This window comes from Clostridium sp. BSD9I1 (assembly GCF_900185645.1).
Taxonomy (GTDB): Bacteria; Bacillota; Clostridia; order Clostridiales; family Clostridiaceae; genus Clostridium_AK.
Genome location: NZ_FYAM01000027.1, coordinates 113,915 through 171,585 on the forward strand (window position 1 = coordinate 113,915; position 57,671 = coordinate 171,585).

A 57,671-nucleotide genomic window follows, 5' to 3' on the forward strand; every position below is an offset into this window, starting at 1 on the left:
TAGAAAGTGACATTAATGCTAAGTTCAAGGCTATGTCCTTTCATTCAAAAGTCTGGATTGATAATGATTTCGCTGAAGAACAGACTAGGCTTGAAGCAGTAATCAGCAGACCTTCATTATTTAATATTATTGAAATAAACTCCAAAAATTCTAAGGCATATATTAAAATGGAGTTTAACAAAATGAATGATAAGAATAATGTTTCTTTGCCGAATCATGGAAAGATGCTTAATTCTAGCAGTTATTCTCATGCTGATTTTTTTGATTTTATAAATAAATATATTAAGGAAGCTGACAGCTCTTCTAATAAAATTGAAAAGGTGGCAATTGAAAGCACGGATGAACATAATGGTGAAGAACATGTGGATATATATAATATACAATTAGATGATAAAGTTACTAAGTTTCTTCTTAGTGACATTGTCTCTAACCTAAAGAAAGATAAAGATACTGTAGAGTTTATTAAAAGAATTAAGGATTCTTTTATTTTGCTTCCGGAACTTAAGGTAGATAGTAAAAATGAAGATAAAAAAGAATTTTATAAAGCTATAAATGTTATTCATGATAATATACCTCTATATTGTAATATTATAGTAAACATTTTAGACAATATAGATACTTTCAATATTAATGAGGAAAGAGGAATAAAGTTAAGGTGCGGAGTTAATTCTAAAGGATATCTAGTAAGCGAAAGCATAATTTTAAAACTAAAGATTGATTTATCCAACATGAAAAACTTAATTAACAATGAGGAAGAAAAAAAATATACAGGAGTATACACTATTAACATAGAATTTAATAATAAACTTAATAATATTAATGAAGGAAAGAAAATCGATTTTCCGGTATTAAATAAGGAGAATTGCATAGATTACTTTAAGTGGACTAAATAGGCTTGGTAAAAGTTGCTGAGAGGATTATTTTATCAATGATTTCCATTAAATATTAGGGCACTAGTTGCACCAAATCAAGGCTTTTTTCCTAAGTATACAGATGGAATATATAATGATGGGGTAACGACAATGGTTGTAAGCAGAGGGTTAGGAAACAGCATTTTTCCTCTGTGAATTTTTAATCAGCCAGAGTTAGTGGTGGTTACTTTGAAAAAATAGTAAGTCTATATTATGCATATTTACATTTACGTAAATTAAAAGAATTTGCGGATAATCTAAAAGTTATTATAGATAAGTTTAGTATATAAGAAAAAAGCTTAGATAAGAATAGAGTCCCTAGTGAAAATTAATTACTAGGGGCTTTCTTTATGTACTATTATAAAAAGTATTTTGATATAATGATATTACCAGAAAATTGATGGGAAGTGAGAAATATGAAAAATGATTTTTATGACAGGTTGAGTATTAATCCAATAATAGCTGCTGTAAAGGACCTGACTACCCTAGAAAAGGCTATAGAATCCCCTTGTGAGGTAATTTTTTTGCTTACGGGGAATATATGCAATATTAAAAATATAGTTAGTAGAGTAAAAGCAAAAGATAAAAAAATATATATACATATAGATTTAATGGAGGGATTTGCAAGAGATTCTTATGCATTAACCTATATAAAAGAAAATATAAAACCTGATGGAATAATAACAACTAAATCTAACTTAATAAAGATAGCTAAGGAACTAAAAATTTTCGCTATACAACGATTATTTATAATAGATAGCTTATCCTTAAAAAGTGGAATACATTCTATAAACGCTATAAGACCAGATGCTATAGAAATTATGCCGGGAGTTATGCCTAAGATAACAAAGGAGATAAAACGGCAGGTGAATGTGCCTATAATCACTGGAGGATTAATAAGTGACAAAGAAGACGTAATAGGAAGTATTAATGCAGGAGCACTAGGTATATCTACAAGTAAAGAATATATATGGAATATGTAGAAAAAACATTGTGAAAAGGTTTTCTAGAGCTCTTGACTATAAAAAAAAATAGTGTTATAGTAGATATATAAAATATAATATTAAAAGGCAGAGTATAGAGAGCCATGATTTTAAAGGATATAATTGGATATCCTTTTGAGTCATGGCTTTTTTTAATTAAAGAGGGAGGAAAAATATGTTTGATGTAGTTGTTATTGGAGCTGGGGTTATAGGCTGTAGTATCGCAAGGGAACTATCAAGATATAATTTGAAGATTTGCGTATTAGAAAAGGGAGCAGATGTAGCAACAGGCACGTCTAAAGCTAACAGCGGGATAGTACATGCAGGCTTCGATGCTAAGCCAAATACACTAAAAGGAAAGCTAAATGCAAAAGGAAATTCTATGTTTGATATGCTTTCAAAAGAATTGGACTTCCCATTTAAGAGAAATGGATCTTTAGTCTTATGTTTCGACCAAAATGATATTGATAAATTAGAGGAACTAAAGATAAAAGGTGAAAATAATGCTGTACCAGGCATCAAAATATTAAATAAAGAAGAAGTATTAAAGCTAGAGCCAAGTATAAATGACAATATAGTAGCAGCTTTATATGCACCAACTGGAGGAATCGTATGTCCTTACGAGATGACTATAGCTTATGCTGAAAATGCATATACAAATGGAGTGGAATTCAAGTTAAATACTGAAGTTAAAAATATAGAAAAGTATCAAGAAGAATTTGTTATTGAAACCAGTGAAGGAAACTTTAAAAGTAAAATGGTTATAAATGCAGCTGGATTATTTGCAGATGATTTAAATAATATGATAAGCAAAAATAAGATAAACATCCTAGCTAGAAAGGGAGAATACTGTCTTTTTGATAAAACTGCTGGTGCTATGGCAACAAGAACTCTTTTCCAACTTCCAACAAAGATGGGTAAGGGAGTGCTAGTAACATCAACGGTAGACGGAAACTTGCTTATAGGACCCAATGCAGTAGATGTGGAAGATAAGTCAGATATATGCACATCTCAAGAAGGCTTGGATGATGTATTAGATAAAGCAAAAATAACTTTAAGAGAAGTTCCAATGAAACAAGTCATTACATCATTTTCAGGGCTTAGAGCCCACAGTACTATAGATGATTTTATAATATCAGAAGCTGAGGATGTAAAAGGATTTATAAATGTAGCAGGAATAGAATCACCAGGCCTTTCAAGTGCGCCGGCCATAGCAAAGATGATTGAAGATATGGTGGTTCAAAAGCTTTCTCCAACTAAAAATCAGAAGTTTAATCCTGTAAGACAAGGAATTCCTAAGTTTAGAGAAATGAATAACGAAGAAAGAAAGAACTTAATTAGCAAGGACCCATCTTATGGAAAAATGATATGCAGATGTGAAACAGTAACAGAAGGAGAAATACTAAGTGCTATAAAAAGACCACTTGGAGCAAGAGACTTAGATGGAGTTAAAAGAAGAACGAGAGCAGGTATGGGAAGATGCCAATCAGGTTTCTGCTCAACAAAGATAGTTACAATACTATCAAGAGAATTAAATATACCTGAGATTGAGATAACTAAGTTTGGTGGAGACTCTAGGTTGCTAATAGGTAGAAATAAAGAAATATAGTTTGGGGGAGTGGAAAATGAGACAGCACGATTTAGTGATAATAGGTGGAGGTCCTGCAGGTCTTGCTGCAGCAGTAGGGGCAAGAGAAGAAGGGACAGAAGATATATTAATATTGGAGAGAGACAATTGCCTTGGGGGAATACTAAATCAATGTATTCATAATGGATTTGGACTTCATACTTTTAAGGAAGAACTTACAGGACCAGAGTATGCTGAAAGATTTATAGATAAGGTAAAAGAAATGAATGTACCATATAAATTAAATACTATGGTTATAGATATAAACAAGGATAAAGTTATAACGGCAGTTAACGAAGAGGATGGTATTTTAGAAATTAAAGCAAAAGCTATAATTTTGGCTATGGGATGTCGGGAAAGACCAAGAGGAGCTATAAATATACCGGGAAGTAGATGTGCAGGCATATATTCTGCAGGGGCTGCTCAAAAGTTTGTAAATATTGATGGATACATGCCAGGTAAGGAAGTAGTTATCCTTGGTTCTGGAGATATAGGACTTATAATGGCAAGAAGAATGACTTTAGAAGGTGCTAAGGTCAAGGCTGTTGTTGAACTTATGCCATATTCGGGAGGACTTAAGAGAAATATTGTTCAATGTTTAGATGACTTTGGTATTCCGTTAAAGCTTGCCCATACTGTTACTGATATAAAAGGAAAAGACAGACTTGAAGGAGTTACTATAGCAAAGGTAGATGAAAATCGCAGACCTATAAAAGGAACAAAAGAGTACATTCCTTGTGATACTCTGCTTTTATCTGTAGGTCTTGTTCCAGAAAATGAGTTATCTGCAAAAGCTGATGTGGAGTTATCACAAGTTACAGGAGGTCCAATAGTTAACGAAAGCCTTCAAACTAATATTGAAGGGGTTTTTGCTTGCGGGAATGTGCTTCATGTTCATGACTTAGTTGATTATGTTACAGAGGAAAGTGTAAATGCAGGAAAAAATGCTGTGAAATATATAAAGGGACAGACTTTTAATAAGGCAGGAATAGAGGTAATTGCAACAAATGGAGCTAGATACACTGTTCCTAAATTTATTAATCCAGAAAACATAGATAAGCTAATAGATTTAAGATTTAGAGTTGGAGATGTTTACAAAGATAGCTATGTTTCTATTTACTTCGATGAAGTAAGAGAGATGCATATGAAGAAAAGAATACTTACGCCAGGGGAAATGGAAACAGTAAAACTTACAAAGGCACTATTTGAAAAACATCCGAATTGTAAGAAGATTACTGTTAAGGTGGAAGGAGAGTAATAGTTATGAGTGAAAGAAGAGAGTTAACATGCATTGGTTGTCCGGTAGGGTGTATGTTAGAAGTTACATTAGAAAATGGAGCAGTAATAGATGTAAAGGGGAATACATGCCTAATAGGAAAGAACTATGCAGAAAAAGAGTGTACTAATCCTACAAGAATAGTTACTTCCTCTGTTAAAGTAAGAAATGGAGAGATTAATGCAGTTTCTGTAAAAACAGAGTCAGATATTCCAAAGAGTAAAATAATGCAGTGCATAGAAGAACTTAAAGGTATAGTTGTGGAGGCACCTGTCGATATAGGTGACATTATAGTGGCAAATGTTGCTGAAACAGGGGTTAATGTTATTGCTACTAAGGGTATTGCAAAACAAAACTAGATGGTATATAATACAAATATAGAGAATTTTTAGAAAATATTTCGGTAAAATAAGATAGCGTAGGCGGAGATATGAGAGCCATTGTTAAGAAGGGGATAAAGTCCTTTTCTTAATGATGGCTTTTTTTAATCTTCATATTCAACCGCCTTATAAAAACGGTTTCAATTATATATTAGTTATTGAGTTTATATCAAATAGATATAAATTTAATATAAAAAATAACAAGGACTAAGGGGGAGTAGTTATGTCTAGTCTTATGGGTGAGTTTTTAGGGACAATGCTGTTGATTCTACTAGGTGATGGTGTAGTGGCAGGTGTAGCTTTGAACAAAAGTAAAGCCCAAAATGCTGGATGGATGGTTGTAACCGCTGCCTGGGCATGCGCAGTTGCAATTCCAGCATTCATATTTGGCTCTGTAAGTGGGGCACATTTTAATCCAGCACTTACAATAGCTTTAGCGGCCATTGGGAATTTTTCTTGGGCACAAGTTCCAGGATATATAATCGCTCAATTTTTAGGAGCTATTGTAGGAGCTACTTTAGTATGGCTTGCTTATTTACCACATTGGGCAGAAACAGAAGATAAGTCAGCAAAACTGGGAGTATTTTGTACAGCACCAGCAATAAGAAATACTACAGGAAATCTTATAACTGAAATAATAGGTACTTTTGTATTAGTATTTGGAATTTTAGGACTTGGTCAAGTTAAGATGGCAGATGGACTTGGAACTTTAGCAGTAGGATTGTTGATATTAGTTATAGGTCTTTCTTTAGGAGCACCTACAGGATATGCTATAAATCCAGCTAGAGATTTAGGACCTCGTATAGCACATGCAATACTTCCGATAGCAGGAAAGGGAGATTCTGATTGGGGATATTCATGGATACCAGTTATAGGACCAGTTATAGGAGCATTAATTGGAGCTATATTATTTGTAATAGTATTTTAATGTAAATGTTATTAATCAATATTGGATAATATGAAAACCTTTAAATAAGTATTTGGGAATGAAGGGGAGGAAAATAAAATGGAAAAAGAAAAGTATATAATGGCGCTAGATCAAGGTACAACAAGTTCAAGATGTATAATATTCAATAAGCAAGGTGAAATAGTTGCCGTATCACAAAAGGAATTTACTCAAATATATCCCAAAGCAGGTTGGGTTGAGCATAATGCAATGGAAATTTGGGGAACACAGGCTGGTGTTGCAGGAGAAGCATTAGCAAAGGCAAGCCTAGATGCAACTGATATTGCATCCATAGGTATTACCAATCAAAGAGAAACGGTAGTAGTGTGGAATAAGAGAACAGGAATCCCTGTATATAATGCTATTGTATGGCAATGTAGAAGAACTGCAGAATATTGTGATGAGTTAAGAGGAAAAGGCTTTGATAAAGTAGTAAAGGATAAGACAGGCCTTATTTTAGATGCATATTTCTCAGGAACAAAGGTTAAATGGATACTAGATAATGTTCCAGGAGCTAGAGAAAAAGCAGAAAATGGAGAATTACTTTTCGGTAATATAGATACATGGCTAATTTGGAATTTAACAAAGGGAAAGGTTCATGCAACTGATTATACAAATGCCTCAAGAACAATGCTTTACAATATACATGAACTAAAATGGGATGATGAACTTTTAGAAGAACTTAATATACCAAAATCAATGCTTCCAGAAGTAAAACCTTCCAGCGCTATCTATGGAGAAACTGATGAACTTATATTTGGATCACCAATTATAATAGGTGGAGTTGCTGGAGACCAACAAGCAGCATTATTCGGACAAGTTTGTTGTTCAGAAGGTATGGCTAAGAACACATACGGAACAGGATGTTTCTTGCTTATGAATACTGGAAAGAAGCCTGTAGAATCTAAAAATGGATTGCTTACAACTATGGCTGCTTGCTATAATGGAACTCCAGAATATGCTCTTGAAGGAAGTATATTTGTAGGTGGAGCAGTTATTCAATGGATTCGTGATGAGCTTAGAATGATTAAAAGTGCAGCAGAGTCTGAAAAATATGCAGAAGCAGTTGAAGATTCTAATGGAGTATATGTAGTGCCAGCTTTTGTTGGACTTGGAGCACCTTATTGGGATGCATACGCAAGGGGAACTATAGTAGGGCTTACAAGAGGAGCTAAGAAGGAACACTTTATAAGAGCAGCATTAGAATCTTTAGCATATCAAACACATGATGTATTAAAGGCTATGGAAGAAGATTCAGGAGTAAAATTACAGACATTAAAGGTTGATGGAGGAGCATGTGCTAACAATTTCTTAATGCAGTTCCAAGCTGATATATTAGATACACCAGTTCAAAGACCAGAAGTTATAGAAACTACAGCACTTGGTGCAGCATATTTGGCAGGGCTTGCAGTGAAATACTGGAATGATTTAGATGATATATGTTCAAGCTGTAAGACATCAAAGACTTTCACACCTAACATGGAAGAAGAAAAGAGAGAAAAGCTTGTTGCTGGATGGCATAAGGCAGTTGGAAGATCACAGGAATGGGAAAAATAATTAAATAATTAAAATATATGTGAAGCAATAAAAAAGTTGAGTGTGATTAAGCTATATTAATCAATACTCAACTTTTTTTATTTGCAAACAAATGTTTAAAAAAAAGATGAATTTTATTAAAATTAAATTTAAATGGTAAAATATCAATAATATTGGAAGCAATATCATAAATTAAGATGACATTTTGTCGTATATAAGACATTTTTAAGAAAAAATGTTATATAAATTCTACGGTTCGTCATCAAAACCCTTACTTCGACTAATATGACATGATATAATTCTTTTACTTATTATATAAATTTAATATAAGAGAAATTGAAAATAGCAAATCCATCGAAAGTTGGAGACGCAAAGCCATGAGTCTAAAGCAAATTAAATTGCCATGATAGTCAGGTTGCCAATAAAATGATAGTAATTAATCATAGCAGGCAATATCTTATTGTCTGCCATTTTTATTTTAGTCATAGAAAAGGAGAGAGATAGTAATGAAAAAAGTACTTATAGTTGATGATGCAGCATTTATGAGAATGAGTTTAAAATCTATGCTTGAAAGAAATGGTTTTGAGGTAGTTGGCGAAGCTGAGAATGGAGATGTTGGTGTAAAAAAATATCTTCAGCTAAAGCCTGATGTTGTAACTATGGATATAACGATGCCTGAAAAAGATGGTGTTGAAGCGTTGAAAGAAATTAAATCACTTGATCCAAATGCAAAGGTTGTTATGGTTTCAGCAATGGGGCAGGAAAAGTTTATACGTGAATCTGTAATGCTTGGAGCTAAGTCATTTATAGTAAAACCTTTTAAAGAGGAACATGTAATAAAAATTTTAGCACAGGTGATGGGAATTTAAACAATACATTTAAGAAAGGGGTGAATTAGTTGTCAGATAATTTCAGTCAGGAACCTCTACTCGATATGTATATATTTGAAACTACGCAGCTTATTGAACAACTTGAACAGATTATAATAAACAATGAAAAATCAGGTTGCTTTAAAGAAGATGCAATTAATGAAGTTTTTAGAATCATGCATACGATAAAAGGTTCCTCTGCCATGATGACCTTTGATAATATAACAACAGTTGCGCACTCTATGGAAGATCTATTCTTCTTTATCCGTGAAAACGAACGCATAAATGTTGACTGCTCAAAACTTTCTGATATAGTTCTGAATGGGATTGATTTTGCTAAGGCTGAAGTGAGCAAGGTTATTGATAAGAAAAAACCTGATGGAGATGCATCTTTGCTTATCTCTGATATAAATAATTTTTTATCAGAGTTAAAGCAAAGCAATGAGATATTATGCAATAAAGAAACAAGGGAAAGGGTAATACAAACCGTTAATGAGCCAAAAAACTTTATAAATTTAGTAGCCTATGATGTTTCAAAGGAAAACGAGTTTAAATCTATAATTTATTTTGAAGAAGGCTGTGAAATGGAGGATATCAGGGCATTTAGTATAATACAGGATCTTAAGGATCTAGTAGAAGAAGTTCACCATGTACCTGAAGAAGTTTTTGAAAACGAGAATTGTATTGATATTATCCGTAAGGATGGGTTTAAAATATTTTTTAAAACATGCAAGGATTATGAAGAAATAAACAAATTTTTTATGAATTTAGCTTTAATAAGAGATTTTGAACTTATTCAAGTAAAGGATAGCGAGAAATTTGATCAATTGTATAAAGATGAACAGATTCATATAGACGAAAGTTCTGTAAAAGTTCCAAAAATCCAAGGTAAGTATATAGGTGATAGTAAAAAAGTTGAACAATCTACCAATTCGCATCATAGCATAATTAGCGTGAATGTTGATAAGCTTGATAAGCTTATGAATATAGTAGGGGAACTGGTTATTTCTGAGGCTATGGTTATTCAAAATCCTGATTTAAAAGGCTTGACTATTGATAATTTCCAAAAGGCTGCAAGACAGCTTCAAAAAATTACTAGCGAACTTCAGGATGTTGTTATGTCTATACGAATGGTGCCATTGGCTGCGACCTTTAAAAAGATGAATAGAATTGTTCGAGATATGTCCAAAAAGTTATCAAAAGAAGTTAGACTTGAAATCATAGGGGAAGATACAGAAGTTGATAAAAATATTATAGAACATATCTCTGATCCTATTATACATCTTGTTAGAAATTCTATCGACCATGGGCTAGAAACTCCAGAAGTGAGGATGGCAAAAGGTAAGTCTAAAATTGGAACAGTTACTTTAGAGGCAAAAAATGAGGGCAGCGATGTATTTATAATTATCAAGGATGATGGTAAGGGATTAAATCGAGAAAAAATACTTGCAAAGGCAAAAGAGAATGGGCTTATTAATAAACCTGAAAATGAGATTTCAGATAAAGAAGTGTTCTCATATATTTTCCTTCCGGGGTTTTCTACTAATAGTGAAGTAACGGAGTATTCCGGGCGTGGTGTTGGCATGGATGTAGTAACCAAAAACATCAGTGCAGTTGGAGGGAATGTTTCAATTGATAGTATACCTAATAAGGGAACTACTATAACATTAAAAATACCACTTACTCTTGCAATTATGGATGGAATGACGATAAGAGTGGGAGAATCAACTTATACTTTACCGCTTATAAGCATTAAAGAATCCTTTAAACCAAAAGAAGAAGATATAATCACTGATCCGGATGGTAATAAAATGATTATGATTAGAGGAGAATGTTATCCTATTTTAAAATTGCATGAATTGTATAAAGTAAAGACTAAAGTAACAGATATTCAAGATGGAATTATGCTAATGATCAATAATGAAGGTAAAAATATTTGTATCTTTGCTGACAAGTTAATTGGTGAGCAGCAAGTGGTTGTAAAGGCATTGCCGGAATATATTAAAAAGTTAAATAAGGCAAGAGGACTATCAGGTTGTACGTTACTTGGAGATGGAAGTATTAGTTTAATATTAGATGTTTCAGAATTAGTTAATTATTAAAAAGAATGGAGATGGAAACATGGCAAACATAGCTGAAGATCATTTAGAAATGGAAGAAGATACCCAAAAGAATAGATACTTGACCTTTTCGCTTGGAAAGGAGACATACGGAATAGAAATTAAGTATGTTACAGAAATAATAGGGCTTCAAGTTATAACAGAAATCCCAGAACTTCCAAAGTACATTAAAGGAATTATAAATCTGCGAGGCAAGGTAATTCCTGTAATGGATATAAGACTCCGTTTTAAAAAGGAAGCACTTGAATATAATGATAGGACTTGTGTGATTGTTGTAGATATCAATGATATTTCTATAGGTCTTATAGTAGATAGTGTTGCAGAAGTTCTTACAATTCCAGAAGTAGATATTGTTGAGCCGCCACAAATGAAGAAAGGATTCAATAATAGATATATAAAAAGTATAGGAAAAGTTGGAGAGAGTGTTAAATTACTGCTTGATTGTGAAAAATTATTGAATGAGGATGAATTGGAAGATTTAAGTGAAGTATTATAAAAATAATTAATATGATTAAGTATGGGGAGGAATTAAATAAATGAAGTGGTTTTATAATTTAAAGATTGCTACAAAGCTCGTTACTAGCTTTATAATTGTAGCACTTATTGCAGGAATAGTAGGGGCTATTGGTATTATAAATATAACTAAAATTAATAAGCTAGATACTGATATGTATAATAGGCATACAGCAACAATGCCTGATTTGGCAAATGTTGCTAGATCATATCAAAGAGAACGCGTAGAATTAAGAAATTTGTATATGGATAAAGATCCAAGTAAAAGGCAAGAAACCATAAATAAATTTAAAGAACAAGAAAAAATTATTGTAGACGGCATGGCAGGTTTTCAAGCTGGAATAAAGGATCCTAGCGTTCAAACTAGTTTCGATGCATTATCAAAATCCTTAAATAACTTTAATCAATACCGTGACAATGTGATAAGTCTTGCTCAAGCGAATAAGATGGATGAAGTGTATAATCAATTGACTAGTACTAATGCTGAACAAATTGCAAATGATGTACAAAAGTATACAGATGATGTTATGAGTTTAAAAACAGAACTTGCTAGGCAAGCCTCTGAAGCTAATGATGCCTCAGCAAGAGTGGCAACTATTACAATGGTTATCATAATATCAATTGGCGTATTTGTATCAGTAATTTTAGGTATATTTATATCTCGTATTATAAGCAAGCCGGTAACTAAAATGGTAGAAGCTGCAAACAAACTTGCTTTAGGGGATGTAAATGTAAATGTTGAAGCTGATACTAAAGATGAAATAGGTAGTCTTGCAGAATCTTTTGGAAGAATGATAGCGAATATTCGAGGGCAAGCCTTAGCTGTTGAAAGGATAGCTGCAGGTGATTTAACTATTGAGGTCGATGTTAGATCAGAAAATGATCTTCTTGGGAAAAAACTATCCGAGATGATTGAAAAAAATAATGAAATATTAACAAATATCAATAATGCTTCAGAACAAGTGGCTTCAGGTTCAAAGCAGGTATCTGATTCAAGTATATCTCTTTCACAAGGAGCAACTGAGCAAGCAAGTTCAGTTGAAGAGTTAACTGCTTCCCTGGAAGAAATATCTTCACAAACAAAATTAAATGCTGAAAACGCTAATGAGGCAAGTGAATTAGCTGAAGTGGCTAAATCAAATGCGATACATGGTAATAATCAAATGAAGGAAATGCTTACAGCTATAGAGGATATAAATGATGCGTCAAGTAATATATCAAAAATTATTAAAGTAATTGATGATATTGCTTTCCAAACTAATATTCTTGCATTGAATGCTGCTGTAGAAGCTGCAAGAGCAGGTCAACATGGTAAGGGTTTTGCAGTTGTAGCTGAGGAAGTGAGAAATCTTGCTGCACGCTCAGCCAATGCTGCTAAAGAAACAACAGATATGATTGAAGATTCAATTAAGAAATCTGAAGGTGGTACAAAAATTGCAAGGAATACCGCTGGAGCTCTTAATGAAATAGTAAATGGTGTTGAAAAGGTAGCAAGTCTTGTAAATGATATTGCTGTTGCTTCAAATGAACAAGCTTCAGGTATAGAACAAGTTAATCAAGGAATTATGCAGGTATCACAGGTTATTCAAGCTAACTCAGCTACTTCTGAGGAAAGCGCAGCAGCAAGTGAGGAACTTTCAAGTCAAGCTGTACTTCTTAAAGAAATGGTTGGAAGATTTAAGTTAAAGCAAAAAATTAAATCCTATAATAGTATGGATGAATTAGACCCTGATATATTAAAAATGTTTCAAAAAATGGCGGAAAAGAAGAATAAGACGAATTTTACAAATGGAGCATATGAAGAAGCTGCACTTACAAACTCAAAAATTATGTTAAGTGATAAGGAATTTGGAAAATATTAATATGGTTTATATGGGGGTAAGTCGTTAGGTGCCCCCTTTCTTAAAGGGAAGGTGAGTTTTTGCTTACAATTACTTCAAAAGAGTTCAAACAACTAGCTGATTATATAAAAGCAAATTACGGCATACGTTTGAAAGAGGAAAAGAAAACCCTTGTAACAGGTAGGCTTTATAACGTACTTATGGATAATAATTTTAGCAGTTTTTCTGATTATTATGAGTACATTATATCTGACAAAACTGGAGATGCAGTAAATACACTTGTTAATAAGATTACTACTAATCACACGTTTTTTATGAGAGAAGTAGACCATTTTTACTATTTCAGAGACAAAGTTCTTCCATACTTGAAAAAGATAGAAAGAGAAAAAGATTTGAGAATATGGAGTGCAGGATGCTCTACTGGAGAAGAACCATATACCCTTGCAATGATTATAGATGAATTCTTCGGTAAAGAAAAGATGTTGTGGGATACTAAAATTTTGGCTACGGATATTTCAAGTAAAGTGATTGATGCTGCAATAAAAGGAATATATAGTAATGAAGATATAGCTACACTTCCTCATACTTGGAATCTTAACTATTTTAGGAAATATGATAATGAAAATAGCGTAGTTACTGATAAGATAAAGAATGAAATTATATATAGGAAATTTAATCTTATGGATGCAGTATTTCCATTTAAGCGGAAATTCCATGTGATATTTTGTAGAAATGTCATGATTTATTTTGATGCTAAAACAAAGATGGAACTCGTTAATAAGCTTTATGATATGACGGAATATGGAGGATATTTATTTATTGGCCATTCAGAATCCTTAAATAGGGAAGAAACAAAGTATAGATATATCATGCCTGCAGTATATAGAAAAGAATAGGTGAGGTGATGCTATGCATGTAGGGAAAAAGATAAGAGTACTAATTGTAGATGATAGCGCATTATTTAGGGAAGTATTATCTAGAGGAATTTCAACTGATCCATACATAGAAGTGGTAGCAAAAGCTGTGGATCCTTTTGATGCAAGAGATAAAATACTAGAGTTTCATCCAGATGTTATGACTTGCGATGTAGAAATGCCCAAAATGAATGGAATAGAGTTCATTCGTAGGCTGCTTCCTCAGTATCAACTTCCCGTAATTGTTGTCAGTACAGTAAGTGAGGCGGTATTCGATGCAATGAGTGCAGGGGCAGTTGATTTTGTTACTAAGCCAAATAAACAGTCACCAGAGGATATAGAATCTTTTATTAATCACCTAATAGCTAAAATAAAGATTGCTGCTACTGCAAAAATTGCAATGCCAAAAGACTTTTATAAAATGAAAACAATTGCAAGAGAAGAATTTAATGTATGTAGTACAAATAAAATAATTGCCATAGGGGCATCAACAGGAGGTACAGAAGCTATACATGCTCTATTAAGCAATCTTCCAAATAATATTCCAGGAATTGTGATTGTTCAACATATTCCTCCAGTTTTTTCTGCAATGTTTGCACAAAGACTTAACAATTCCACTAATCTTAAAGTAAAAGAAGCACAAACGGGTGATTTTCTAGAGCCAGGTAATGTTTTAATAGCTCCTGGCGATATGCATATGAGAGTTAAGAAGGTTGGCGATAAATATAAAGTAGAATGCTTTCAAGGAGATAAAGTGAACGGCCATTGTCCTTCTGTTGATGTTCTGTTTGAGTCGGTAGCAAAGGAATGTGGTGGTAATGCTATTGGAGTTATTCTTACAGGTATGGGATACGATGGAGCAAAGGGACTTCTTTCAATGCGTAGGAGAGGAGCAAGAACTATTGGACAAGATGAGAAATCATCTATCGTCTACGGAATGCCAAAGGTAGCATATAACATTGGAGCAGTTGAGAAACAAGCTTCACTTGATGGAATACCTCGGGTTATATTTTCAATATTAAAGTATAATAAGTGAAGCTTCGGTAGTATTAAATAAAGTTGAATTGCCATAGTAAAGTATATAATAATTATTAAGTATAACAATGGAGGTACAAAATGAAGTCAGAATACATAAATCCATTTATAGAAGGAACTGAATCAGTTATTAAGATGCTTTGTGGCATTGAAGTTAAGCGTCAGAAAACATATTTAAAGAATTTCCCAATTTTATTTAATCAAGTTGTTATAATGATAGGAGTAATTGGAAAGATTAAAGGACAAGTGTGCTTTGAATTATCTATAGATACTGCAAAAAGAATTGCATCTGCCATGATGGGTGGTGTATCAGTACTAGAGCTAGATGAAATAAGCAAGAGCGCAGTTTCAGAGATGGGGAATATGATTATGGGTAATGTAAGTACTATATTTGAAAGCAAGGATATGAGAATTGATATTACCCCACCAACATTGTTAACAGGAGAAAAAATTGAAGTGTCAAATAGACTTCCTAATATTGTGATTCCATTGGAACTTGAAGGATTAGGAACTATGTTAATAAATGTTGCAGCGGAGGAGATACTCTAATAAGAGAATTTGATATAGCTTTATATTTTCATAGGATAACAAATAAGGGAGGAATAACATATGAAATGGTTCAGAAATTTAAGAATTAGTACGAAGCTTATCTCTGCATTTATATCAATTTCAATACTTGCAGGAATTGTTGGTGTAGTGGGTGTAAGTAATATTAAGACTATAGATAAAAAATATTCAGGTTTATTTACTAATTTTGGTGTAGCCCAGGGTGATATTGGACAATTAGGTGTTGCATTTAATGATTCAAGAAGTGTGATAAGAGATATAATTTTTTTAAAAGATATAAATAAAAGAACTGAAAATATTAATAAATTAAAAGAATCAGATAAGAAAATGAAAGAACAACTAAATAAAATTCAAAATTCACTAGATACAGATGAAGGGCGTTTCATTTATAAGAATTTAACAGAATTAATTGAAAAGTATAACTCTTCTAGAGATAAGGCAATAAATCTAGTACTTACTAATCAATTAGAAAAAGCTCAATCAATTTTTTATACTGAAGCCGCACAACCTGCTAAGGACATCGATGATAATATACACAAATTATTTTCAATTAAATCAACAACTGGTAATCAGATGTCTGGTAAATATTCAAGTGATACAACTAGAGCAATTATAATAATGATTATTGTTGTTATAATAGCCATGGTTACTGCCGTGCTTCTAGGAATATTTATTTCTAGCATAATCAGTAAACCAATAGTACAGCTGATGAATGCTTCAAACAAAATTGCAGATGGTGATCTTGATGTAGCTATAGATATTGATGCTAAGGATGAAGTTGGAGTTCTAGCAGCTTCATTTACTAAAATGTCTATCAATATAAATGAAGTTATGACAAATATAAATAATGCAGCAGAACAAGTTGCAGCTGGTTCAAAGCAACTTTCAGATTCAAGTATAGAACTGTCTCAAGGAGCGACTGAGCAGGCAACTTCTATTGAAGAATTAACAGCTTCTATAGAGGAGATTTCATCACAAACCAAGTTAAATGCAGATAATGCAAATGAAGCAAATGAACTTGCAGAAATTGCAAAGAAAAATGCAATTCAAGGAAATGAACAAATGGAAGAAATGCTGGAGGCGATGAAAGAAATAAACAAGTCATCCTCCAACATATCTAAGATTATTAAGGTTATTGATGAAATAGCTTTTCAAACAAATATACTTGCTTTAAATGCTGCTGTAGAAGCAGCAAGAGCTGGACAACATGGGAAGGGATTTGCAGTAGTTGCAGAGGAAGTAAGAAATTTGGCAGCCCGTTCTGCAAATGCAGCTAAAGAAACTACCGACATGATAGAGGGATCAATAAAGAAAGTTGAAGATGGAACTAAGATCGCTACTGAAACCGCAGAAGCCTTAAATAAAATTGTTAAAGATGTAGATAAAGTGGCAAATATTGTAGGTGATATAGCCAATGCATCAGATGAACAAGCATCAGGTGCTGCGCAGATAAGTCAAGCTATAATGCAAGTATCTGAAGTGGTTCAAACTAACTCTACTACGTCAGAGGAAAGTGCGGCTGCAAGTGAAGAATTATCTAGCCAGGCTGAGCTGCTTAAAGAACAGGTAGCAAAGTTTAAGCTTAAAAGGGTTAATAATTCAGCATATAAAAGCGCAGAATACTTGAGTCCAGAGATATTAAAGATGCTTGATAATATGGGTAGTAAGAACAGTAATAGAAACTTTGGAAATCAATTATATAAAGAAGAGGTTGCTATTGATAGAGTTAAACCCAAAAAAATAGTATTAAGCGATAAAGAATTTGGAAAGTATTAGACATTAACTAATTAGAGTATTTTTATGCTCTATTATAATAAATAGAAATAGCAGATAATATTGAAAGGTTGGGTATTGATTAATGGATTTTAATCATACTCAGCTTTTGTTTTAGGTCAGATTTGTAGACAATTCTAATTTTGATTTGTTAGGTGAAAATTCCATGAAGGATACTTGTGTAGGTGAAGATCCAGTATTCTTCAGTAAGGAAGAATTAATTGGATTATTTAGGAGGATAGCTTAAATAAAAGAAGAATAGAATAGGTATTATAATTTATTAGAGGTGATGAATAATGAAATTCATATGTTTAAAAGAATCAGGTAAAGAAAAATTAGGTGTACTTTCTAAAGATGGGGTATTAGCAATAGAATTATCAAGCATTAAACTAAGTAAAGAATTTAATGATATGAATGATTTAATAAGGAATATATCTCATTCTGATATTGAAAGAATTGAGGATAGTTTACTTAACAATGATATAACAAGTTTCACATCGTATTCAATAGATGAGGTTAAGCTCTGTTCACCAATTAAAAGACCAATTCACGATATTATTTGCGTAGGTGTAAATTACCAAGACCATTTAAACGAAACAAAGGAAAGTTTTAATAAAGAAAGTTTTAGTGAGCCTAAAAGGACTGTTTATTTTTCAAAACGAGCATCAGAAACTATTGGACCAGAGGGTGTTATAATAGGTCATTTAGAACTTGATGAGCAATTGGATTATGAAGTGGAACTTGCAGTTATTATTGGCAAAAAGGGTACAAACATTTCTAAGGAGAAGGTGGAAGATTATATATTCGGGTATACAATTATGAATGATATTTCTGCACGAAGCCTTCAACAGCAGCACCTTCAATGGTATAGAGGAAAAAGTTTGGATACCTTTACTGCACTTGGGCCAGCTATAGTGCATAAAAGCGGAATCCCACTTCCGGTTGAACTAAATGTTTGCAGCAGAGTGAATGGGGAATTAAGACAAAGTTCTAACACTAAGTATTTTCTAGCGGATATCCCATCTATAATATCTGAAATTTCTAATGGGATTACTTTAGAACCTGGAGACATAATTGCCACAGGAACTCCAGCTGGTGTTGGATTGGGATTTAAGCCTCCACGCTTTATGAAAGCTGGAGATGTAGTAGAATGTGAAGTTGAAAATATTGGTGTATTAAGAAATATAGTAGAATGAGAAGCATTTAAGAAATAATAAAAGGAGTGTATATATTTATGAAAGGAAAGTGGTTAACTTCATATCTAATATATAAAATGAATTTGTGATAAAAATTGTGGATAAAGTGCAGAGTTTACGCGGCACTTGTTCACAATTTTTTTATTATATTGTGCATTGAGTAGAAGCAGTTATATACAAAAGGCTATTGTGTACTATTCTATACAGATTTTGATGTTAATATGTGATAAAATTATCATTATTTGTAGAATATACTCTAAAAATGTTGCATTATAACATAATTTGTTATAATATAACTTGGGAGGCAAAAGGAATATTTTACATTAGTATCCAATAAATAAACCTATTTGCCTTTTAAAACATAAGACATTATATAAAAATGTAGCATAAATAATAAATTACCAAAAATAAAAAATTACATACATTAATTAAAAGGGCAAACTTACCGAAAGGTAAGGACGCAAAGCCAAGGGCCTAAGTTACAAAGTAACATGTAGTATGGTAGCCAGCTGCACAATATTGCTAAGCAACCCCCTTTTATTTGTGTTTTAAAAAATAAAGGGGGTTTATTTTCATAAAGTTTTACATCATGTATTGATCTATCAATTTAAAGAATTAAATGGAGGGTTTAGAATGAAAAATGAAAAAGGATTCAAATGGAGATTTGAAATGAAAAATATTAAAGCAAGGCTTATTGTTTACTTTTCTATATTAATTTTATTGTCATCTACTGCTTTGAGTATTATTTCTTTACAAAGAGCAAGTAATTCTCTTAGAAAAGAAGCAGAAAAGTCACTTAGCTCACTAGCTATTCAAGGATCAAAAGTAATAGCAAGTAGAATTGAAACTCAAAAGCTAACATTGGAAATGATAGCATTGAGAGCAGATATCCAAGGCATGGATTGGAAGATACAAAAACCTGTGCTGCAAAGGCAAATAGAACGAACAAATTTTATTGATATTGCTGTTGTTCATCTTGATGGTACTGCCTATTATAGTGATGGAACAACCAGCCAATTAGGTGATAGAGATTATATAAAAAAAGCTTTAAGTGGTGAAACTAACATATCTGATTTGTTAGTTAGCAGTGTAACCAATGAACCTGTATTAATGTATGCTACTCCTATTAAAAATGGAGGTAAAGTTGTAGGGGCATTGGTAGGCCGTAGAGATGGAATTTCCTTAAGTAACAGTGCAGATGATATAGGGTATGGTAATGAAGGATATAGCTACATAATTAATATCAATGGAACTGTGATTGGGCATCCAGATAGAGAAAAGGTGTTAAATCAATATAATCCAATTGAGGAAGCAAAGAACGATGAAAGTCAGAAGTCAGTAGCAGCATTGCTCGAAAAAGCATTGACAGAAAAGACTGGAATTAGTAATTATTCTTTTGAGGGAAAGGATTTGTATGCTGGATATGCACCTATTGAAGGTACTGACTGGATGCTAATTATTACTGCGAATCAAAAGGAAGTTTTAGCTTCAATTCCTGCATTACAAGCAACAAATATTATAGTTACGATTGTTATTTTATTAATAAGTATTGCTATTACATATTTAATTAGCAATTCAATGGTAAAACCAATCATTGCAACTATACAACATTCTAAAAAAATAGCTAATCTGGATGTTACAGAAGATATTCCTGAAATATTTCTTAAGAAGAAAGATGAAATTGGAGCCTTAGCAAAAGCACTTCAAGATATAATTAATAGTCTTAGAGAAATTATTAGTGAAATAAGTAATTCGGCAGAACAAGTGTCTGCTGCTTCAGAAGAATTGACAGCCACCTCACAACAATCAGCAAGCGCTGCAGAGGAAGTGTCAAGAACAGTTGAAGAAATAGCAATGGGAGCATCTGACCAAGCACGAAGTACAGAAAATGGTTCTTCAGAGGCTGCTCTATTAGGAGAAATAATTGAAAAAGATCAAGATCATGTAAAAGCATTAAATAATGCTTCAAATAAGGTGATAGAAGTTGTTAATGAGGGATTAAAAGAGATTGACAATCTGTCAAAAATAACAGAAGAAAGCAATGATGCTACACAAGAAATATACGAAGTTATATTAAAAACTAATAATAGTTCTAATAAAATTGGCCAAGCAAGCAGCGTGATTGCCTCTATAGCAGAACAAACTAATTTATTAGCACTAAATGCAGCAATAGAATCAGCAAGAGCAGGAGAAGCAGGAAGAGGATTTTCAGTAGTAGCAGAGGAAATTAGAAAATTAGCAGAGCAATCTTCAACTTCTACAAAGGATATTGATGGGATGGTTAATGAATTACAAAGCAATGCCAAAGATGCTGTAAAAACCATGGAAAGGCTATCAAATATATCTAAAGAGCAAGTAAATAGTGTAGTTAATAGCAAAGATAAATATATGTTAATTAATGAAGCTATGAAGGAAACGGAAAAAGCAGTTAAGCAGCTAAATGTTTCAGGGGAAGAAATGGAAAGGACAAAGTGTGAAATACTAGATGTTTTACAAAAACTTTCAGCAATTGCCGAAGAAAATGCTGCTGCAACTGAAGAAGCAACAGCCTCCATGGAAGAGCAATCTGCTTCTATAGAGGAAATTGCAGGCTCTAGTGAGAGTCTATCAAATTTAGCCCAGAATCTACAAGGAATTATTATGAAATTTAAATTTTGAAGTTAAAAATAATATTGATTAATATTACTGAGTATATAAATAGGACCCTAAGCATCAAAACCGCCGTAGTTTCCTTTTTTATGTATTAAATTTAATTCATATGTTAAAATTACTATAATAGATAAATGAAACTAAGGTGTGAAAGGATGATTAATTTGGATAATATACTTAAGGATTTATCTCCAAGTTTAGTATTTAAATACTTTGAAGAGATAAGTAGAATACCAAGAAGCTCTGGAAATGAAAAGGCTATAAGTGATTATTTAGTTAATTTTGCAAAGGAACATAATTTAGAGGTAATACAAGATGAAGCATTAAATGTAATAATTAAAAAGGATGCAACTAAAGGATATGAAAATGCTCCAACTGTAATCTTACAAGGCCATATGGACATGGTTTGCGAAAAAAACAATGGAACAGAGCATAATTTTGAAAAAGACCCTATTAAGCTAAAAGTAGAAGGCGATTTTATAAAAGCAACAGGAACTACTTTAGGAGCAGATAATGGCATAGCAGTAGCTTATTGCCTGGCTATACTTGCAAGTACCGATATAGAGCATCCTGCTATAGAAGTTTTAGTTACAACTGAGGAAGAAACAGGAATGGGAGGGGCCTCAAGTGTTAAGGGAGAAAATCTTTCTGGAAAGATCTTAATTAACATTGATTCAGAGGAAGAAGGAGAACTTTTATCTTCCTGTGCTGGTGGTGTTAGAAATAAAGTTAGCATTAAGTTAGAATTAGAGGAAAAGAAAAAAGGTTTTATGCTCTATAAGGTTATTGTTAAGGGCCTAAAGGGCGGACATTCAGGGATGGATATCGATAAGGAAAGAGGGAACTCTAATAAGATTATAGGAAGAGTTTTAAATGATATAAATTCACAAATGGAGTTGTACATAGCGGAAATAAATGGTGGAGCAAAGATGAATGCAATTCCAAGAGAAGCTGAAGCTATAATCCTTATTGAAGAAGAAAATAAAAATGCTCTAAATAATATAATTAAAAAGTGGCAAGAGACCTTGAAAAATGAACTTAGGGCTTCAGATTCAGGAATAACTGTACAGTTAGAAGAAATGGATATAAAGATAGACAAGGTATTTTCTAAAGAACTAACGGATAAGGTTATTACAGTACTTATGTTAATGCCACAAGGAATACAAACTATGAGCATGGATATTAAAGGATTAGTTCAAAGTTCTACAAATCTAGGTGTAGTTACAACTGAAGAGAATAAGATAACATTTGAAAGTGCTATAAGAAGTTCTGTGAAAACTTTAAAGGATAGTATAGTGAGAGAAATTGAAAGCATATGTAAGGTTGTTGGTGCAACTATGAATTTAGAATCTGATTATCCAGCTTGGGAGTACAGGGAAGATTCATATATCAGAGAAGTATTTAAAAGTGTTCATAAAGATATGTATGATTCAGAACCGAAGGTAACAGCAATACATGCAGGTCTTGAATGCGGAATATTAAAGGATATTCTTGGGGATATAGATATGATCTCCTTTGGACCCAATATGTATGATGTGCACACCCCTGAGGAAAAACTAAGTATTTCCTCAACTGAAAGAACATATAAGTACTTCTTAGAGGTATTAAAACAAATAAGATAATAGATAAATTTCATATTTGTAAGAGGCATATCTTGAAAGAGATATGCCTTTTATATTGTCATAATATAAGGAATGATGACTGAAGTGTAAAGTTGTTTATTGACATAAAATAACTGAAGTGATACTATTTAAAATATTTAAACTTATAAAAATCGTCAACGAATAACGATGGAAGTTAAGATTATATGTAAATTGATGTTAGAAAGGTCTGTAAGGGGCCAGAGCTTTTCTAACATGAAAATAAATATTTACAAGGGGGACAATCCATGAAAAAATCAAGGAATAACAGACTCAAGGGATCTATAAAAAATAAATTGATATTCTTACTTATAGGAATTATAGTAATTCCTATTGTAACTTTAGCACTTATTACTTATTCCAATTCAAAACATGTATTAGAGTCTGAGTTTAAGAAAAATTCTATGCAGATGACTGAAAAGCTTAGTTCAATTATTGAAACTTATATTACAGAAAATGAAAACAATATTAATATGTTAAGTAATAATTTAAACATAAAGAATGTTTTAAATAATAAGCCTGAGGAACTTATTTATACATATAATGTGCTGCAAAGTTATCAGGAAGTACATCCAGATTCAATGGCAGTATATATTGCAACACATGATAAAAGGTTATTTGTTTATCCAAAAGTTAATTTGCCAAAGGGATTTGATCCAACAGCTAGACCATGGTATCAAGAAACTATGAAAGCAGGTAAAATGACTTGGACAGAACCTTACTTAGATGAAGCATCAGGAAAATTAACTGTGACAGTTGCAAAGCCGGCAAAGAATTCTAAAGGTGAACTTATAGGCGTAGTCGGGGCTGACATATCATTAGATGTATTATCCAAACTTGTTAGTGAAACCAGGCTGGGAAAAGAGGGGCACTTTTTTATAGCCAATAGTAAAGGAAATATATTAGCTCATACAGATAAGGAGTTTAACAATAAAGAAATACCAGTTAAGGATATTTTAGATGCGGTGAGAAGTAAAAAGTCAGATACTATTGATTATAGTTATAATGGCGATAATAAATTTGCTGTTTTTACTACTAATAATAAAACAGGATGGAGTATAGTAGGAGAAATGAGCCACTCTGAAATACATGAAAGTTTATCAGTTGTTTTTAAGGTAATATCTATAGCCGGGATTGTAATTATAATCCTAGCAGCAATGTTAGGAATGATTTTGTCAAAACCAATGATTATATCTTTGCATAAATTAGTAGAGGATATGAAAGGAATTGGTGGTGGTGATTTAACAATAAGAAGTGCTATTAAATGTAATGATGAGATAGGTATACTTGCTTCAAATCTTAATTCCATGTCTGAAAATCTAGGGGAATTGATAAAGGATATAAGCAATATATCAACTGAAGTCACTTCAGCGGCAGATAACTTGGCCTCAATGTCAGAAGAAAGTAGTGCTTCTACAGAAGAAATTACAAGAGTTATTGGAGAAGTTTCCAATATAACAGTAGAGCAAGCTAAAGGAACTGATATGGCACTTAGTAAGATTAAAGAATTGTCAAATAGTATTCAATTAGTTGCCGGTGCTATTAATGATTCAAAGGAGATATTTGATGGAGTTGATAGCTTAAGCGAAAGGGGTATTGAAGTAGTCCAGATGTTAACTAAAAGCACTAAAGAAAACGATGATGCTGCCAAAAAGGTTTCAAAAGTAATCAATGAAGTTGATATCAAATCAGATGAAATTGGAAGTATTATAGATACAATAGAAAAAATTTCAGCACAAACAAATTTACTTGCATTAAATGCTTCCATTGAAGCAGCTAGAGCGGGAGAAGCAGGTCGTGGATTTTCCGTGGTTGCTGATGAAGTAAGAAAGCTTGCGGAACAATCAAAGGATGCAACAAGTAAGATAAGGGATTTAGTAATGGGGATTCAATCTGGATCAAAAAATGCGGTTAACACCATGGAATTTGCAAATGAAATAGCTAACCAACAATCAAATGCAGTGGTGAAAACGGAAGATATATTTACTAAGATAACTAATATGGTAAACAAACTAAGCGGGGAAGTAGAAAAGATTGTTAGGCTAAATTATGAAATGACTAGCAAAAAAGATGAAATAGTAGGGGTAATGGCAAATATAGCAGTATCTTCGGAGCAAACCTCAGCTTCCACGGAAGAAATATCAGCATCTACAGAAGAGCAGCTAGCAATTAGTTATGAGGTTTCAAAGACTTCAGAAGAACTTAATAAATTGTCTCAAAAGCTTAATGAAAAAATAGAAAGTTTTAAGGTGTAATTTATAAATGGTATATAAATTTAACTTAGGCATAATAATATACTTGGAATAAATTATAAGAGAGGATGTGTTTATTATGGCACTAAACAATGCAATGACTGCTGATTTTTTACGTTCGGCATATGGTGGAGAAAGTATGGCACATATGAGGTACCTTATATGGGGGGAATATGCAGAAAAGGATGGGTTCCCTAATATAGGAAGGCTTTTTAAAGGAGTAGCATATGCAGAATGGGCTCATGCTAAAAATCACTTTAATGTACTTAAAGAGCAAGTAGGAGATAGCACGGTTGCAGCGGGAGCAGTATTTGGTCATACTAATATAGTTGATAATCTTCAAGGAGCAATTAACGGAGAACTTCATGAAGTAGATCAAATGTATCCAGTATACCTTGAAACTGCAAGATTTCAAAATGAAAAAGATGCTGAAAAGGCATTTCATTATGCTCTAGAAGCTGAAAAAATTCATGCTAAGCTATTTCAAGACGCTCAGGATAAAGCTAAAGAAGGAAAAGATATTGAAATAGATACTATTTATGTATGTCCAGTTTGCGGATATACAGAAATTGGGGACAATGTGGAAAAGTGCCCAGTATGCGGTGTAAAAAAAGATATGTTTAAGGCATTTTAAAGTGAGGCACGTTAAGGATTGTGAAAAAGGCAATCTTTAGCGTGTTTTGTTTTATTGATATTAAAGTTATAAAAGTCATAAGAATAGATAATCTATTTTTATGACTTTTTTGTATGAAGATTGGTCAATAATAAAAATATACATAAAATTAATAAGCGATATTGTTCTATTTTAATTTTATAAATAATAAGAATGTATTATTTAAAGATATTAAACTAGGGGGTAAGTTATATGAAGAATAAGTTTTCAAAGTTATATTTAGAGCTTGTAGAGTGGAGAGATGATGAGATTAAGTACGGGCATATGGAAAAAGCTAAGAGGATTCAAAAGGTAATAAAAAGGAAAAAGGCAATGATTAAATTATATATAATAAATTCACTTAAAAGCTAGAATAATAACAAGAGATTTAGCATATTATTTTGTATAAGGCATTTGTAAAAAGTAGAGTCACCTCGGGGATAAAAAAAGGGGGAGAATACGTATGAAAAAGACATTAGCATTACTTATGAGTGTAATAGTATCAGGAGCAATATTTATACAATGTAAGCAAGCTGCTGTTAGTACAAGTAGTAATATAGCAGAGATAAGCAGTGAGGAAAATAATATATCAAAAGCTCAGCAAGCGGCAGAAGAGTTTGTAAAGGAATACTTCACATACAATCCAAGTACTATTGGAGAGGTGCTGGACAAGTCATCTTCTTATTTTTTAAATCCAAAGGATATCTTAGATGGAAAGGATTTTCAAGTGAAAATCATAAAATCAAAAAATGAAGTATCCACATATATTTTATCTACGCTTGGCAGCAAAATAGAGGAAAACATTAAAATTGATAACAAAGAATATAAGTCATATGTATTAAATTTTAAAATTGATTATATTTTAGATGGCAAACCTATTTACCAAGAAATTAAATTAAGAATGGTTAATAAAGAGGAAAAGTGGGTCATAGCTAGTTACGAATATAATGTGCTTCCTGAAATAGAAAAAGCAATGAAAGAAGGAGAAGATTTTGCAAAAAAGAATAAGGGAAAGCTTCCCTCTGAGTCATTTGCAAAAACACATCCTGTTGAATGTGGAATATATTATATAGCAAGTAAGTTTCAAAAGGAGTATATAGATCAATATGGGATTGAATTTGAATTTTATAATATCATAAATGATAAGGATTTTGAGTTAGTATTTAAAGTTAATAAGGACAATAAGGAAGAAATACAAATTATATATGTAACAATGCAAGATGATAAAAGTTATAAGGTTGTTAGAGAGAAGACTATAAAATAAAGTTGTGTAGCAAAAAGTTGCTTCGCAACTTTTTTGTTTCTATAAGAGAATGCAATATAATGATATTCCAGATCAAAGAAATTTTCGGTTCTTAATTAGCATATAGCTAGTATGAAAGTTTCATTGATTTTATAATTTCCAAAGAGTATAATTTTTTTATAGAAAGCTGTCTTATAGATGGCTTTCATACATATTAGGGCATAAACATAAATCATTAATTATAAATAATGGGGGAAGAAAGTATGCTTAATGAAAGACTTTCAAAGCAAATACAGTTTATTTTAGAAATTGATAAATTAAAACATATCTTTAGGCAAAATATTGTTACAGGAACAACAAGAAATGAAAATGATGCAGAACATTCATGGCATTTAGCTATTATGGCAATGATGCTTTATGAGTATTCAAGGGTACCTGTAGATGTATTACAAGTAATTAAAATGGTTGTAATACATGATCTTGTTGAAATTTATGCAGGAGATACATATTGCTATGATAAAAAGGGCTATGAAGATAAAGCAGAAAGAGAAGAGAGAGCCGCTGAAAAGCTTTTTGGAATGTTACCAGGGGATCAGTCAGAGGAAATTTGGAATCTTTGGCGTGAGTTTGAAGAATTAAAAACTTCAGAAGCTAAGTTTGCTGCTTGTCTTGATAGAGTTCAACCACTAATTCTTAACTATAATACTAATGGCCATACTTGGAGAAGGCCAGGAGTAACTAGTGAAATGGTATTAAAGAGAAATGAATTATTAAAAGAAAATGCTCCTGAAATTTGGGAATATGCAAAGGAAATTATAGAGGATTCTATTAAAAAGGGATATTTAAAACGTTAAAATTAGTGTGATTTTAATGGTTTCAAATTAAACTTTGGGGGCTAATTTATGAAAAACTTAGAGTTAAAGTCTTTAAGGATCGTAGAAAGTATATTCATTCTAACCATCATAATATTATTAATTGTCAATCTTGCATTTTATAGAACGATTATACATAAATTTCAAGCTAATGTAAAATCAAATGCAGCTGATGCTGTAAAGGTGATTGATGGAGATAAATTAACTAAGGTTATAAAAAATAAATCTATGAATAGTACTGAGTACAAAAAAATTCAACTAGAAATGATAAAATGGAAAAATGATAAAGATGTAAAATATTTTTATACAATGTATAGAGAAAGAGATACTATTCATTTCCTAATAGATTCAGCATTAGTTAAGCCAGAACCACTTGGGCAAAAATATAATTTTGAAGAAGAAATGAGGCAAGCGTTTGATGGAAAAGTAACTTACACACCACATCCTGTAAGGGATAATTTAGGTACGTTTGTATCAGCTTATGCACCCATAAAAAATTCACATGGGGAAGTCATTGCAATTGTGGGTGTAGATGTGGATTTTGGAGTATTTAATTATATGAAGTATAAATTTATTATAGATATAATAATTATTATATTTATGATCGCAGTTGCAGTTGTAATCTTAAGAAAGCTAGAAGAGACATCTATGAAACATAAGATTTTATTCGAAAATGCACATGATATAATATTATATACAACAGAAAATGGACAAATTATTGATGGAAACAAAACAGCTGTAATGGAGTATGGATATAGTTACAATGAATTGAAAACTAAAAATTTAAAGAATCTTAGAACACTGGATTCTTCAAAAAGCCTTGGCGATATATATAGTGAAGGCAGCGTTTTTGAAACAATTAACATAAGAAAAGATGGCACTACTTTTCCAGCGGAAATAAGTACAAACTCTATTATTGTAAATAATGAGAGAATAATAATAAGAATTATAAGAAATATAACAGAACGTAAAAAGATAGAAGAAAAAGTTGTATATCTTGCTAAATATGATCCACTTACTAATGTATATAATAGAGCAAGTTTAATGTCTAAACTCAATATAGCTTTAGAGGAAGCTAAAAAACATAAATATATAATTGCGGTTATATTATTTGATGTCGATAAATTTAAGGATATTAATGATACATATGGGCATTGTAAGGGAGATGCTATATTAAAAGTTATAGCCAATGCAGTAAAGAAATCCATTAGGAATACAGATGTTTTTGGAAGATTAGGAGGAGATGAGTTTTTAATAATTCAACAATTTATTAAAGATAAAAAAGATGTAATGTGTCTAGTTGATAGAATATTAGAAAATATTAAGTCTCAATCGATTAATTTGAATGAGAATGAGCATTATATTAATATTAGCATAGGTATTAGCATTTTTCCTAATGACGGACATAGCATAGAAGAGCTTGTGAACTGCGCAGATAACGCCATGTATTATACAAAGAAGAATGGCGGGAATTCCTATAATTTTTATGAGTATTCAAAAAAGGTACTCAGATAAAAGTAATTAAACATATTATGTTTTCTGAAAATAAAGCTTATATAAATAAGCTTTATTTTTTTGCAGAAAATTCATGGATTTGTAAGTTTATAGTATAAACGAGAATAAAAGTATAGTATAATAAGATTTGTTAAAATACTAGGGTAATAAAGAAACAATTTATAATAAATGGGGGAAAATGATATGAAAAGTTTATCGGCAAAGATACTAAGACTTATGGGATTTGTATCTTTGTTATCTATGCTAATTTTAATATCTTTAAATTTAATTGTGTTTAGAAATATATTTTCTAAAATGCAACAAAATGCCAAAAGTTATGTTCAGGAAGCAGAGAATATAATAGATTCAGATAAACTGAATAATGTAATTAATAATGGAAGCATGAATAGTACTGAATATAAAGAAATTAGAGAAGCTATGATTAGATGGAAAAATGATAAAGATGTAACATATGTATATACATTATCTAAAGGGGAAGATAATGCTCACTTTATAGTTGATGGATCAATAGTTAACTCTGATGAAATTGGAGAAGAATATCCATTAGAAGATGAAATGAAAGATGCCTTTAATGGACAAGTATCTGTTAATAAAAAACCAATGAAGGATGATTTAGGTACCTTTATATCTGCATATGCACCTATAAAAGACTCAAGTGGGAATATAATTGCTATAGTTGGCATTGATAAGGAAGTATCAGAATATGTCGGTATGAAAAATAAAATTTTATTAGATGTAATAATAGCCGCAGTAATCATTATGGTTTTATCAATAGTCATAAGCATTTTCTTTTCAAAGAAGTTATCCAATAATGTTAATAGTATCAAAGATAATTTAAGAAAAATGGCTGATGGAGATTTAACGGAGGAGCTAGAAATAAAAAGCAATGATGAATTTGAAGTTATAGCTAAAGAAATAAATAGATTTAGAGTAAAGATATCTAAGGCGTTTGAAATTGTACAGGAAGCTTCTAATAAAACTATGGAGGAAACTGAAAATCTTCTAGCACTTTCACAGGAAATGGCATCCTCTTCAGAAGTTGTAGATTGCACTATAGAAGAAATAGCAAAAGGATCAAATTCTCAAGCACAAGAGCTTTTAGGTATAAATAAAACATTACAGGGTTTTGGAATGAAAGTTGATGAAACTGTTATAAGAGTTGAGGGGGTATACTCTGATGCAGATTTAATTAGTATAAGTGCAAAGGAAGGCGATAGAGATTTAAAGGTACTGAGTGAGTTTGTGAGTGATATAAACAGTTCCTTTGAAGATGTAAGAAATAAAATACAGGGGCTTGGTGTTAGGTTATCTGAAATAAATCAAATTACAAATTTAATAAATGGTATTGCTGATAAAACTAATCTTTTAGCTCTTAATGCAGCAATTGAAGCTGCAAGGGCAGGAGAAGCGGGGAAGGGATTTTCTGTAGTAGCTGAGGAAATAAGAAAGCTTGCAGAACAATCAAAAGTATCTTCTGCAAATATTAATAATTTGACCCAGGCTATATACATGGAAAGCAGTATGGTAGTAAAGACTTCGGATAATATGAATGCGAAGCTAGATGAGCAATCACAAGTTCTTGATAATTCAATGAATACTCTAAGAAACATAATTGTAAGTATAGAGAGAATACTTCCTAAAATTAAGGATATAAATGGATATGTTAATGAGATAAACAGTGAAAAGGTAAAAATTTTACAAGGGGTTGAGGTTGCTTCATCAGTGTCAGAAGAAGTTTCAGTATCTACTGGAGAAATAGTAACTTCATCTAAGGAACTAAGTGCTTCATCCAGCCAAGTGGCGCGCTCAGCTGAAGAATTAAGTAATAAAGTAGAAAAGGTTTCAGAATTTATAGGTGAATTTAAAATAGCTTCTAATAACTAAATAAGGTTATTAATTTAAAGCTGTATTTGAGTAAGTTAATACTCATTTATAGCTTTATTTTTATATTTTTGTATTAAAACCATAAAAGGTAAGCAAACTAAAAAGTAGTATTATAGCTCCTAAAATCGGAGGGGTACAAATGAGCATTCTAAGTGAAATTAAAGATAGATTATCTATATTTAAAAATCTTTATGATGTTATTAGAGTTATTAATCCCGTTAATAAAAAGGTTATCTATAATGATGAGAGTTATAATGTTGATATACCTAGCACTTGTTATGAATTTTGGAATAAAAATAGTACCTGCGAAAATTGTGTATGTATAAGGGCTCTTCGAGAAAATGATACTTTCATAAAAATAGAGTATAAAGAAAAAAGAGTTTTTTTAACTATAGCATCACTGGTAAATATTAATGACTGTACATATGTGGTGGAACTAATAAAAGATATAACAATGAAAGCATTCGTTGTACAATCAGAATATAAAAACGTAGAAAAAATTAATGATTTAATTAGTAGATTAAATCATGCTATGATAACAGATCCTTTGACAGGAATTTATAATAGGAGATTTATTGATGGACAGCTATATGTAGATATAAATGAAAATGCCATTAATAAATTACCAATGTGTATAATAATTTTGGATATTGATTATTTTAAGGAAGTGAATGATACATATGGACATTTAGCTGGAGACTATGTTCTAAAAGAGTTTGGGAAACTTATATTGGAATCCATTAGAAAATCTACGGATTGGGTTAGTAGATATGGTGGAGAAGAGTTTTTAATTGTCCTTAATAATACAAATAAAGAAGGAGCTATGGTGGTTTCAAATAAGATAAAGACATTACTAGGCAATACAGAATTTATGTATGAAGGCAATAAAATAAATATCACTGCCAGTTTTGGAGTTTGTTGTTTAAAAGAAGGAGGCATAATAAATGCTAAGGACTTTATTAAATGTGCAGATGAAAATCTTTATAAGGCGAAGAAAACTGGAAGAGATAAAATAGTTATTAGTGAAATTAATGAAGGGTAACAAATGAAACAGATAAGAGGAAAATTTTGGAGTATAATTTATTTAGATAGTAAAATTGTAACATGAAAATTTTAAAATATAGTATTAATCTTAAATACACTACAATGGAGGATATTAATATGGATAAAAATTTTATTAAGAACATTGATTTCGCAAAGACATTAAATTTAGAGAATCTTGTAACCTATCAAGAAGGTCAAGTAATAAGCAGAACTCTTTCTCAAAATAAACACTTGAGTCTAACACTATTTTCCTTTGATAAGGGCGAAGAAATAAGCTCACATGCTTCAGGTGGAGATGCTTTTGTAAACATTTTGGATGGAGAAGCAGAAATAACAATTGGTGAAGAAAAATTTGCAGTTAAAAAGGGAGAATGTATCGTAATGCCATCAGGAATACCTCATGCATTACATGCAACAGAAAGATTTAAAATGATGCTAGTTGTAGTATTTGGATAATAACAATTAAAAGTCGCCTTTTAAAAGGGCGACTTTTAAGCTTGGAGGTTAGTTTTATTTAAAATGTAGGTAAGTTGTTCAAGTTATTTTCATCATTAGATTTAGGAGAAGAAGCTATGGTATTCACTCCATTTTGGTTTTTCTCAACAATTACAGAATCGAGCTTTCCGCGTTTAGCCAAAGCTACTGCTTCTGTAAGGCTTCTTTGTATATTATCGTCTGTAAGTACATTGGTTATATCACCATCATTGTTTTTTCTAATCTTTATTATTTTCATGTTAATTCACCTCTTAGTTTAATTTTTTTCATGGAAAAGATTCTGAAATTTAAAAATAAAATCAGCAGTTAGTTAAATAAAAGTTAAATGTTTATAAATAGTATTCCCAATGAAATAAAAAGTAATAATATTTTATAAATCTCGTATGATATAATAAAGTTCATTAATAACTAATGAAGGGAGATAATCATTATGGTGAAGGCTGTAATATTTGATATGGATGGAATAATAATAGATAGTGAACCACTTCATTTAAGCATTGAGGAAGATATATTTAAAAAACTAGGAATATCTATAGCATATGAAGAACACAATACATTTATAGGAACTACTTCACATTATATGTGGGATAAGATAAAAACTAATCATAATTTAACCGAGAGTCTAGAGGAACTGGTAGAATTAGATAGGAATACATATTTAGATTTTTTAAATGATGCCTTAGATTTACAACCAATAAATGGAGTAAAAGAACTCATAATTGATTTACATAAAAACAATATAAAATTAGCAGTAGCATCATCATCACCATTAAATGTAATAGAAAAGGTACTGAGCTTGTTTGAAATAAGAAACTACTTTGATTACATAGTAACTGGAGATTATGTGAGTAAGAGCAAACCTGAGCCAGATATATTTTTATATGCTAGTGAAAAATTAGATGTAGATCCTAAGGAATGTGTGGTTATAGAAGATTCCCATAATGGGGTTTTAGCTGCAAAGAAAGCTAATATGAAATGCATAGGATACAAAAATATAAACTCTGGGAACCAAGATTTAAGTAAAGCAGATATAATTATTGATGATTTTAATGATATAAATGCAGCATTCATAAAAGGACTGAATAAGTAAAATAAAGATGATTTTATTTAGAAATCAGAATTATAAATCTAGTGGAGTATAACTGCTCGCAAATATAAGGAGGGGAGAAGATTAGAGTGAAGGTAAAACCACAAATAGGCATTAAAAATATTATTAAAAGAATTATAGATGATGAAGTTCCGGCGCTGGCTTCTGAATTATCTTATAGTTTAATCTTGTCCTTCTTTCCATTTTTAATTTTTTTAATGACTTTAATAGGATATCTATCTCTGGATACAGAATTAGTCCTTTGGGAATTAAGTAAAGTGCTACCAGATGGTGCATATAAATTAGTTCATGATACAGTATTAGAAGTTTTGCAAGGCAGAAATGTAAAGCTTTTATCCCTTGGATTTATTCTTTCCATATGGACATCATCTACTGGATTTAGAAGTGTTATAAAGGGTCTTAATAAGGCTTATGATGAAAAGGAAAAAAGATCCTTAATAAAAGTAATAATAATATCTATTTTATGTACTATAGGATTAACTTTTATAATAGTTGCAACATTGTTTTTGTTAGTTTTTGGTGAAGCATTGGGAAGGTTCTTAATGTGGAAGTTTTTCATTTCAGGATCATTTATGTCTTTATGGAATATAGTAAGATATGCTATCATATTAACCTCCATGATACTTGTATTTGCTCTTTTATATAGATATACTCCAAGTAAAAGACTTAGATGGAGGGAAGTAATTCCAGGTGCCATATTTGCAACCATAGGGTGGATAGTTGTATCCATTGGATTTTCTTTTTATGTAAACAACTTTGGAAATTACTCAAGGCTGTATGGAAGTATAGGAGCAGTTATTATACTTTTAACGTGGTTATATTTGACTTCCATTATTATAATGGTTGGTGGGGAATTAAATGCAGCGTTAGCATTCGATAGAAAGGTAAAGGAAAATCCAAACATTTTAAGATAATACATGAAAAGAGTAATATTTCTAACTTTAAAACACCTAAGTTTTTTACATTAGATGTTGCTAAGACAGCCTAAGATTCTTAAAAGTGTTTTAAAGTTAGATGCTTTAGTAAAGAGCTCTTACAAAATTTTTATATTAAACCTAATGAAATAATCTTTTCCTTAGAATATCCCTCCCTAATCCCCTTTACTATTTTTATAGATAAGGAGGTATCCCTAAGAAGTATACATCCAACTAGTTTATTATCTTTAAAGAAAAGCTTTTTATATATCTGATTATCTTCATTATTATAAGATAAAACATCACATTCATCATCAAAATATCCGGAGGAAAAAAGATTTGTATCCATTGAGGAGAAAATTGTAGATGAAACAAAATCTTTAAATATTAACTCATCTCCAGAGGCATTTATACCGGCAACTTTGCCCATTTGAACAGCTGCAGGCCAAATGCCATAGTTTCTACCGTTTAATTCTGCTACATCTCCGCAAGCATATATATCAGGTATGTTAGTTTCCATTTTTTCATTTACTACTACAGATTTATCGGTCTTTATTCCACACTTTTCAGCCAATTCTTTGTTTGCTCTTATTCCAACAGAAAATAATACCATGTCTGTATCAAGGATAGTGCCACTTTTTAGTTTTATATTAGTTACATTATCATTTCCGAGTATTTCAACTAGGGAGTCACCAAGAATTACATTAATGCCGCAATTACTAATTTGATTCTTAAAAATTTCAGCACCTTCTTCATCTAGCTGTCTAGGTAAAAGTCTTTGAAAAAATTCCACTACAGTTACATCAAGCCCTAAATTTTGTAATTCCCATGCAGCCTCAAGCCCCAATAGACCTCCACCTATAACTACAGCTTTTTTAGAATCTTTTGCATAACTTATTATTTCATCTGCATCATTTATTGTTCTTAAGGAAAATACTCCATTTTTGTCAGTACCAGCAGTTGGTGGGATGAAGTTACGTGCACCATTTGCAAGTATAAGTTTATCGTAATTTAAACAAGAGCCATCAGATAAAACTATCTTATTTTCTTTGGTCAGAATACTCTCTACTTTAGTATTTAGTTTTAAGTTTATACTATTCTCTTCAAACCAATTTTTATTTTTTAAATATAATTTTTTATCGGGAATCTCATTAGCAAGATATTCAGAAAGAGAAGGTCTATAATAGCTATAATAACTTTCCTCTGAAATCATTGTTATGTAGGCTTTTGAATTTTTCTGCCTTATAGCATCTGCAGCATAAAATCCAGCAGCGCCGTTTCCAATAATAATAAAAGTTGTACCATTAGTTTTATTGTTCATATGCTCAGCTCCCCATAGTTTAATTTTAACCCTAAGATTATTATACACTAATAATTATCAGATAATGATTAAGAAAGTAAACTTGAAAGAATTTTGTGATAAAAGTTTAATTGATGGTTAATACTGAATAGTTACTAGTCATTATTGAAATTTCACTAAGGTGAAATTTCTTCCTTTAGCCTTTAGCAGGTCTACTTACATTTTTAATGTTAAATATTATAGTATGGGATTTGCATTGTAGAAAGCATTAAACAAGCATTAAAAGCTCTTTATTTCTGATGTCAAAACACCGTTAAGAGTCTTCTACTGTCTGAACGATAGTGAGTTTAGAAGGCTTAGGTGGTTTAACATCAGAAATATTAGAGCTTTTTTACGAAGTGAAGCTTTCCTAAATGAAAATTCCATACTATATATCAACATTATCTTAAAATGTGGTAATTTTTAAAGGATTGACAATAGATTAGTTTGATGATAAACTATCCTTAAAATTTAATAGGAACTTCTTATCAAGAGCGGCGGAGGGACTGGCCCCATGAAGCCCGGCAACCCAGATACATCTGTTTTAATACATTTGTTTTGAAGGTGCTAAATCCAGCAGGTGAATACCTGACAGATAAGGGGAGAAGTGGTAACTTCTTGTGTCTGTCGGCAAGGAGTTTTTTTATTTTGTAAATTAATTTTAAATAGTCATTATGGGAGGATATTAAATGAATAATTCAGTTGAAAGAAAAGGTAAGGCGACAGCATTACTACCATTAATAGTTTTTGTAGCAATATATTTATCAATAGCATTAGTTACTAATGATTTTTATGCTATGCCTGTTACTGTTCCGTTTTTGATTGCTGCAGTGGTAGCGTTACTTATGAATAAAAAAGAAAGTATAAATGACAAAGTTGAAATATTTTGCAAGGGAGCAGGAGATTTAAATATTATACTTATGTGCTTAATATTTATCTTAGCAGGAGCCTTTGCACAAGTTGCAAAAGATATGGGAGCAGTAGAATCTACTGTTAACTTAGGACTTAAAGTGCTTCCAAGTAATATTTTAATTTCAGGAATATTTATAATTGGATGCTTTATATCCACTTCTATAGGAACTTCTGTAGGAACAATAGTTGCACTATCTCCGATGGCTGTAGGAGTAGCTGATAAGACTGGAATATCAGTGGCTTTAGTGCTAGGATCAGTAATTGGTGGAGCAATGTTTGGTGATAATTTATCAATGATTTCTGATACAACAATTGCAGCTACTAGAACTCAAGGATGCGAAATGAGGGACAAGTTTAAAACTAACTTCTTTATAGTACTCCCAGCGGCAATTATTACAGCAGTGATATTTGCAGTAATTACATCAGGTAATAATGCTACTTTATCTGGAAACTATCAGTATAGTATTGTAAAGGTACTTCCTTATTTATCTGTACTTATAGCAGCACTTTTAGGCGTAAATGTAATTTTAGTTTTAGTGGGTGGAGTGGCACTTTCAGGTATAGTAGGAATTGCTACTGGATCTATGGGAGTTATAGCTTTTCTTCAGTCTATAGCAAAGGGAATAGCAGGTATGTCAGAACTAGTGATAGTATCACTTGTAATCGGAGGGATTGTAGAACTTATTAAACACAATGGGGGTATAGATTTCTTACTTCATTTTATAACAAGCAAGGTAAAATCGAGAAAGGGTGCCGAGCTTGCTATAGGACTTTTAGTTGCTTTAGTAGATGCATGTACTGCTAACAATACTATAGCTATAGTAACTACAGGACCTTTAGCAAAAAGTATATCTTCAAAATATAATATAGAGCCACAAAAAACAGCTAGTCTACTAGATACTTTTTCATGCTTTGCTCAAGGAGTTATACCATATGGAGCACAGTTATTAGTTGCATCAGGTATTGCGGGCATTTCACCATTTTTAATAATGAAGTATTTGTATTATCCATATTTAATTGGGATATCTGCAGTTATTGCAATAGCATTAGGATTCCCTAAGATAAAGAATATGGAGGCAGGGGCTCTAAAAAAAGTAATTTAATTGATAATTAGAACTAAGTTATTATTTTGAGTGCAAAATTATATTGAATTTTGCACTCTTTTAATTTCTAATATAATATAGAATATGGGAAAATAACATAGTGGGGTGGATGGAAAATGATAAAACTTCAATCAAGAACAAAAGGATTACTGCTTGTTATCATAGGAGCTATGCTGTGGGGAATATCAGGTACTGCTGCTCAATATTTGTTTCAACAAAAGGGGTTTAGCCCTGAGTGGCTTGTTGTAATTCGTTTATTAGTATCAGGAATAATTTTGTTAACATACGCAATCATAAGAGAAAAACAAGACATATGGAAGATTTGGAGATCTAAACATAACTGTTACAGTCTTATAATTTTTAGTGTTATTGGAATGTTAGGTGTACAATATACATACTTTGCTGCCATTAAACATGGCAATGCAGCAACAGCAACTATACTACAATACCTATCACCGGTGATAATTACTTGCTATTTAGCTATTCGGACTAAAAAAGTTCCAAGTATAAGGCAAAGCTTAGCTATTATCTTTGCCATGTTAGGAACATTCCTTATAATTACAAAAGGAAATATCTACACCATATCTATTTCTAAATTAGCATTATTGTGGGGAATTGGTTCAGCTTTTACATCAGCTTTTTACACGTTATATCCCCATCAATTACTTGCTAAATGGGGATCTACACTTATAGTTGGATGGAGTATGCTTATTGGTGGAGTAGCTTTTAGTTTTATCCATCAGCCCTGGAACTTTGTGGGACAATGGTCCATTAATTCTATGGTTGCTGTTATGTTTGTAGTATTATTTGGTACCCTTGTTGCTTTTTATTGCTACTTGGAAAGTTTAAAATATATACAGCCAACAGAAGCAAGCATATTATCCTCTATGGAACCTTTATCCGCGGCGGTTTTATCCGTACTGTGGCTAAGAGTTCCACTTAGCGTTTTAGAATGGTTAGGAATAGTGTCTGTTATAAGTGCTATTATAATTTTATCTAATGTAAAAAAATAGGTGTCTGATATATGTTATACTTAAACTTATTAGAAGTAATATATTGCTAACAAGTGTAAGAGTTGTACTATTCTTTATAGCTACTGCTCTTATTTTATTGGAGTAAATCAATGTAATAATTACATAATTAATAACAAACAGGGGTTTAATGTAAGTTTTAAATCTATTATAATACTCAAATGTAAAATATTACATAAAAAATTTAAAGTAGAAATTAACTTAATTTACACTATAATTCGACATGAAAAAATCCATAAAAATACAGTTATTCCCATTGCATGGATAAGTATTCACTATTAGGAAGTGTTTTTTACCTTCTTTGTCATATTAGGAAAATAACTTGTCCAAACCATGGTTCATAAAATGACAGGTTTCTTTCATCTTAAATGTTATTATATTAATATAACTTAGCGAGTGGAGGGAAATGAATTATGATAATAGTTGAAAATTTATCAAAAATTCATCAAGGAGAAGATATGGAAAAGACTTATTTTTATAGATTGATAAAGGATAAATTTAATCTTAATTATGGAGATGAACTAATAGAAGTACAATCCTATGGAATAGAAATAGAAAGACAGGATAAGGTAGAGGGAAATATAGTAAATATAGAAAGAGATTATATAAAGAATATAAGTCCTCAAAGACATAAAGTACATAGCCTTTTGAAAGTGCTGCATGACAACACTGTGTCACCGATACATCTTATAGATATAGCAGGGGATTATGTAGACGAGTATATTAGTGATTTTGATAACGTATTAAGAGAAATAGCAACTAACTAATAATAAAAAACTAGAGGCCAACAGCCAGGAAGCAGAAATAAAAAAATGGTTGTGGACAGATAACATAAATATAAAATTTAAATTTGATTATTTTATTATAGGGTTTATTATGGGGATTAATTAATATAGAATTAATGATAAAATAGAGATATATATCTCTATTTTATTTTTATATAAAAAGGCGGTGACAAATATGATAGGGGGAACGGGCATAGACATAATTGAAATATATAGAATAAAGAATGCCATGATGAAAAATAATAATTTTATATATAAGATATTTACACAAAGAGAAATTGATTACTTTGCTTCGAGGAAGTTTTTACCAGAGGTGGTTGCAGGTAACTTTGCTGCAAAGGAAGCCATAGCAAAAGCGTTAGGAACTGGATTTAGAAAATTTTCCTTAAAGGATATAGAGATTCTTCGTGATGAACTTGGAGCACCTGTAGCATTTTTACATGAAAGTGCAAAAGAACTTATAAAAGAGACCTATAAACTTCATGTATCAATATCTCATAGTAAAGAAAATGCTATAGCCTATGCAGTTTTGGAGGTGTATTAATATATGAGAATAGGTACTGCAGAAGTTATGAGGGAAATTGATAAATACTCCATAGAAGTTTTAAAAATACCTAGCATAGTGCTTATGGAAAATGCTGCACTTAAAGTTGTAAAAAATATTGATATTGAGAATGTGGAGAATTGCTCCATTATATGTGGTAAGGGAAATAATGGTGGCGATGGGCTAGCGGTAGCAAGGCATCTTTATGTAATAGGAAAAGATGTGGTTGTATTTTTGTTGGGAGGAGAGCAAGGACTTTCAGAAGACTCTCAAATTAATTATAATATACTTTTAAACATGGGAGTTAAAATAATATCTATAAATAATATGGAAGATATAAATGAAATGAGGGAGTACTTAGAACAAGCTGATATTATTGTAGATGCCATATTTGGAACGGGGTTAAATAAAAATGTTGAAGGCATATATAGTGCAGCTATATCTGTAATAAATGAAAGCAATTCCTATATCTTGTCTATAGACATACCTTCAGGATTAGAATGTAATAGTGGCAGAGTACTTGGAAATTCTATAAGAGCTAATAAAACTGTAACTTTTCAGTTATATAAGAAGGGATTTTTGAACTATGGTGTGGATAAATATACAGGAGCAGTGGTAATAGAGGATATTGGCATACCAAAGGAAGCGATTCATAAATTTCATGAAAATGAATATATAATGGATGAGAATTTTATAAAACAAAGCATGATTAAAAGAAATAAGCATAGCCATAAAGGAGATTATGGGAGGGTTGTCATTGTTGCAGGCTCTAAGGGGTTTACTGGGGCTTCGTATATAGCAACGCAGGGAGCTGTAAGAAGTGGAGCGGGACTTGTTACGTTGTGTTGTGATGAAGAAATACAGCCAATTTTAAGTTCTAAACTTATAGAAGCTATGACTTTGCATTTTAAAGATACGGAAAAACTTAAAGAGTTATTAAAGAGCGGCAATTGCATAGCTATAGGTCCAGGAATGGGTAATAATGAAACTACATTGCAGCTTGTAATGGACACTTTATTAAATGCAACGTGTCCTGTAGTAATTGATGCGGATGGATTGAATGTTCTTAAAGGAAACCTGCATTTATTGGAAGAATCAAAAAACAAGGTGATGATTACTCCGCACTTAGGAGAAATGTCCAAATTAACGGGATTAACTATAGAAGAGATAAAACAAAACCGCATGGGAATTGCACAAAGCTTTGCGCAAAAGTATAAGTGTATAGTACTTTTAAAGGGGTATAATACCGTAATCACAGATGGGCATGAAACTATTATAAACCCTACAGGGAATAGCGCTATGGCATCAGGCGGCATGGGAGATGCACTAACAGGCATAATTGCATCTTTCATAGCGCAAGGATACGAGCCGCTAAAGGCAACAAGCATTTCGGCTTTTATACATGGATACACAGGGGAGAAGCTTTCAAAGAAAATGTTTTGTGTAAGTGCAAGTCAACTTTTAGAAGAACTTCCCTATGCAATTAAAGAGCTGATGGAGTAATTGGGCTGAAATTAAGTGATATAATTTGGTTTTAATTAGAATAATGAAATTAAGGCAGGAATAGTATTAATAATAGAGAGTAAAGTTCAGGGGGAATTTTATGAAAAAATTATTGTTAATATTAATTGCTGCTTTTTTTATGACGGTTTTCGCTGGGTGCTATTTCAAAATAGATAAAACTCAGAAAAGTCTAGATTATATAAAATCCTTAAAGAGTTATACTAGTGATGCTCACATTATACTGCAAAATGATAAGCAAAATATAGAATATGATATGAAACAGTACTATAAAAAGAATATGGGGGTTAGATTAGAATTAAATTCGGATAGGATTTATATATGTAAAGGTGATAAAATATATGTGAATGATACTAAAAGTGGATTTAAGTATAGCCTAAGTGGGGAACTTGAAAATATTGTAAGGTTAAGTTCTGTAGGCGAGTATATTAGACTGATTTATACCAATGAAGAAATTAAGACTTATTTTAAAGATATAAGTGGAATTAAATATCAAGTGCTTGAGATATATTTATCGAATCTAAATAGAAATTTAGACAAGGGTAAGCTGTATATCAATACTGAGACTAAGCTTCCTGAGTTTGTTGAAGTATATGATTTAAATAATAAGGTTAAATTTAAAGTGCTATATAAAAATTTTGTGGCAAACGCAGAATTTAATGAAGAGCTATTAAGTACAGAAGCGAAGGGTGGAATTTAAGTGTTCAGACATCTGAGACCAGTATGGGCAGAAATAAATTTAGATAATTTAGCTCATAACATAAAGGAAATTAAAAGAGTAACAAAAGCTAAAGAAATTATAGGAGTAGTTAAAGCTGATGCATATGGTCATGGAGCTTTAGATATAGCTCCGACCTTACTTGACAACGGAGTTACAAGACTTGCAGTAGCTGTTTTAAATGAGGCAGTAGAGCTTAGAAGGGGAGGTATACAATGTCCTATTATGATTTTGGGATATACACCTCCAAATTTACTGGATCTTTTAATAAAGTATGATATAGAACAAACTGTATATTCCTATGATTTAGCAAAAGAAATTTCAGATAAAGCTATAGAGGGAAGTAAAATTGCAAAAATTCATATAGCCTTTGATAGTGGAATGGGTAGAATAGGATTTTTGCCTAGAGAAGAAGATATAAGTGAGGTAGAGAGAATTAGTGCACTTCCCAATATAAAGATAGAGGGGATTTATTCTCATTTCTCTACAGCAGATGAAAAGGATAAAAATTATACGTATGAACAATTGAAAAAATTTAATTGGTTTTATAATATATTGCAGGAAAGAGGAATAGAAATAAATATAAGACATATAGCAAACAGTGCAGCTATTATAGATATGCCTGAAACACATTTTGAAGCAGTAAGGCCTGGCGTTATATTATACGGCTACTATCCTTCAGAAGAGGTGGATAAAACAAAGGTATATTTAAAACCTGTAATGTCTTTAAAAACTAACATAGTCCACTTAAAGAAGGTTCCAATAGGAGAGTATATAAGCTATGGAAGAAAATTTAAAACTGAGAGGGAGAGTATTATAGGAACTCTACCTGTAGGCTATGCAGATGGCTATACAAGATCTTTAGGAGAAGAGGCTAAAGTAATAATAAACGGGAAGCTGGTGCCCGTGGTAGGAAGAATATGTATGGATCAATGCATGGTTGATTTAACAAATGTACCAGATGTAAACTTGGGAGATGAAGTTATACTTATGGGAGAAGATAGTGAATCCAAAATGACAGCAGATGAATTAGCATCTATATTAGGCACTATAAATTATGAAGTGTTATGTATGATAAGCAGAAGAGTTCCTAGAGTCTATGTAAAAGATAAAAAAGTTATTAAAATAAGAAGTTATGTATAAAATTACCAATTGCGTAAATAATAAAAAGTAGAAAAAAATTTTGACATGACTATGATTATAGTAATATAATTGTTCTGTACATATCTTTTGCATAGGTTAATAGGAGGTATAGATTTAATGTCAGATTCAAAAAAGTTGGTAGTAAACCTCTCAGAAACACTTAATAATGAATTTAATAAGGCACTTAAAGAAGATTCCAAAAAAAGAAGTCAATTTATTAGGGAAGCTATAATACTATATATTGAGGAGAAAAAAAGAGCAAAAGAAATGGAGCTAATGAGAAAAGGTTACATGGAAATGGGAAATATAAACCTAGAATTTGCAGAGATGGGCTTTGCAAGTGACATTAGAGAATTAAAAGAATATGAAGCGAAGCTTCCGGAGTGTGATTGGTCCCATGACAACGATAGTGAAAAGAGGAGATATATTTTATGCTGATTTAAGCCCTGTAGTAGGTTCAGAACAGGGAGGCATAAGACCTGTAATTATTATTCAAAATGATGTAGGAAATAAATATAGTCCTACAGTAATTGTAGCAGCAATAACTTCACAGATTAATAAAGCAAAATTACCTACCCATGTGGAGATTTCTTCCGAGGATTATGGTTTAAATAAAGACTCTGTGGTATTGCTAGAGCAAATAAGAACATTAGATAAAAAGCGACTTAAAGAAAAAATTGGACACATGTCTAATAGCGATATGAAAAAAGTAGATGCAGCACTTTTGATAAGTATAGGATTAAATATAGGATTGAAATAATAGTAAGGGCTCGGAGTGAGCCCTTATTCTTATATATAAAACAAACAAATGCTTAAGTATGAATAGCAAACAATTTTTGTAAGATAATAAATATGCAAACATCTCAATAAGTTGATTTGCAGGGACTTATAACTAAGTAAAAGGCTTCTATAAATCATGTGCGGAATTATGAATAGTTATCAAGTAATAAAAGAATGTGGAGAAGGTGTTATTTGTGAAAAAACTTAAAGAATATTTTTTAATTACATTTGGAGTGTTTTTGGTATCTTTGGCTGCGGAGCTATTCTATGCTCCAAATAACATTGCAGCAGGAGGGGTTATAGGAATAGCTATAATTGTAAATCACTTTTTTCCCTTTCTAGAAATAGGGACTATTTCCTTAATGATGAATGGGGTATTATTTATCGTAGCGTTTGTAGTTATAGGGGGAAAATTTGGAGCTAAAACTATATATGCCAGCTTAGCTATGTCTTTGATACTATGGATAATGGGTAAAATTGAGTTTCCGCCAAGTATTATGACCCATGACCTTTTTTTAGCCTCAGCTTTTGGAACTATAATATCTGCAATAGGAATGGGAATAACATTTAATCAAAGAGCATCTACAGGAGGAACGGATATAATTGCAAAGATAATGAATAAATTTATACATATTCCAATAGGCAAGTCACTTTTATGCGTAGATTTCATAGTAACACTATCCTCAGCAATATCCTTTGGAATTGAAGTAGGGATGTATTCTTTATTGTCGGTAATATTTAATGGAATGATAATCGACTGGTATATTGAAGGATTTAATGTCTGTAAGCAAGTTGTTATAATAAGTTCTAAACATGATAATATAAGAAAGTTTATAATAAATGAACTTGATAGAAGTTGTACGATTTTTAAAGGCAGGGGCGGATACAATAATGCTGACATTGATATTTTATATACTGTAATAAATAGAAGAGAGTTTATTAGGCTAAAGGATTATATAAGAGATATAGATAATAGAGCATTTATTACCGTGGGAGAAGTGCATGAAGTTCTTGGAGAGGGATTTCAGGATATTTCTTTAGAGGATTAAGTTAATTAATAGTAAAAAATTAGGAGGAAAGTTTGCCTGGCAAACTTTTTTTATTTGCAAGAATTCAGTTAAGAATAAGGATTTGAGAATTATTTGTTATTAATTACTAAATATTAACTGAAATTTTTATTGTAATTTAATTTTTTATTTTATATACCTATGTTATAATAATAATGCATGTTAAGGGAAATTATGATGAAGAATGTTACTATATGTATAAATAAGGGAGAGGTTGAAATGATAGAATTTAAGAATGTTACGAAGGTGTATGGAAAAAATATACCGGCACTGTCAAACATCAATCTAAGTATAGATAAGGGAGAGTTTGTGTTTTTGGTAGGTCCAAGTGGAGCTGGTAAATCCACATTTATCAAAATGCTTTTAAAGGAAGTAGATCCAAGTATTGGAAGTGTTGTAGTAAATAATGTAGATATAACTACTTTGAAAAGAAAGGATATACCTTATTATAGAAGAAAAATAGGAGTAGTTTTTCAGGACTTTAGACTTATACCTAACTTAAATGTATATGAGAATGTAGCTTTTGCAATGAGAGTTATAGAAGCGCCTATGAAAGATATAAAAAAGAAGGTGCCAGCAGTTCTGTCTATGGTTAAACTGTCAAATAAACATAAGGCATTTCCACATGAGTTATCAGGTGGAGAACAGCAAAGAGTTTCACTTGCAAGAGCTTTAGTTAATAATCCAGCTCTTATTATAGCCGATGAACCTACTGGTAACTTAGATCCAGATACGTCAATGGAAATAATGGACATACTTAATGATATAAATAGAGCAGGTACTACAATATTAATGGCAACCCATGCGAAGGATATAGTAGACAATATGAAAAAAAGGGTAATAGCTTTAGAAAAAGGTAATTTGGTAAGAGATGAACAAAGGGGGTCATACGGATATGAAGATTAATACCTGCAAACACTTTTTTTCAGATGCGTTAAAAAGTTTTAAAAGAAATAGAACTATAAGTATTGCATCAGCTGCAACTGTAGCTGCAACACTTTTCATATTAGGAGTATTTTTGCTTACAATATTAGATGTTCAGCAAGTAGTAAAAGATGTAGAATCTAGAGTTGAAGCAAAGGTTTTTTTCAATCAAGATGTAACTATTGCACAAAAGAAAGCAGTAGAAGAGAAGATAGATTCTTTAGATGAAGTAGTAAAGGTTACTTTTGAAAGTAAGGCAGAAGCTATGGAAAAATTTAAGGAACAAATAGGAGAGGAAAATAAGCTTCTTGTTGAAGGACTTGAAAAGGACAACCCTCTACCAGATGCCTTTGTTGTAAAGGTAAAGTCTCCTGAAATGGTATCTAAAGTAGTAGAAAGTGTTAAGGGGATGGAAGGTATATATGAAATACAGGATGGTAAAAAGATAGTAGATACTATAGTTAAAATTACAAGCACCATTAAGTGGGTCGGTTTAGCTTTATTTATAGTATTAATAGGAGTATCCTTGTTCCTAATTGGAAATACCATTAAGATTACGGTGTATTCTAGAAGAAGAGAAATAGGCATAATGAAATACATAGGTGCTACGGATTGGTTTATAAGATGGCCTTTTATAATAGAAGGTATGCTTATGGGAGTTATCGGTGCAGTAGTTGCTTGTGGTGTACTTTATTATGCATATAATGCAGTATATACTAGAATGTCTTCAAGTCTTATGATGATACAACTTGTTGAGCCTATATATGTGATAACTACTATATCATGGCAGTTTGTAATTGCAGGAATAGTAATAGGAGCATTGGGAAGTATACTTGCAATTAGAAAATTCCTTGCAGTATAAAAGTTAGAATTAAGAAATAAGGTGCTAGGAGCTAGGAAATATAGAAACTTTGCCATGCAAAGCTTCATTCAATCCTAGTACCTAGTACCTTTAGTCTAGTAACTGAAAAATATAACTCTAATAATTATTAAAGTCGCTGTAAAGCGGCTTTAATTTGATTTATACTAGTTTACTATAGGCAAAAGTTTCATTAAGATGAATTTATCAGCAATTATTTACTAATTATTATTTAAATTTAGTGTTATAATTATCTTAAGTTTATATAAACATATATATAGAAGAGTTAGTAGATAGTTTGTACTTGAAAGGATAAGGAGTGATTGTTTTATGAATAAGAAAAGGTGGGTAATAACGACGGTTTTAATTGTAATAGTAACTAATGCTATTACATTTTTAGGAACTAATACAGTATCGCTTATGATGCCCAATGGGAAAGTTATAGTTAGCAGGGATGATTATAATAGTTTTACTGAGTTTTCAAAGCTTTACGAAATAAAAAATGTACTTTATGAATTATATGATGGAAAGATAGACAATGGAGCTATTGAAGAAGGCGCAATAAAGGGGATGACTTCAGCTTTAAATGACCCTTATACAGTGTTTATGGATAAAAAAGAATATACCGAATTTAATACTCAGACAGAAGGGAATTATAGCGGAGTTGGTCTTCAAGTACAGTCAAAGGACAACAAAATAGTAATAGTAGATATATTTGAAGAGTCTCCTGCTAAAAAGGCAGGACTTCTTCCAAGAGATGAAATAGAAAAGGTAAACGGAACTGCTGTAAGTGGGAAAGAACTTGATAAAGCAGTAACCATGATGAAGGGGCAAGAAGGAACGGAAGTAACTCTTACACTATTTAGGGAAGAAAAGGGAAACTTCGATGTAAAGCTAAAAAGGGCTAAAATTAACATGGTTACAGTTAAAGGTGAAATGCTAGATAATAATATTGGATATGTAGCTGTAAGTATGTTTGATGAAAACACATCTAAAAACTTTAAAAAGGAACTCGATACATTAAATTCAAAGGGAGCAAAGGCATTTATACTTGATTTAAGAGGAAATCCAGGTGGTCTTTTAGATGAATGTGTTGATATGGTTTCAAATTTTGTGCCTAAGGATAAAGTTATAGTTTCAACAATTGATAAGTATAAAAGAGAAAAGAAATATAATTCAATTGGAGGGAAATATGTAGGAGTACCTTTAGTACTTTTAACAGATGAAGGGTCAGCTAGTGCATCTGAGATATTTTCTGGAGCTATAAGAGACTATAAAGCGGGTACATTGGTAGGAGAAAAAACCTTCGGCAAGGGTGTAGTTCAAACAGTTCTTGAAACAGGAGAAGGAACAGCCTTAAAGGTGACAGTATCTAAGTATTATACTCCTAATGGAGAAAATATTCATGGCACAGGAATAAAGCCAGATATAGAAGTGAAATATCCAGAGGAACTTTTAAAGAAGCCTTATGATAGAACTACAGATCCTCAATTTAAAAAGGCTCTTGAAATAATAAAGGGAAAACTCTAGGAAGGGAATACAATAAAATGAATATTTTAATATATACTTTAAGAACTTTAGCAATTACATTGACAGATCCGTATTATATATTCTTTTTAGCAGTTTTAGTATTTATGCTTTATAAACGGAATAGAAAAATATCAATAATGCAAAAGATGATAATTGGGGAGCCCTTGTACTCCCCTTTTGAATTAACGATTTCTCAGCTAGTACTTGGAATATTTGCAGGAATTTTGGCAAGTATTATGATGTCCTACTTAGGTGTAATATATTATGGTACTGAAGTTATTGAAATATTGTTTATGACATCTATATTCCTTGCTATATTTAGTCCTAAATTTATATGTTTTTCATATTCAGCTGCAATATTAGGTGCATTAAGTATAATACTTACCGTAGTTTATCAAAATGCAGGAGTAGGAGAAAATACTTTCTTAAGAGTAGATATACCGTCTTTAATAGCTACAGTAGCAGTACTTCATTTTGTGGAAGGTATTTTAATTATTATAGATGGAAAAAGAGGTAATATTCCGGTATTTAGAAAAGTTGAGGGAGAGATTCAAGGTGGATTTGCCTTTAGGAGATATTGGATCATTCCAGTAGCCTTATTTATTATGATAAATACAAGCTTAATAGCAGACTTAGGTACTACAGAACCTATGCCTAATTGGTGGCCAATTGTTAAGACATCAATACCAAGTGAAATACTTAAAAAATCAGTAGTAGCTCTTATACCTTTCTATGGTATGCTTGGTTATAAGTCAAATACTTTTACTCAAACTAAAAATCAAAAGACTTTAATGTCTGGACTATTTGTAATAGCTTATAGCATGGCATTATTTTTAGTGGCACAACTTGCTCATATAAACATATTTTTTCAGGCCTTAGCTGTGGTGTTTGCACCAGTAGGGCACGAAGCAATGATTAGAATTCAGGCTCATTTTGAGAATACAATGGAAGCAAAATATGTTAGCCGTGATGGAATTATGGTACTTGAAGTATCTCCAAATTCTATTGGAAAAGCTTTGGAAATTAAAGGTGAAGATACGATTGTGGAAATAAATGAAGAAGAAGTAAAAACTGAGGAAGATATAAGTAGAATTTTAAATTCTAAACCTGAAAGTATATTCTTTAAAATAAGAAACCCAAGAGGTGAGATAAGAGAAACAAGTAAACATCCTTATCAAAAGGGGAAAACTATACTTGGTATACTTATTGTTCCAACAAAAGTTGATAAACCTGAATCAATGAGAGACTTTGAGAAGGAGAATTTTTCTGATATATTAGATAAAGCAAAAAAAGATAAAGAAGATGGTGATGAATAGGTAATGGGAAAGTTTAAAATACATTCAAAATTTAAACCTACGGGAGATCAACCTCAAGCAATAAATAATTTAGCAGAAAGAATTCAGAATGGAGAAAAATTTCAAACGTTACTTGGAGTCACAGGTTCTGGAAAGACTTTTACAATGGCAAATATAATAGAAAGAGTTCAAAAACCTACATTAATACTTGCGCATAACAAGACTTTAGCAGCACAGCTTTGCTCTGAATTTAGAGAGTTCTTTCCTGAAAATTCTGTGGAGTATTTTGTATCTTATTATGATTATTATCAGCCAGAAGCTTACCTTGCACAAACAGACACTTACATAGAAAAGGATGCTTCTATAAATGATGAAATAGATAAATTAAGACACTCAGCAACCTCTGCCCTCTTAGAGGGAAGAGATGTTGTAATTGTAGCTTCTGTATCTTGTATATATGGCCTTGGTAATCCTGAGGAGTATAAGAATCTTACAATTTCCTTAAGAGAAGGTATGGAGAAGGATAGAGATGAGGTTTTAAAAAAGCTTATTGAAATTCAATATGAGAGAAATAATATAGAATTTACACGTGGTACCTTTAGGGTTAAGGGAGACGTTCTTGATATATTCCCTGCTTCATCCACAAACGTGGGGATAAGAGTAGATTTTTTTGGGGATGAAATTGAAAAAATAAGAGAATTTGATGCATTGACAGGAGAAATAATTGGAACAAGAAAACATGTAGCTATTACTCCAGCTTCTCACTTTGCTACATCTAGGGAAAGACTAGAAGGGGCCATAGGAAAAATTGAAGCAGAACTTGAAGCAAGGGTAAAGGAGCTTTTATCAGAGGATAAGGTATTAGAAGCTCAAAGACTTAAACAAAGAACTAATTTTGACATAGAAATGATGAGAGAAGTAGGATATTGCAGCGGTATAGAAAACTATTCAAGAATACTTGATGGAAGAGCAGCTGGAACTTGCCCTCAAACCTTAATAGATTATTTTCCAGATGATTTCTTGTTATTTATAGATGAAAGCCATGTAACTTTACCTCAAGTTAGAGCTATGTATGCGGGAGATAGATCGAGGAAGGAATCCTTAGTAAATTACGGATTTAGGCTTCCTTCGGCTTATGATAATAGGCCATTAAGATTCGAGGAATTTGAGCAGAAGATAAACCAGGTAGTTTTTGTAAGTGCTACACCATCAAATTATGAACTTGAACATTCAACAAATGTAGCTGAACAAATTATAAGACCTACAGGACTTCTAGACCCTGAAATAATTATAAAACCAGTAAAGGGTCAAATAGATGATTTGTATTCAAGTATAAAAGAAACTATTAATAAAGGTTTTAGAGTTCTGGTTACTACTCTAACTAAAAAAATGGCAGAGGATTTAACAGCATACTTTAAAGAAATGAATATAAAGACAAATTATCTTCATTCAGATATAAAGACAATCGAAAGAATGGAACTTATCCGTGATTTAAGAAAGGGCGAGTATGATGTACTTGTAGGTATAAACCTTTTAAGAGAGGGACTTGATATTCCAGAGGTAGCTCTAGTTGCAATACTTGATGCAGATAAAGAAGGATTTTTGAGATCAGATAGGTCCTTAATTCAGATAATAGGTAGGGCTGCAAGAAATTCAGAAAGTAAGGTTATAATGTATGCAGATACAGTAACTAAATCCATGGATAGAGCAATTAAGGAAACAAATAGAAGAAGAAAAATACAAATAGAGTATAACGAAAAGCATGGAATAGTCCCAAGAACTATAATAAAGGATATAAGAGAAGTAATTGAAGCAACTCAGGTTGTAGAAGATAGTGCTACTTATGATAGTTTAGAAGAAGCAGTTAAAGCAAGTAATGATAGTGTTGAATCACTTATAAAGAAATATGAAGATGAAATGAAAGAAGCTTCAAAGAAACTTGAATTTGAAAAGGCTGGAAGACTTAGAGATATGATTTATAAATTGAAAAAGAAAATAGTGAAGGAGTAGTACACTAAGGAGGAAAGAAATAAATTTATGATTGATAAAATAATTATAAAGAACGCTAAGGTTCATAATTTAAAAAACGTAAGCCTTGAAATTCCAAGAGATAAGTTCGTAGTTTTTACTGGACTTTCAGGCTCAGGGAAATCATCCCTTGCCTTTGATACATTGTATGCGGAAGGGCAAAGAAGATATGTAGAATCTTTATCATCCTATGCAAGACAATTTTTGGGGCAAATGAATAAACCAGATGTTGAATACATAGAGGGACTTTCACCAGCAATTTCAATAGATCAAAAAACTACTAGCAGAAATCCAAGGTCTACCGTTGGAACTGTAACAGAAATATACGATTATTTAAGGCTTTTATATGCAAAGGTTGGAATTCCACATTGCCCAAGTTGCGGTAAGGAAATAAAAAAGCAAACAATAGATCAAATGGTAGATAAAATATTAGAATTACCTGAAAGAACTAAAATACAAGTTTTAGGTCCTATTATAAGAGGGAAAAAAGGTGAACATGTCAAGTTAATTGAAAATATAAAAAAGAATGGATATGTAAGAGCTAGAATAGATGGAAATACTGTGGATTTAGAGGATGAAGAGATAAAACTTGAAAAGAACAAAAAACATACCATAGAGGTAGTAGTAGATAGGCTTATGGTAAAAAATGATATAAGAAGCAGGTTGTCGGATTCTATTGAAACAGCCTTAAAACTTGGAGAAGGTATTATTATCGTAAATATAATTGACGGAGAAGATATTTTATTTAGCGAAAATTTTGCTTGCCCTGATTGCGGTATAAGCGTTGGAGAAATATCCCCTAGAACATTTTCCTTCAATGCGCCATTTGGAAAGTGTAATGAATGTGATGGGCTTGGAACACTGTTAGAAATTGATGAAAGTTTAGTAATTCCTGATAAGAGCAAAAGTATCATGGAAGGCGCTGTCCTCCCTTGGGCTAACAGTGTATTAAAGGAAGAGTCGTGGACTTACGGTATATTACAATCTTTATCGAAGGCATATAACTTTAAATTAGATACTCCAATAGAAGAGCTTCCTGCTGAAATAGTAGATATGCTTTTATATGGATTAAATGGAGAAAAGATAAAAGTTACATACACTAAGGATGGTAAGACTTCAGATTTTTATCATGCCTTCCCGGGAGTTGTTAATAATTTAAAAAGAAGGTATTTTGAGACCAATTCAGAAGCTATGAAAAATGACATAGAGAACTATATGAGTAATAATCCTTGTCCAAAATGTAAAGGTGCAAGGCTAAGCCCAGGACCTCTAGCAGTAACAGTTGGAGGGAAAAATATATATGAATTTACAATTATGGCTATAAGAGAAGAATTGGAGTTTATAAATTCAATAGAGTTTACAGAAAAAGAAAAGATAATAAGTAACCAGATATTAAAGGAAATAAGAAGTAGATTAAACTTTCTTATAGATGTAGGTCTTGATTATTTGGATTTGGCTAGAACCGCAGGAACGTTATCTGGTGGAGAAGCACAAAGAATAAGGCTTGCAACTCAAATAGGTTCAAGTTTAGTTGGGGTTTTATACATATTAGATGAGCCAAGTATTGGGCTTCATCAAAGGGATAATGACAAATTAATATCCACATTACAGCATTTAAGAGACATAGGAAATACTTTAATTGTGGTAGAACATGATGAAGATACCATGAAAGCTGCAGATTATATAGTTGACATTGGTCCTGGAGCAGGAGAACATGGTGGAGAAATAGTTGCAGAAGGCCCTATTGATGATATAATAAAAAATGAAAAATCAATTACTGGTCAATATTTAAGCGGTAAAAAGAAAATAGAATTACCAAGTGAAAGAAAAAAAACTTCAGGTAACTATATAACCATAAAGGGTGCTAACGAAAATAACTTAAAAAACGTAAATGTGAAATTTCCACTGGGAGTTTTAACTTGTGTTACTGGGGTTTCGGGTTCAGGTAAAAGTACACTAGTAAATGAAATACTGTATAAAGGGCTAAACAAAAAACTGAATAATTCTAAAGATATGCCTGGAAGACATAAGGATATAGAAGGTGTAGAAAATATTGACAAAATAATTAATATTGATCAAAGTGCTATTGGAAGAACTCCAAGGTCAAACCCAGCTACCTATACTGGAATGTTTGATATAATAAGAGAAATATATTCAAGTACTTCAGAATCCAAATTAAGAGGATATAAGCCGGGAAGGTTTAGCTTTAATGTAAAAGGTGGAAGGTGTGAGGCTTGCAGGGGCGATGGTATAATAAAGATAGAAATGCAGTTCTTATCTGATGTATATGTTCCTTGTGAAGTTTGTAAGGGCAAAAGATACAATAGAGAAACTTTAGAGGTAAAATATAAGGGTAAAAATATAGATGATTTACTTAATATGACTGTAGAGGAAGCATTAGAGTTCTTTCAGAATATTCCAAGAGTAAAAAATAAGCTTCAAACACTTATGGATGTGGGACTTGGATACGTAAGACTTGGGCAGCCTTCAACTCAGCTATCTGGTGGAGAGGCGCAAAGAATTAAACTTGCCTATGAGCTTTCCAAAAGAGGTACAGGAAAGACCCTGTATATATTAGATGAACCAACTACAGGACTGCATATAGATGATGTAAGCAGGCTTATAACTATACTTCAAAGGCTTGTAGATACAGGAAATACAGTAGTTGTTATAGAGCACAATTTAGATGTAATAAAATGTGCAGACCACGTAATAGATTTAGGGCCAGAGGGTGGAGCAAAGGGAGGAACTATAATTGCAACAGGAACTCCAGAAGATATAAGTGAAGCTGTAGGCTCCTATACAGGATTTTATCTTAAAAAGATGTTGAAATGATAAAAAGAAGGTGATTTATGTTGTTGGCTAAGCTAAGCCCAATATTTACTTTAATTATAATAGCTATAGTCTATATGATAATTTTTACAGCCCTTAGAATAATGAATAAAGATATAAAGGGCGGAACGAGAAAAAAATCTCAAAAGAAGGCTGCAGGATTAGAAATCATAGAACCTGGGAATAGCTATAATTTAAAAAGAGGAGGGGTGATCCCCCTCCAAGGTCAAATAACCATAGGAAGAAAAGAAGATAATACATTTATGCTAGATGATCCTTATGTTTCTGGAAAACATGCAAGGATTTATGCGAAGTCTGGAGATTATATCATTGAAGATCTAGGAAGCACTAACGGTACTTTGGTAAATGATGATCAAATAGAAGGAAAGAAGTACTTAGAAACAGGAGACATTATAAAAATAGGAAATACAGTACTTAAGTTCTTAATTTAATTTTGGGATGGTGGTCTTTTGGATACCAGAAAAGATGAGAAAAAGCTCTTAAAATATACATATTTGCTTTGTATAGTAGGGTTTTTTAATTTAACAATAATAAAGGAGCCTTTTGATAAGGGTGCTATGCTTATGGCACTGGCAACCTGTCTTCTTATAGGATATTCCTATTTTATAATAAGGAGATTTTTTTCAGAAGGAGATAAATTTATATTTATATTTTCTAGTATTTTAGCCGTTATAGGGGTTATAATGCTATACAGAATAGATACTGCAACTGCTGTAAAACAAATAGTATGGTTTGCTATAGGGGTTACAGGTTTTATATTAATAGTTGTAATCCTGCCAGACTTAAAAAGATTTGTAAAATTTAAGTATATATACTTAGGTATAACCTTAATACTTATGGCAATGGGTACGCTCATGGGAAAAGAGACTTATGGGGCAAAAAACTGGGTAAGTATTGCAGGATTTGGCTTCCAGCCGTCGGAATTTGGGAAACTTTTTTTAGTTGCATATTTATCAGCGGCCTTGAAGGATTATAAAGACTTTAAAAACTTAATAGAACCGGGAATAGTTGTTATGTTAAGTTTAGGATTTATGGTTTTACAAAGGGATCTTGGAAGTGCATTAATGTTTTTTGGAATATCCATTACTATGCTATACATAGCTACATCTAATTTTAAATATGTATTAGTTTGTCTAGTACTATTTGCACTAGGAGCAGTTATAAGTTATGGATTATTTGACCATGTAAAGCTTAGAGTTTTGATTTGGAAGAATCCTTGGCCATATGCTACGGATAAAAGTTATCAAGTTGTACAGTCTCTCTTAGCCATAGCATCGGGTGGACTTACAGGATCAGGATTAGGACTTGGGTATCCTAAATATATACCCGTAAGGACAACAGATTTTATTTTTTCTGTAATATGTGAGGAACTTGGAATACTAATGGGATTTGCCATTATACTTATATACTTTTTACTTTTTTACAGGTGTATGAGAGCAGCTATATATGCAGGAGATGATTTTTCAAGACTTATTACAGTTGGATACAGTGCGATGATAGCTTGCCAGGTATTTGTTATAATTGGAGGGGTAATAAACCTGATACCGCTAACTGGTATAACACTGCCTATGGTAAGTTACGGTGGAAGCTCCATGCTTAGTACGTTTTTTGCACTAGGTATAATACAAAAGGTTTCTGAAGAGGGAAGATAAGATTATGAAGGATATATCGGATAATATAAAAAAAGTATTGATAATATTTTTAATATGTTTTGTGGGGTTAATATCATACATAACATATTTTCAAGTAATGGTTGCACCGAAAATTGTAAATAGCCAGTATAATGCACGTATGTGGGCTAAGAGAGATGAAGTTTTAAGAGGAAGTATATTTGATAGAAATATGAAGGTGCTTTCTAAAAGTACTAGAGTAGATACTGAAACTCAAAAGAGAAGCTATGAAGGTGGAGAAGCATTTGCTCATGCCTTAGGATATGTAGATGTTAGGTATGGAATTACTGGACTTGAAAGAAGATATGATAAAGAATTATCTACAAGCAGCATAAGAGATACTTTATTGAATATATTAAAATTACCAGGACAGACAAAAGAGAAATACGGGAGTAATTTAAAAACTACCTTAGATTTTGATATACAAAGGAAGGCTTATGAACTTTTAGGAAATAACAAGGGGGCAGTGGTAGCGCTGAATCCAAAAACAGGAGAAATATTAGCTTTAATATCAAAGCCATCCTTTAATCCTAATAATCTTGAGGAGAATTGGAAAAATATTAATTCCAATAAAGATAGGCCATTGCTCAATAGGGCAACTTCAGGTATGTATCCCCCAGGTTCTACTTTTAAGGTAATAACTGCGATAAGCGCGTTGGAAAATATCGATGATATCAGGAATAAAAAAATTCAAGATAAAGGGGTACTGGTATTTAATGAAAAGGAATCTCTAAAGAACTATAACGGAGAAGTTTTGGGCAATATAGGTCTTAAAGAAGCCTTTATACATTCAAGTAATGTTTATTTTGGAAGT

General features: G+C 31.8%; 50 protein-coding genes, 1 pseudogene and 3 riboswitches (2 of these 54 running past the window's edge). Of the genes and pseudogenes, 49 read left to right on the forward strand and 2 right to left on the reverse strand.

What is annotated here, in order from left to right:
• From BSD9I1_RS17485 to BSD9I1_RS17615, 28 genes and pseudogenes are all read left to right on the forward strand, one after another.
• Window positions 1–893: the 3' portion of a hypothetical protein gene (locus BSD9I1_RS17485; RefSeq protein ID WP_186431383.1), read on the forward strand. It extends 286 nt beyond the left edge of the window; only the last 893 of its 1,179 coding nucleotides appear in the window; the start codon falls outside the window, past its left edge; its stop codon occupies window positions 891–893.
• Between the two features lie 51 nt (window positions 894–944).
• A pseudogene (locus tag BSD9I1_RS18975) lies at window positions 945–1,067 on the forward strand (metallophosphoesterase); the annotation flags it as partial.
• 260 nt (window positions 1,068–1,327) lie between these two features.
• Entirely contained in the window at window positions 1,328–1,894 is a 567-nt protein-coding gene (locus BSD9I1_RS17490; protein ID WP_186431384.1) for a glycerol-3-phosphate responsive antiterminator, read from the forward strand.
• 175 nt (window positions 1,895–2,069) lie between these two features.
• A complete protein-coding gene (locus BSD9I1_RS17495) occupies window positions 2,070–3,503 on the forward strand; it encodes an NAD(P)/FAD-dependent oxidoreductase (RefSeq protein WP_186431385.1) in 1,434 nt (477 codons plus the stop codon).
• 16 nt (window positions 3,504–3,519) lie between these two features.
• Window positions 3,520–4,779 carry an NAD(P)/FAD-dependent oxidoreductase gene (locus BSD9I1_RS17500; protein WP_186431386.1) on the forward strand — a complete coding sequence of 420 codons (1,260 nt, stop codon included), beginning with the start codon at window positions 3,520–3,522 and terminating at the stop codon, window positions 4,777–4,779.
• A 5-nt stretch (window positions 4,780–4,784) separates the two neighbouring features.
• Window positions 4,785–5,156, forward strand: a complete 372-nt coding sequence (locus BSD9I1_RS17505; protein WP_186431387.1) for a DUF1667 domain-containing protein — start codon at window positions 4,785–4,787, stop codon at window positions 5,154–5,156.
• 244 nt (window positions 5,157–5,400) lie between these two features.
• Window positions 5,401–6,105: an MIP/aquaporin family protein gene (locus tag BSD9I1_RS17510; protein ID WP_186431388.1), complete on the forward strand. Its 705-nt coding sequence runs from the start codon at window positions 5,401–5,403 to the stop codon at window positions 6,103–6,105.
• A gap of 78 nt (window positions 6,106–6,183) precedes the next feature.
• Entirely contained in the window at window positions 6,184–7,680 is a 1,497-nt protein-coding gene (gene glpK / locus BSD9I1_RS17515) for a glycerol kinase GlpK (protein ID WP_186431389.1), read from the forward strand.
• A 313-nt stretch (window positions 7,681–7,993) separates the two neighbouring features.
• Window positions 7,994–8,082, forward strand: a riboswitch (cyclic di-GMP riboswitch).
• Between the two features lie 83 nt (window positions 8,083–8,165).
• Window positions 8,166–8,528 carry a response regulator gene (locus BSD9I1_RS17520; RefSeq protein ID WP_186431390.1) on the forward strand — a complete coding sequence of 121 codons (363 nt, stop codon included), beginning with the start codon at window positions 8,166–8,168 and terminating at the stop codon, window positions 8,526–8,528.
• Between the two features lie 29 nt (window positions 8,529–8,557).
• Window positions 8,558–10,630, forward strand: a complete 2,073-nt coding sequence (locus BSD9I1_RS17525) for a chemotaxis protein CheA (RefSeq protein WP_186431391.1) — start codon at window positions 8,558–8,560, stop codon at window positions 10,628–10,630.
• Window positions 10,631–10,649: 19 nt separating this feature from the next.
• Window positions 10,650–11,144: a chemotaxis protein CheW gene (locus BSD9I1_RS17530; protein ID WP_186431392.1), complete on the forward strand. Its 495-nt coding sequence runs from the start codon at window positions 10,650–10,652 to the stop codon at window positions 11,142–11,144.
• A gap of 40 nt (window positions 11,145–11,184) precedes the next feature.
• A complete protein-coding gene (locus BSD9I1_RS17535; protein ID WP_186431393.1) occupies window positions 11,185–13,023 on the forward strand; it encodes a methyl-accepting chemotaxis protein in 1,839 nt (612 codons plus the stop codon).
• A 59-nt stretch (window positions 13,024–13,082) separates the two neighbouring features.
• Window positions 13,083–13,898, forward strand: a complete 816-nt coding sequence (locus tag BSD9I1_RS17540; RefSeq protein ID WP_186431394.1) for a protein-glutamate O-methyltransferase CheR — start codon at window positions 13,083–13,085, stop codon at window positions 13,896–13,898.
• Between the two features lie 13 nt (window positions 13,899–13,911).
• Complete coding sequence (locus BSD9I1_RS17545; protein ID WP_186431395.1) at window positions 13,912–14,952, forward strand: chemotaxis response regulator protein-glutamate methylesterase; 1,041 nt, start codon at window positions 13,912–13,914, stop codon at window positions 14,950–14,952.
• 80 nt (window positions 14,953–15,032) lie between these two features.
• Window positions 15,033–15,500 carry a chemotaxis protein CheX gene (locus BSD9I1_RS17550; protein ID WP_186431396.1) on the forward strand — a complete coding sequence of 156 codons (468 nt, stop codon included), beginning with the start codon at window positions 15,033–15,035 and terminating at the stop codon, window positions 15,498–15,500.
• Window positions 15,501–15,560: 60 nt separating this feature from the next.
• Complete coding sequence (locus tag BSD9I1_RS17555; RefSeq protein WP_186431397.1) at window positions 15,561–17,294, forward strand: methyl-accepting chemotaxis protein; 1,734 nt, start codon at window positions 15,561–15,563, stop codon at window positions 17,292–17,294.
• A gap of 293 nt (window positions 17,295–17,587) precedes the next feature.
• On the forward strand, window positions 17,588–18,487 hold the full coding sequence (locus tag BSD9I1_RS17560) for a fumarylacetoacetate hydrolase family protein (RefSeq protein ID WP_186431398.1): 900 nt from the start codon (window positions 17,588–17,590) through the stop codon (window positions 18,485–18,487).
• Between the two features lie 425 nt (window positions 18,488–18,912).
• Window positions 18,913–19,004: riboswitch (cyclic di-GMP riboswitch) on the forward strand.
• A 116-nt stretch (window positions 19,005–19,120) separates the two neighbouring features.
• On the forward strand, window positions 19,121–21,145 hold the full coding sequence (locus BSD9I1_RS17565) for a methyl-accepting chemotaxis protein (RefSeq protein ID WP_373419361.1): 2,025 nt from the start codon (window positions 19,121–19,123) through the stop codon (window positions 21,143–21,145).
• A gap of 146 nt (window positions 21,146–21,291) precedes the next feature.
• Entirely contained in the window at window positions 21,292–22,758 is a 1,467-nt protein-coding gene (locus tag BSD9I1_RS17570) for an aminoacyl-histidine dipeptidase (RefSeq protein ID WP_278281264.1), read from the forward strand.
• Window positions 22,759–23,024: 266 nt separating this feature from the next.
• Entirely contained in the window at window positions 23,025–25,031 is a 2,007-nt protein-coding gene (locus BSD9I1_RS17575; protein ID WP_186431400.1) for a methyl-accepting chemotaxis protein, read from the forward strand.
• Between the two features lie 76 nt (window positions 25,032–25,107).
• Window positions 25,108–25,662 (forward strand): rubrerythrin family protein, encoded by a 555-nt coding sequence (locus BSD9I1_RS17580; protein WP_035309429.1) that lies wholly within the window; start codon window positions 25,108–25,110, stop codon window positions 25,660–25,662.
• 231 nt (window positions 25,663–25,893) lie between these two features.
• On the forward strand, window positions 25,894–26,052 hold the full coding sequence (locus BSD9I1_RS17585) for a hypothetical protein (protein WP_186431401.1): 159 nt from the start codon (window positions 25,894–25,896) through the stop codon (window positions 26,050–26,052).
• Window positions 26,053–26,143: 91 nt separating this feature from the next.
• Complete coding sequence (locus BSD9I1_RS17590; protein WP_186431402.1) at window positions 26,144–26,944, forward strand: hypothetical protein; 801 nt, start codon at window positions 26,144–26,146, stop codon at window positions 26,942–26,944.
• 242 nt (window positions 26,945–27,186) lie between these two features.
• The gene (locus BSD9I1_RS17595; RefSeq protein WP_186431403.1) at window positions 27,187–27,777 is read left to right on the forward strand and encodes an HD family hydrolase; all 591 of its coding nucleotides are present in this window, start codon (window positions 27,187–27,189) and stop codon (window positions 27,775–27,777) included.
• Between the two features lie 48 nt (window positions 27,778–27,825).
• Window positions 27,826–29,310 carry a sensor domain-containing diguanylate cyclase gene (locus BSD9I1_RS17600; RefSeq protein ID WP_186431404.1) on the forward strand — a complete coding sequence of 495 codons (1,485 nt, stop codon included), beginning with the start codon at window positions 27,826–27,828 and terminating at the stop codon, window positions 29,308–29,310.
• 183 nt (window positions 29,311–29,493) lie between these two features.
• On the forward strand, window positions 29,494–31,194 hold the full coding sequence (locus BSD9I1_RS17605) for a methyl-accepting chemotaxis protein (protein ID WP_186431405.1): 1,701 nt from the start codon (window positions 29,494–29,496) through the stop codon (window positions 31,192–31,194).
• 139 nt (window positions 31,195–31,333) lie between these two features.
• On the forward strand, window positions 31,334–32,236 hold the full coding sequence (locus BSD9I1_RS17610; RefSeq protein ID WP_186431406.1) for a GGDEF domain-containing protein: 903 nt from the start codon (window positions 31,334–31,336) through the stop codon (window positions 32,234–32,236).
• Window positions 32,237–32,355: 119 nt separating this feature from the next.
• Window positions 32,356–32,694: a cupin domain-containing protein gene (locus tag BSD9I1_RS17615; protein WP_186431407.1), complete on the forward strand. Its 339-nt coding sequence runs from the start codon at window positions 32,356–32,358 to the stop codon at window positions 32,692–32,694.
• A 58-nt stretch (window positions 32,695–32,752) separates the two neighbouring features.
• On the opposite strand, the gene BSD9I1_RS17620 is transcribed toward BSD9I1_RS17615, so the two are convergent.
• Window positions 32,753–32,971 carry a DUF3892 domain-containing protein gene (locus tag BSD9I1_RS17620; RefSeq protein ID WP_186431408.1) on the reverse strand — a complete coding sequence of 73 codons (219 nt, stop codon included), beginning with the start codon at window positions 32,969–32,971 and terminating at the stop codon, window positions 32,753–32,755.
• Between the two features lie 192 nt (window positions 32,972–33,163).
• Here BSD9I1_RS17620 and BSD9I1_RS17625 point away from each other — a divergent pair, with 192 nt between their 5' ends.
• A complete protein-coding gene (locus tag BSD9I1_RS17625; protein ID WP_186431409.1) occupies window positions 33,164–33,823 on the forward strand; it encodes an HAD family phosphatase in 660 nt (219 codons plus the stop codon).
• An 86-nt stretch (window positions 33,824–33,909) separates the two neighbouring features.
• Entirely contained in the window at window positions 33,910–34,755 is an 846-nt protein-coding gene (locus tag BSD9I1_RS17630; protein WP_186431410.1) for a YihY/virulence factor BrkB family protein, read from the forward strand.
• Window positions 34,756–34,885: 130 nt separating this feature from the next.
• Here BSD9I1_RS17630 and BSD9I1_RS17635 read toward each other — a convergent pair whose 3' ends face one another.
• Window positions 34,886–36,076 (reverse strand): NAD(P)/FAD-dependent oxidoreductase, encoded by a 1,191-nt coding sequence (locus BSD9I1_RS17635; RefSeq protein WP_186431411.1) that lies wholly within the window; start codon window positions 36,074–36,076, stop codon window positions 34,886–34,888.
• 500 nt (window positions 36,077–36,576) lie between these two features.
• Window positions 36,577–36,696, forward strand: a riboswitch (SAM riboswitch).
• 87 nt (window positions 36,697–36,783) lie between these two features.
• Here BSD9I1_RS17635 and BSD9I1_RS17640 point away from each other — a divergent pair.
• From BSD9I1_RS17640 to BSD9I1_RS17730, 19 genes are all read left to right on the forward strand, one after another.
• Window positions 36,784–38,109: a Na+/H+ antiporter NhaC family protein gene (locus BSD9I1_RS17640; RefSeq protein WP_186431412.1), complete on the forward strand. Its 1,326-nt coding sequence runs from the start codon at window positions 36,784–36,786 to the stop codon at window positions 38,107–38,109.
• Window positions 38,110–38,225: 116 nt separating this feature from the next.
• Window positions 38,226–39,122 (forward strand): DMT family transporter, encoded by an 897-nt coding sequence (locus BSD9I1_RS17645; protein WP_186431413.1) that lies wholly within the window; start codon window positions 38,226–38,228, stop codon window positions 39,120–39,122.
• Window positions 39,123–39,553: 431 nt separating this feature from the next.
• Window positions 39,554–39,907: a DUF6514 family protein gene (locus BSD9I1_RS17650; RefSeq protein ID WP_186431414.1), complete on the forward strand. Its 354-nt coding sequence runs from the start codon at window positions 39,554–39,556 to the stop codon at window positions 39,905–39,907.
• 193 nt (window positions 39,908–40,100) lie between these two features.
• Window positions 40,101–40,469 carry a holo-ACP synthase gene (gene acpS / locus BSD9I1_RS17655; RefSeq protein ID WP_186431415.1) on the forward strand — a complete coding sequence of 123 codons (369 nt, stop codon included), beginning with the start codon at window positions 40,101–40,103 and terminating at the stop codon, window positions 40,467–40,469.
• 3 nt (window positions 40,470–40,472) lie between these two features.
• Window positions 40,473–41,972, forward strand: coding sequence for an NAD(P)H-hydrate dehydratase (locus BSD9I1_RS17660; protein WP_186431416.1), 1,500 nt, complete (start codon window positions 40,473–40,475; stop codon window positions 41,970–41,972).
• A gap of 100 nt (window positions 41,973–42,072) precedes the next feature.
• On the forward strand, window positions 42,073–42,690 hold the full coding sequence (locus BSD9I1_RS17665) for a germination lipoprotein GerS-related protein (protein WP_186431417.1): 618 nt from the start codon (window positions 42,073–42,075) through the stop codon (window positions 42,688–42,690).
• On the forward strand, window positions 42,691–43,851 hold the full coding sequence (gene alr / locus BSD9I1_RS17670; protein ID WP_186431418.1) for an alanine racemase: 1,161 nt from the start codon (window positions 42,691–42,693) through the stop codon (window positions 43,849–43,851). It begins immediately after the preceding gene.
• Between the two features lie 117 nt (window positions 43,852–43,968).
• Window positions 43,969–44,289, forward strand: coding sequence for a hypothetical protein (locus BSD9I1_RS17675; RefSeq protein WP_035309459.1), 321 nt, complete (start codon window positions 43,969–43,971; stop codon window positions 44,287–44,289).
• Complete coding sequence (locus tag BSD9I1_RS17680; RefSeq protein ID WP_035309460.1) at window positions 44,249–44,611, forward strand: type II toxin-antitoxin system PemK/MazF family toxin; 363 nt, start codon at window positions 44,249–44,251, stop codon at window positions 44,609–44,611. Before BSD9I1_RS17675 ends, BSD9I1_RS17680 begins: the two co-directional genes overlap by 41 nt.
• 214 nt (window positions 44,612–44,825) lie before the next feature.
• The gene (locus BSD9I1_RS17685; RefSeq protein ID WP_035309463.1) at window positions 44,826–45,680 is read left to right on the forward strand and encodes a YitT family protein; all 855 of its coding nucleotides are present in this window, start codon (window positions 44,826–44,828) and stop codon (window positions 45,678–45,680) included.
• A 237-nt stretch (window positions 45,681–45,917) separates the two neighbouring features.
• Window positions 45,918–46,604 carry a cell division ATP-binding protein FtsE gene (gene ftsE, locus BSD9I1_RS17690; RefSeq protein ID WP_186431419.1) on the forward strand — a complete coding sequence of 229 codons (687 nt, stop codon included), beginning with the start codon at window positions 45,918–45,920 and terminating at the stop codon, window positions 46,602–46,604.
• Window positions 46,594–47,484 (forward strand): permease-like cell division protein FtsX, encoded by an 891-nt coding sequence (ftsX, locus tag BSD9I1_RS17695; RefSeq protein ID WP_186431420.1) that lies wholly within the window; start codon window positions 46,594–46,596, stop codon window positions 47,482–47,484. Before ftsE ends, ftsX begins: the two co-directional genes overlap by 11 nt.
• A gap of 327 nt (window positions 47,485–47,811) precedes the next feature.
• Window positions 47,812–49,011 (forward strand): S41 family peptidase, encoded by a 1,200-nt coding sequence (locus BSD9I1_RS17700; protein WP_035309467.1) that lies wholly within the window; start codon window positions 47,812–47,814, stop codon window positions 49,009–49,011.
• A gap of 17 nt (window positions 49,012–49,028) precedes the next feature.
• Window positions 49,029–50,327 carry a PDZ domain-containing protein gene (locus tag BSD9I1_RS17705; RefSeq protein ID WP_186431421.1) on the forward strand — a complete coding sequence of 433 codons (1,299 nt, stop codon included), beginning with the start codon at window positions 49,029–49,031 and terminating at the stop codon, window positions 50,325–50,327.
• A 3-nt stretch (window positions 50,328–50,330) separates the two neighbouring features.
• A complete protein-coding gene (uvrB, locus tag BSD9I1_RS17710; RefSeq protein ID WP_186431422.1) occupies window positions 50,331–52,316 on the forward strand; it encodes an excinuclease ABC subunit UvrB in 1,986 nt (661 codons plus the stop codon).
• 27 nt (window positions 52,317–52,343) lie between these two features.
• Window positions 52,344–55,169 carry an excinuclease ABC subunit UvrA gene (gene uvrA / locus BSD9I1_RS17715; RefSeq protein WP_186431423.1) on the forward strand — a complete coding sequence of 942 codons (2,826 nt, stop codon included), beginning with the start codon at window positions 52,344–52,346 and terminating at the stop codon, window positions 55,167–55,169.
• A gap of 17 nt (window positions 55,170–55,186) precedes the next feature.
• Entirely contained in the window at window positions 55,187–55,618 is a 432-nt protein-coding gene (locus BSD9I1_RS17720; RefSeq protein WP_186431424.1) for an FHA domain-containing protein, read from the forward strand.
• 18 nt (window positions 55,619–55,636) lie between these two features.
• Window positions 55,637–56,839, forward strand: coding sequence for an FtsW/RodA/SpoVE family cell cycle protein (locus BSD9I1_RS17725; RefSeq protein WP_186431425.1), 1,203 nt, complete (start codon window positions 55,637–55,639; stop codon window positions 56,837–56,839).
• 4 nt (window positions 56,840–56,843) lie between these two features.
• Window positions 56,844–57,671, forward strand: the 5' portion of a protein-coding gene (locus BSD9I1_RS17730; protein WP_186431426.1) for a penicillin-binding protein 2. 603 nt of this gene lie beyond the right edge of the window; only the first 828 of its 1,431 coding nucleotides appear in the window; the start codon lies at window positions 56,844–56,846; its stop codon lies beyond the right edge, outside the window.

Coding starts and splice junctions, on each gene's coding strand:
- BSD9I1_RS17490 (WP_186431384.1), top strand. CDS start 1,328: ATGAAAAATGATTTTTATGACAGGTTGAGTATTAATCCAATAATAGCT.
- BSD9I1_RS17495 (WP_186431385.1), top strand. CDS start 2,070: ATGTTTGATGTAGTTGTTATTGGAGCTGGGGTTATAGGCTGTAGTATC.
- BSD9I1_RS17500 (WP_186431386.1), top strand. CDS start 3,520: ATGAGACAGCACGATTTAGTGATAATAGGTGGAGGTCCTGCAGGTCTT.
- BSD9I1_RS17505 (WP_186431387.1), top strand. CDS start 4,785: ATGAGTGAAAGAAGAGAGTTAACATGCATTGGTTGTCCGGTAGGGTGT.
- BSD9I1_RS17510 (WP_186431388.1), top strand. CDS start 5,401: ATGTCTAGTCTTATGGGTGAGTTTTTAGGGACAATGCTGTTGATTCTA.
- glpK (WP_186431389.1), top strand. CDS start 6,184: ATGGAAAAAGAAAAGTATATAATGGCGCTAGATCAAGGTACAACAAGT.
- BSD9I1_RS17520 (WP_186431390.1), top strand. CDS start 8,166: ATGAAAAAAGTACTTATAGTTGATGATGCAGCATTTATGAGAATGAGT.
- BSD9I1_RS17530 (WP_186431392.1), top strand. CDS start 10,650: ATGGCAAACATAGCTGAAGATCATTTAGAAATGGAAGAAGATACCCAA.
- BSD9I1_RS17535 (WP_186431393.1), top strand. CDS start 11,185: ATGAAGTGGTTTTATAATTTAAAGATTGCTACAAAGCTCGTTACTAGC.
- BSD9I1_RS17545 (WP_186431395.1), top strand. CDS start 13,912: ATGCATGTAGGGAAAAAGATAAGAGTACTAATTGTAGATGATAGCGCA.
- BSD9I1_RS17550 (WP_186431396.1), top strand. CDS start 15,033: ATGAAGTCAGAATACATAAATCCATTTATAGAAGGAACTGAATCAGTT.
- BSD9I1_RS17555 (WP_186431397.1), top strand. CDS start 15,561: ATGAAATGGTTCAGAAATTTAAGAATTAGTACGAAGCTTATCTCTGCA.
- BSD9I1_RS17560 (WP_186431398.1), top strand. CDS start 17,588: ATGAAATTCATATGTTTAAAAGAATCAGGTAAAGAAAAATTAGGTGTA.
- BSD9I1_RS17565 (WP_373419361.1), top strand. CDS start 19,121: ATGAAAAATGAAAAAGGATTCAAATGGAGATTTGAAATGAAAAATATT.
- BSD9I1_RS17570 (WP_278281264.1), top strand. CDS start 21,292: ATGATTAATTTGGATAATATACTTAAGGATTTATCTCCAAGTTTAGTA.
- BSD9I1_RS17575 (WP_186431400.1), top strand. CDS start 23,025: ATGAAAAAATCAAGGAATAACAGACTCAAGGGATCTATAAAAAATAAA.
- BSD9I1_RS17580 (WP_035309429.1), top strand. CDS start 25,108: ATGGCACTAAACAATGCAATGACTGCTGATTTTTTACGTTCGGCATAT.
- BSD9I1_RS17585 (WP_186431401.1), top strand. CDS start 25,894: ATGAAGAATAAGTTTTCAAAGTTATATTTAGAGCTTGTAGAGTGGAGA.
- BSD9I1_RS17590 (WP_186431402.1), top strand. CDS start 26,144: ATGAAAAAGACATTAGCATTACTTATGAGTGTAATAGTATCAGGAGCA.
- BSD9I1_RS17595 (WP_186431403.1), top strand. CDS start 27,187: ATGCTTAATGAAAGACTTTCAAAGCAAATACAGTTTATTTTAGAAATT.
- BSD9I1_RS17600 (WP_186431404.1), top strand. CDS start 27,826: ATGAAAAACTTAGAGTTAAAGTCTTTAAGGATCGTAGAAAGTATATTC.
- BSD9I1_RS17605 (WP_186431405.1), top strand. CDS start 29,494: ATGAAAAGTTTATCGGCAAAGATACTAAGACTTATGGGATTTGTATCT.
- BSD9I1_RS17610 (WP_186431406.1), top strand. CDS start 31,334: ATGAGCATTCTAAGTGAAATTAAAGATAGATTATCTATATTTAAAAAT.
- BSD9I1_RS17615 (WP_186431407.1), top strand. CDS start 32,356: ATGGATAAAAATTTTATTAAGAACATTGATTTCGCAAAGACATTAAAT.
- BSD9I1_RS17620 (WP_186431408.1), bottom strand. CDS start 32,971: ATGAAAATAATAAAGATTAGAAAAAACAATGATGGTGATATAACCAAT.
- BSD9I1_RS17625 (WP_186431409.1), top strand. CDS start 33,164: ATGGTGAAGGCTGTAATATTTGATATGGATGGAATAATAATAGATAGT.
- BSD9I1_RS17635 (WP_186431411.1), bottom strand. CDS start 36,076: ATGAACAATAAAACTAATGGTACAACTTTTATTATTATTGGAAACGGC.
- BSD9I1_RS17640 (WP_186431412.1), top strand. CDS start 36,784: ATGAATAATTCAGTTGAAAGAAAAGGTAAGGCGACAGCATTACTACCA.
- BSD9I1_RS17645 (WP_186431413.1), top strand. CDS start 38,226: ATGATAAAACTTCAATCAAGAACAAAAGGATTACTGCTTGTTATCATA.
- BSD9I1_RS17650 (WP_186431414.1), top strand. CDS start 39,554: ATGATAATAGTTGAAAATTTATCAAAAATTCATCAAGGAGAAGATATG.
- acpS (WP_186431415.1), top strand. CDS start 40,101: ATGATAGGGGGAACGGGCATAGACATAATTGAAATATATAGAATAAAG.
- BSD9I1_RS17660 (WP_186431416.1), top strand. CDS start 40,473: ATGAGAATAGGTACTGCAGAAGTTATGAGGGAAATTGATAAATACTCC.
- BSD9I1_RS17665 (WP_186431417.1), top strand. CDS start 42,073: ATGAAAAAATTATTGTTAATATTAATTGCTGCTTTTTTTATGACGGTT.
- BSD9I1_RS17675 (WP_035309459.1), top strand. CDS start 43,969: ATGTCAGATTCAAAAAAGTTGGTAGTAAACCTCTCAGAAACACTTAAT.
- BSD9I1_RS17680 (WP_035309460.1), top strand. CDS start 44,249: ATGACAACGATAGTGAAAAGAGGAGATATATTTTATGCTGATTTAAGC.
- ftsE (WP_186431419.1), top strand. CDS start 45,918: ATGATAGAATTTAAGAATGTTACGAAGGTGTATGGAAAAAATATACCG.
- ftsX (WP_186431420.1), top strand. CDS start 46,594: ATGAAGATTAATACCTGCAAACACTTTTTTTCAGATGCGTTAAAAAGT.
- BSD9I1_RS17700 (WP_035309467.1), top strand. CDS start 47,812: ATGAATAAGAAAAGGTGGGTAATAACGACGGTTTTAATTGTAATAGTA.
- BSD9I1_RS17705 (WP_186431421.1), top strand. CDS start 49,029: ATGAATATTTTAATATATACTTTAAGAACTTTAGCAATTACATTGACA.
- uvrB (WP_186431422.1), top strand. CDS start 50,331: ATGGGAAAGTTTAAAATACATTCAAAATTTAAACCTACGGGAGATCAA.
- uvrA (WP_186431423.1), top strand. CDS start 52,344: ATGATTGATAAAATAATTATAAAGAACGCTAAGGTTCATAATTTAAAA.
- BSD9I1_RS17720 (WP_186431424.1), top strand. CDS start 55,187: ATGTTGTTGGCTAAGCTAAGCCCAATATTTACTTTAATTATAATAGCT.